Genomic DNA, 56,688 nt, shown 5'->3' with positions numbered 1-56,688 from the left:
CCGCCAGCGACAGCGGCAGATACAGCGTGAAGAGCACCCCATGCCCCTGGCGCGAATGCACCGTCATGCGTCCGCCCAGCGCGGCCACTTCGGCCCGTACCACATCCATGCCGATGCCGCGCCCGGCCAAGGCCGAGACCTGGGCCTGCGTGCTGAAGCCGGGTTCGAAGATCAGCTCGGCCAGGCGCGCCTCGCTCCACTGTGCCACGCCGTGCAGGCCGCGCTGCTCGGCCTTGCGGCGAATGGCGGCCAGGTCGAGGCCACGGCCATCGTCGCTGACGCGAATGACGGCTTCGTTGCCTTCATGGCCCGCCTGGATGCGCAATTGTCCGCAGGCCGGCTTGCCCGCCGCGCGGCGTACCGCCCCCTCTTCGATGCCGTGCACGGCGGCATTGCGCAGCAGGTGTTCGAGCGGGCCCATGAGGCGTTCCAGGATGGCGCGGTCGATCTGCAAGCGGCAGTCGGACAGGTCCAGTGCCAGCGGCTTGCCGGTTTCCGCTGCGACCTGGCGTGCCAGGTGTTGCATGCGCGGCTCCATGCTGTTGAACTTGACCATGCGCGCATGCATGAGCTCCTGCTGCAGCTCGCGCGTAGTACGACCTTGCAGGCGCAGGCCTTCGCGGGTTTTCACCACGCGCTGCAGCAGCCGCTTCTGGCGCGCTACGGCAGCCCCCAGAGCGGCTTCCATGGCCTTGGCCAGTTCCGTCAGGCCGGTGGTGGCTTCACCCTGGGAGGGTGTCGCGCTCTGCTCCCAACTGCGCTGCCAGCGCTGCAGCTGACCGGCCAGCGCGTCCAGTTCTTCACCCAGGACGCGGGCATCGCCCTGCAGGGCGCCGATCTCGTTGTCCAGCTGGGCACGGCTGATGGACACTTCACCTACCTGGTTCAGCAGCTTGTCCAGCACGGTGGTGCGGATGCGTACCAGCGGGGCGGTCAGGCGCCCTTCGCTTGCCGCCGCTGCAGGCGCTACGGCCGGCACGGCAGCGCTGGCCTGCAATGCCGCCATGCCCTGCTCCAGGGTGCTGAAGTGCTCCACCGCCTGGTCATACAGCGCCAGCAGCGCGGCCACGGTCTGCGGGGCGGCGCTGCCGGGGCTGGCCTCACCCAGGCGTTGCAGCGCCCCTTCCATGTCATGCAGGCAGCGGCTCAGGTGCAGCGCACCCACCATGCGGGCGCTGCCCTTGAGCGTATGCAGGGGGCGCGCCAGCTCGGCCAGCAGGCTGGCATCGGCCGCGCCGGGGTGCCCGCTGTCGGGCAGGACCAGCAAGGTTTCGCCGATGCCGGCGATGAGTTCCTGCGCTTCTTCCAGGAAGACCGGCAGCAGCACCGGATCGATCACTTCGGGCGGCTGCCGGGTGGCGGGCGTCAGCGGGGCTTCCAGCTGTGCCGTCAGCGTCTGGATACCGGCGTCGAGAAGATTGTGTGTGCGCGCCTGCGCGGCGGCATCGCTGCCCTGGCGCTGCACCGACTCCAGTAGCGCCGAGGCCGATGCGGCAAAAGCCGCGGCACCGCTGCTGCCGGCGTAATCGCGCAGCGCCGCCAGGGTGCGCAGGACCAGCCCCGGCAACCCTGGCGCGGCGCCCTCCTGATCGAGGCGGGCAGTCCAGGCCGCGCTTTGCTGGCGCACGATGGCCAGCAGCGGACGCAAGGTCTCGCGCAGGCGCTCGTCACCGCCAGCACTGATGGAGGGCTGGGCAGTAGCGAGTCCGGTGCCGGTCATCATGGCGACGCGCTCAGGAAACCTTGACCCGGAAGCGCGAGACCGAGCTTTCCAGCTGGCGTGCGGCATCCCACAATTCTTCATAGAGCGTGGCAACCTGCTCGCGGCTTTGCTCGATGATGTCGTTTTCGCTCAGAATGCCCTGGATCTGCTGGGCCACGCCATTGGCCGATACCGCCTGTTCGCGGGTGGAGACCGCCATGCCCTGGATCAGTTCGGCCAGGCGCTTGGAGACGCTGCGGATATCGGCCAGGGCGCTGCCGGCTGCATCCGAGAGCACGGCGCCATCGGTGACGCCGTTGGTGGATTTTTCCATGGCCACGACCACGTCGCGGGTATCGGCCTGGATCATGCGCACCAGCGCGCCGATTTCACGGGTGGCGGCACTGGAGCGCTCGGCCAGGTGCTGCACTTCCTCGGCCACCACCGAAAAACCGCGCCCGGCCTCGCCCGCCGAGGCGGCCTGGATGGCGGCGTTGAGCGCCAGCACGTTGGTGCGTTCGGTGATGTCGGAAATCAGTTCGGTGATCTCGCCGATCATCTGCGAGGACGCCCCCAGGCGCTTGATGCGTTCGGATGTTTCGCGGATCTGTTCGCCGATGCCATCCATGGCCTTGACCGCATCTTCCACCGCCCGTGCCCCGCGCTCGGCCACCACCACGGCGTGGCGGGCGACGTCGGCGGATTCATCGGCCGAGACCGAGATGCCGGTGATCTGGTTGGACATTTCCAGCATGGCCTGGGCGATGCGCTGGATACGCCGCGCCTGGGCCCGTGCGGCCGCGCCCAACTCGGTGGTGGTGCCACGCACCTGTTCGGAACTGAGCGCCACCTTGGCGGCCATCTGCGTGACCTGCTCCACCAGGGCACGCAGGGCTTCCACGGTGTAGTTGACGGAATCGGCGATGGCCCCGGTGACGTCATCGGAGACCGTGGTATGCACCGTCAGGTCGCCATCGGCTACGCGCTGCAGCTCGGTCATCAGGCGCAGCACGGCGGCCTGGGTCAGGTGATTGGCGCGCATGGCCTTTTCTTCTTCCTGCTGGGCCAGCTGGCGCTGCAGCTCGGCTTCCTGGCGCCGCACTTCGGCGGCGGCGGCATTGTTGCGGCTGCTCTGCAATTGCACCAGGGCGATGCCGATGGCGCTCAGCAGCGCCGTGGCCATGGCGCAAAGCACTGCCCAGAAGGTCCAGGAGCGCGCCTTCAGGGCGACCCGGTAGGCATCCTGCAGCTCGGTGAGATGACGCTTGAGGGTTTCGTTTTCCATGAACACCAGTTGCTCGGAACGCTTGGCGGCAATGAAATTCTGCAGGTTGCCCAGAATGCCGGCGATCTGCGGCTGATAGTCGCCGAAGATCCGCGTGAGCTCGCGCAGCTTGCTACGCAGGTCGGGGTCGGTGGCCGGCCGCAGGCGCAGCATCTCGTTGCCGTCCATGAGGCTCTTCAACAGATCGCCGAAAGCCGTGATGTCCTTGCCGAGCATGAAGGCGGTTTCCGCATTGACGCCATCGGAGGTGAGGAATTCATTGGAGCTGCGCCCCAGGCGCAAGGTCAGCATCACCAGCTGGCTGGCGGCGGCCATTTCGCGCGTGGTGGGGCGGCCTTGCGACTGCAGCATGGCGATCTGCTCGCTCAGGTCCAGCATCACCGGCAGCAGCTGGTTGAGCCGCTTCAGGGTGGCGCCGAAGCCGGTCAGCTCCTTTTCCATGCCGAGGATGGTCTCGGCGGCCAGGTCGGTGCGACGCCACAGGCGCGCCACGTTGTCCAGGGCCGGCTTGAGGGCGGGATCAGGCAAGCCGATGTTCTGCCCCTGGTAAGGTCCGCCGCTGCTGAGCAGCAGCAGGCCGCGATTGAATTCGAGGCGGCTCTGCGCCAGTTGCACGAAAGCCTGGGGATTGCCCTGGATGGCATTGGGCACGGCCTTGCCGATGCGCTGGGAATGCATCACCAGGTCGGAGGCCAGGTTGGTCTGCAAGGTCGCCAGCAAATACAGGCGCGCGCCCAGCCACATGAACAGACACAGCGCCGCCAGCGACAGCGCCAGTACGCCCAGCAGCACGCGGGTCTGGGTGCGCAGTGAATAACGGTGCAGCCAGGGCAGCTGCAGGCCGCCGCTCCGCCTGCCCGGCTTGACGAGATCGGCATCGGTCACGGCAGCGCTGCCAGTGCCGTTGCCGGTGCCAGGCAGGCGGGTGGCCGGGAGCTTCTTTTTCGACAAGTACGGCAAGGTCGGTTCCATGGCCGATGTTCCTGTTCCCTCTTGGCAGATCTCGCAGATCTTCTGGATTTTTCGGTTTTTTGCTTTGTTCGGGCCTCCGGCGTTACTGCGGTTCGCCGGTCGCCCCTGGCCATCGCTCCCGCAGCCGCCGTCAGCGGCCAATCTGCAGAAAACGGCTGTCCTGGCTCAGCAGCGACAGGTCCAGTTCGTCCCATTGCGCTTCGCCGCTGTCTTTATAACGCCCTACAACGCCTAGCAAGGGCATTTCCGCCTCGTAATTTTTCGATATTTGCGTCATTTCTGTTATGTCGCGCAATCCCAATACCCTTGACACCAGCAAGCCGCACTGCGGTGCCAGGCCGTGGGCCAGCAGCAGGACATGGCTGCTGCGCCCGATCTCTTGCGGCGGAGCGCCGGCCAGGCCGGTGAGGTCGGCCAGGCCGATCAGGTTGCCGCGGATGTTGAGCAGGCCGCGAAACCAGTCACGGGTCGCCGGTACGGGCGTAATGACCATGCCGGCCAGCGGCACGATCTCGCCAGCCTGGACCAGCGGGATCAGGCAGCAATGCTCGCCCATGGCCACCGCCAGGCGGCGCGAGCGCATGCTTTCATTATCGGAAGCGGCCATGCGCGCCAGCAGCGAGGCCTGGAACTGCTCCAGCCCTTCGCGCTGCGGCAAACCAGGGCTGCTGCGGGTGGGGGATGCATCGATGACGAAATCTTTGGTGTGTGGCATACCAGACTGATGAAACGGTTAAAAAGGGTCCTGCGGCCATGCGCTTGGGCGCAGGCGCGCCGTAACGGACCAGCGGCCCGATGGCGGGGCTGGACGCGACTGACAAGACCGTGTGGGGGGAGTGCCGTTCAGGGGCCGGGCGGACATCTGTGCATCCTGCGATCCGGTCGGGCGGGCAAAGCTGGTACTGGGCCGATTTTACCCAGAAAAGTTCAACGCTTTTTCACCCGGCAAAGGCATTGCACCAGCGGGCAGAAGAAAATGATGGGAAAACGAGACGAAACGCGTGATAAACCGAGAGTTTGATGTACATCAAACCTCGTGATGCGGGAAAACAGAAGGTTCAGCAGCGGCTCCCTGCAAGGAGGAGACGCGGCCCGCGAGCCGCCAGGAACCTGGCGGCGGGACGCGATGCCGAAGCCGTCGGCGGCGGGCGTGGCGATCAGGAAGCGATCAGATGGCGACCATCTCGAAATCTTCCTTGCGGGCGCCGCATTCCGGGCAGGTCCAGTTGATGGGCACGTCGTCCCAGCGGGTGCCGGGGGCGATGCCTTCTTCGGGCAGGCCTGCTTCTTCGTCGTAGATCCAACCACAGATCAGGCACATCCAGGTTTTGAATTCGGTTTGGCTGCTATTCGTCACGGCTGACTATCCCTAAAATCAATCAAGTAAAATGCTAAGTCAGCTATCTTAATCTACTCGACGTGCAAAACCAAACTCCTCCCCTCATCCTCAGCTTCGGCGCCGCCGATCCGGTCGGCGCCACGGGCGTGCAGGCCGATCTCGCCACTTTCGCCGCCATGGGCTGCCACGGTTTGTCGGTGGTGACTGCCTTGCTCATCGGCGACACCGCCCGCGTCGAAGACGTCCAGGTGGTCGACGTGGACTGGGTTGCCGACCAGGCCCGCGTCATTCTCGAAGACATGGCAGTGGCCGCCTTCAAGGTCGGCGCCCTGGGCAGCATCGAAAACATCTCGGTGATTGCCGAAATCGTCTCCGACTATCCCGACGTGCCGCTGATCCTGGACCCGTTCATCAGCGCCCTGGCCAACCAGGAGGACGAGGATGACCGCCTCATCGCCATCCGCGAACTGCTGATCCCGCAGGCGACCGTGCTGATCTGCTCGGCCGGCGAACTCACGCGCCTGGCCGAGACCTGGCGCGAGCCGGTGGTGGGCGACACGCTCATGCTGGACGCCATGCGCATCATCGAGATGGGCTGCGAATACCTGCTGGTGACCAATACCCAGACCGATCTGCAGGAAGTGGCCAATTCGCTCTTCGATGAATCCGGCCTGGTGCGCCAGGATGCCTGGCCGCGCCTGCCCGGCTCCTTCGTGGGCGCCGGCAGCACGCTCTCGGGCGCCCTGGCAGCGATGCTGGCCAATGACCTGGAAGTACCGCTGGCGGCCTCCGAGGCGCAGGAATTCACGCTGGCCGCGCTGGCCAATGCGCAGCGCGTGGGCATGGGCAAGCTGCTGCCCGACCGCTATTTCTGGGCGCGCGAATCCGAGGATCCCGCCGATCTGGACGCACCGCCCTCCCTCAACTGATCCACTGGATCAGCACACATTGCTTAGTACACACATGACCAAGACCAATGCCTCACTCTTCGCCCGCGCCCAGCAAAGCACGCCGGGCGGCGTCAATTCCCCGGTGCGCGCCTTCCGCTCGGTAGGCGGCACCCCGCGCTTCATCGAACGTGCCGAAGGTCCCTGGTTCTGGGATGCCGAAGGCAAGCGCTACATTGACTACATCGGCTCCTGGGGCCCGGCCATCGTCGGCCATGCCCATCCGGAAGTGGTCAAGGCGGTCCAGCAGGCAGCCGCACGCGGCCTGTCCTTCGGTGCGCCGACCGAGGCCGAGATCGAGATGGCCGAGGAAATCATCAAGCTGGTGCCTTCCATCGAGCAGATCCGCCTGGTCTCGTCCGGCACCGAAGCCACCATGAGCGCACTGCGCCTGGCCCGTGGCGCTACCGGCCGCGACAAGATCATCAAGTTCGAGGGCTGCTACCATGGCCACGCCGATTCGCTGCTGGTGAAGGCGGGCAGCGGCTTGCTGACCTTCGGCAATCCGACCTCGGCCGGGGTGCCGGAAGATTTCGCCAAACACACGCTGGTGCTGGACTACAACAATGCCCAGCAGCTGGAAGAAGCCTTCAAGACCGCCGGCAACGAGATCGCCTGCGTGATCGTGGAACCGGTCGCCGGCAACATGAACCTGGTGCGTGCATCCGACGAATTCCTGCGCACCATGCGCCGCCTGTGTACCGAATACGGCGCCATCCTGATCTTCGACGAAGTGATGTCGGGCTTCCGCGTGGCCCGTGGCGGCGCCCAGGAACTGAACGGCATCGTCCCCGACCTGACGGCGCTGGGCAAGGTGATCGGCGGCGGCCTGCCGGTGGCCGCCTTCGGTGGCCGCGCCGAGGTGATGAAGCATCTGGCACCGCTGGGCGGGGTCTACCAGGCTGGCACGCTCTCCGGCAATCCGGTGACGGTCGCGGCCGGCATGGCGACCCTGAAGATCATCCAGCAACCCGAGTTCTACGCCAACCTGACCGCCCAAACCCGCAAGCTGGCCGATGGCCTCAGCGCTGCGGCCAGGGCGGCTGGCGTGACCTTCGCCGCCGATGCCATTGGCGGCATGTTCGGGCTGTATTTCGATGCCAGGGTGCCCACCAGCTATGCCGAGGTGATGCAGGGCGACAAGGAGCGCTTCAATCGCTTCTTCCACAAGATGCTGGAGGCGGGCGTGTACTTTGCGCCTTCCGCCTTCGAGGCAGGCTTCGTGTCGGCCCAGCACAGCGACGCCATCATCGAGGAAACCATCGCTGCAGCGGCCAAAGCCTTCACCGAATTGGGATGAGGCGGGAAAGGGCTTTTCCGGCCTCTGCGAGCAGGCGCCGGAAATGCCCGCCGGACGGTGGGTCCAGGCCGATATGAAGATTCAGGACATGAAAAAAGGACGCCTCGGCGTCCTTTTTCTTCATCTCCCCGCAAACCGGGATGGTGCGGGGAGTCTGGCAGCGCTTACACCGAGAACGAGGAGCCGCAACCGCAAGTGGTCGTGGCGTTCGGGTTCTTGATGACGAATTGCGCGCCTTCCAGGTCGTCCTTGTAGTCGATCTCGGCGCCCACCAGGTACTGGTAGCTCATCGAGTCGATCAACAGCTGGACGCCGTTCTTGCTCATGGTGGTGTCGTCTTCGTTGACGATTTCATCGAAGGTGAAACCGTACTGGAAACCCGAGCAACCACCGCCTTGCACGAAGACGCGCAGTTTCAGGTCGGGATTGCCTTCTTCCTCGATCAACTGGGCCACCTTGGCGGCGGCGCTGTCGCTGAAGTTGATCGGGGCGGGCATGTCGGTTTGTTGCAGTTCGGCTACGGCATTCATATTGGGCTCCTGCTGGGCTTTGAGGCGGATCAATACATTAGATCGATAAAGCCATTATAAGCGCTTGCAGATTTTCATGCTTCCGACGAAGCAGCCAGCTTCAGCATTGGCGTTTCCGTCTGCTGGTCATGGCTGAGCTTGCCTGACACCAGGGCACCACCATGCATCTCCAGCGCCTTGTAAAAGACGTTGCCGGTAATGCGAGCCTTGGGTTGCAGTTCCAGCAACTCGGTGGAATGGACGTCGCCGATGATCTCGCCATTGACGATCAAATGCGCGGCGCGCACCTCGCCGACCACCTTGGCATGCTCGGAGATGACCAGCACGCTGGGCTGGCCGCTCTCGGCATTGATGTTGCCATTGATGGCGCCATCGATGCGCAGGCCGCCCTTGAAACCGACGTCACCCGTGATGCTGGTGGACATGCCGATCAGGCTGTCGATCGTGCTTTTGGTTTTGCGTGTAAACATGGAATCACCTCACAGATCTACCGACTGCTGGGCTCGCACCTGGCCGCGGTCGAGAACACGGACGGCCACCGACTTGACGGTGGCGCCCTCGGGAATGGTCAGCAAGCCTTCGACACGCTGGTAGTACTTGAATGCGAGCCGGTAGCGCGCCTGGTCGGCGGTATTGCCTTCAGGGAAGTTGATGGTAACACCTTTGCCGCCCTGCACCAAATTGACACTAAGCTGTAGGTTTCCTGCAAACTGTTGCGTTCCCCCACCACCTTGCATCACCAGCACGCGATAGCGCAGCTGGTTGGGCGCGGCCTGTTCGGCCTTGAAGCGCTGGATGGTGATGCCGGGCGCGCCCAGGTTGGTTGGCAGGAGACTGTCGAAGAAGGCCAGGTCTTCCTTCTGGCGGTTGTTTTCCGCCTCCAGGTTCTTGACCTGGGTCGCCAGCGTGGCCTGGGCCGTCTGGGCGATCTTCAGTTCATTTTGCGACGCGTTGGAGGCAGATTGCAAGCGCTCATTTTCTGCCGTCAGCTTCTTGACCTGCTCGCTCAACTGCTCGATCTGCTCGCTGGCATCGCCTGCGTCGCCGTGCAGGCCCGGCAGGTTGTTGCGGCCGAGCTGGTAGGTCCAGACCGCCGCCGCAGCGCCCACCGCCACCACCACAGCCCACAGCAAGATCATCAGCGGCCACGGCAGGTGGCGCTTGATGGTCATCTTCGGCGCAGAAATGCTCATGCGCCGACGCCATAAGCGGTACTTCACGGCAGGACCGGGACCTGTTGCAGGCCGGTGGTTTCTTCCAGACCGAACATCAGGTTCATGCACTGCACGGCCTGGCCGGAAGCGCCCTTGACCAGGTTGTCCTGGACCACCAGCACCACCACGGTGTCGCCATTGTCCGGACGATGCACGGCCAGGCGCAGCATGTTGGAGGCGCGCGTGGTGCGGGTCTCGGGATGCGAACCGAAGGGCAGCACGTCGACGAAGGGTTCATCCTTGTAAGCCTCTTCGAACAGGGCTTGCAGGGCGGCGTTGTCGATCTCTTTGGTCAGGCGCGCGTACAGGGTGGAGTGCATGCCGCGGATCATCGGCACCAGGTGCGGCGTGAACAGCAGGCCCACCTTGTCGCTGGTCAGGTGCGACAGGCGCTCGATGGTTTCGGGCGAGTGACGGTGGCCGGACACGCCATAGGCCTTGAAATTGTCGGATGCTTCCGAGAACAGCAGGCTCAGCTCAGCCTTGCGGCCGGCGCCGGAGACGCCGGATTTGCAGTCGGCGATCAGGTGCGAGGCATCGATCACGCCAGCCTTCAAGAGCGGCGCAAAACCCAGCTGCATGGTAGTCGGATAGCAGCCCGGATTGCCCACCACACGCGCCTTGCGGATGGCTTCGCGGTTCAGTTCGGGCAGGCCATAGGCGGCTTCCTTCAACAGCTCGGTGCAACTGTGCGGCAGCTTGTACCACTTCTCGAAGGCGGCCACGTCCTGCATGCGGAAGTCCGCAGCCAGGTCGATCACCTTCACGCCGGCCGCCACCAGTTCCGGGGCCTGGGCCATGGCCACGCCGTGCGGGGTGGCAAAGAAGACCACATCACAGTCGGTCAGGCGGGCCTTGTCGGGCGAGGAGAATGCCACGTCCACGCGGCCACGCAGGGACGGATACATCTCGGCCACGGGCATGCCGTCTTCCTTGCGCGAGGTCACGGCTTCCACCCGGGCTTGCGGATGGGTGGCGAAAATACGCAGCAATTCGACGCCGGTATAACCGGTTCCGCCAACGATACCTACCTTGATCATGTCTGGTCCTTGCGAAAAAAGGCGAACAAAAAACGCCGTGGCGAACGAGCGCCGGACGTGCGTGCATCACACGCAGGAAAGCGGTCAATTTTAGCAGGAGAATATTTCCCCTCGATTTCCGCTTGGGAAGTTATTCCGTAAATAACAGAAATTATCGTCACACTACGAGACGATGTGCAAGCACCGCTGAGCGCCCTGTCGACCCAACCAGGCAGAGCGACAAAAAGCAAAAAGCCGCCGGCACAAGGGCCGACGGCTTTCCGTAATGCAAGAAACGATTAACGCTTCGAGAATTGCTTTGCGCGACGTGCCTTGCGCAGACCAACCTTCTTACGTTCGACTTCACGCGCGTCACGGGTGACGAAGCCTGCGTTGGACAGAGCCGACTTCAGGCCGGCATCGTAGTCGATCAGGGCGCGGGTGATGCCGTGGCGAACAGCGCCGGCCTGGCCGGATTCGCCGCCACCGTGGACGTTCACCTTGATGTCGAAACGCTCGACGTTGCCGGTCAGTTCCAGCGGCTGACGGATCACCATCAGGCCGGTTTCACGGGAGAAGTATTCAGCGGCGGGCTTGCCATTGACGATGATGTTGCCCGAACCTGCCTTGATGAAAACACGCGCCACTGCACTCTTGCGACGGCCGGTTCCGTAATTGTAGTTACCGATCATGTCTGTTCCTTAGAGGGCGAGGGGTTTCGGTTGCTGCGCGGCGTGCGGATGGTTGCCATCTGCATACACCTTCAGCTTCTTGATCATGGCGTAGCCCAGCGGACCCTTGGGCAGCATGCCCTTGACGGCCTTCTCCAGCGCACGGCCGGGGAAACGCTGTTGCATCTTCAGGAAGTTGGTTTCGTAGATGCCGCCCGGATAACCGCTGTGGCGGAAATAGGTCTTTTCAGTGGCCTTGGTGCCGGTCACGCGCAGCTTGCCTGCGTTGACGACGACGATGAAGTCACCGGTATCGACGTGCGGAGTGAATTCGGGTTTGTGCTTGCCGCGCAGTCGGAGTGCCACTTCGCTGGCAACACGTCCGAGGACCAAGTCCGTCGCGTCAATCACGAACCACTCGCGCTGAACCTCATGGGCTTTAGCGGAAAAGGTCTTCATGTTTGACTTTCTCTATCAGTATATAAACGCTCAATGTGGCGGTTCCGCTCATGCGGGGCAGCCTGTGTTGCCGGCTGTCCTGGGTACTTCGCTTCGCGGACTCATCCTTTTATCTTCCCGAGCGCATGGGAAAGCCGGCAAGTATAGCCTTTTCAAGGACTTAGCGTCAAAAGGTTTCGAGGGATTGTGGCGCCGATCCGGCATTGTCCCGGCGCCTTATCGACAGAAAGCGGCATTTCGTTGACGCCAGCACAACTTTGCGCCGCGCTTCAGCGGAAAAAGGACAAAAAAAACCCCGGACGCTCAGGTTCCGGGTTTAATCCACACCAATGAGGAGGGTGGAGGAGACATCGTTACGTGCTGCAAAAACTTCCGTTGAATTGAATATAGCAAAGGGGTTTGTGCGACGCAATAACGCGAGGCGAATAAATTTGTAACAGTCTGAAAGTGGCGTCACTGCTGGGTTACAACTAGTTAAAAGGGCTGCAAGAATGCGAAGCATGAATAATCATTCGACAATTTTTCTGCAACGCAAAAATCACTGAGCTTCGCATCGCCCGCCCTGCCGCGGCTGCAGCGGCGCCCATCCAAAGCTACAATACGGGGCTTCATGGAACCGATTGGGACGATACAGATGGAATGCACAGTACGTTGGACCGGCTTGTCCGGCATGACCTTCACGGCGGAAACCGGTTCGGGCCACCTGCTGACGATGGATGGTGCGCCCGATGGCGGCGGCCGCAACCTGGCGCCGCGTCCGATGGAAGTGGTGCTGGCCGGCACCGGCGGCTGCACCGCCTATGACGTGGTGGTGATCCTGCGCAAGAGCGGCCAGGACGTGCGCGGCTGCGACGTGACCCTGAAGTCCGAACGCGCCGAGACCGATCCCAAGGTCTTCACCAAGATTCATTTCCACTTCACCGTGCGTGGCCGCAACCTGAAGACCAATGTGGTCGAACGCGCCATCAAGCTGTCCCACGACAAGTACTGCTCGGCCTCGATCATGCTGGAGAAGACTGCCGAGATGACGCACTCCTTCGAGATCATCGACGACCTCACCGATACGTCCTCGGCCGCCGCCCAGCAGCAATAAGCGCGGAAAACGGAAGCAGCCAAAGAAAAAAGCGGCCGAGGCCGCTTTTTTCATGTCCGCCACGCCTGCGGCGATCCGATATCAGATCCTGTAAGCCACCGTGGTCATGACCTTGGCCATGGCCTTCATCATCCCGCGCACCGGGGCCGGCACTTCGGCCGCACCCAGGTCGCGCGCGGCCTGGCCGTGTTCGATTTCATCCAGGCGCATCTGGTCGACGATGGCGCGCGAGCGGTTGTCCTGGGCCGGCAGCTTGTCCAGATGGCCCAGCAGGTGATGCTCGACCTGGCGCTCGGTCTCGGAGACGAAGCCCAGGTTGCGCGCATCCCCCAGGCGTGCGGCGATGCTGCCCAGCACGTAGGCGCCGCCGTACCACAGCGGATTGAGCAGGCTGGTGTGCGAACCCAGCTCGCGCAGGCGTTCGGCAGTCCAGGCCAGGTGATCCTCTTCCTCGATGCCGGCGCGCCGGAAGGCTTCCTTGATGTCCTCGGTCTGGGCGAAGCGTCCCTGGGCATCGTAGAGCGCCTGGGCACAGACTTCACCGACATTGTTGACCCGCATCAGCCCGGCCGCGTGACGCTTCTCGGCCTCGCTCATGATCCCGTCCGGCAAGCCGCGCCCCGGATTGGGACGGCTCTCGAAAACCACGCCGCTGATCACGCGCAGTGCCTTGTCGAAATCGGTAATCAGTTCATCGACGAATTGCATACAGCTCGCCTTTCTCTCGTTGTGATGGATATCCCGGCCATCCTCACTGGCAGAACGGCCCGGGAACGAAGGAACACGGCGGATCCGTGAATCGGATCAGACCATCTTCCAGTGGATCTGTTCGCCTGCCGACAGCGGCACCACGGTGGCCTCGCCCATGGGCAGCTCGGCCGGGATGGCCCAGGTTTCGCGCTTCAGGGTGACGGCGCCGGTGTTGCGCGGCAGATCGTAGAAGTCCGGACCGTTGAAGCTGGCGAAGGCTTCGAACTTGTCCAGTGCGCCCGCGCTGTCGAAGGCCTGGGCATACAACTCCAGCGCATGCAGCGCGGTGTAGCAGCCGGCGCAGCCACAGGCGTGTTCCTTGGCGCCCTTGGCGTGCGGGGCCGAATCGGTGCCGAGGAAGAACTTGTTGCTGCCCGAAGTGGCGGCCGCCACCAGCGCCTTGCGGTGAGTCTCGCGCTTCAGGACAGGCAGGCAGTAGTAGTGCGGGCGGATGCCGCCCTTGAAGATCTCGTTGCGGTTGAACAGCAGATGATGCGCGGTAATGGTCGCTGCCGTCGGGCCTTCGCCGGCCAGCACGTAGTCAGCCGCTTCCTTGGTGGTGATGTGCTCGAAGACCACCTTCAGTTCCGGCATGGCCTGGCGCAGCGGCTTCATGATGCGCTCGATGAAGACGGCTTCGCGGTCGAACAGGTCGATCTCGGGATCGGTGACTTCACCGTGGACCAGGAAGGGCATGCCCACTTCCTGCAGCACTTCCAGGGTCTTGTAGCACTTGGAGAGATCGGTCACGCCGGCATCCGAATTGGTGGTGGCACCGGCCGGATAAAGTTTGACGGCCTTGACGAAGCCGCTTTCCTTGGCGCGGCGGATTTCCTCGGGCGGGGTGTTGTCGGTCAGGTAGAGCACCATCAGCGGCTCGAAGCTCATGCCTGCCGGCAGCGCGGCCAGGATGCGTTCGCGATACGCACCGGCTTGGGCGGTGGTGGTCACCGGCGGCTTCAGGTTGGGCATGACGATGGCGCGGGCAAACTGGCGTGCGGTATGCGGCAGCACGTCCTGCATGGTGGCGCCGTCGCGCAGGTGCAGGTGCCAGTCGTCCGGGCGGGTGATGGTCAATACGTTGCTCATTGCGATGCTCTTTCGGTCTTGGAGTGGGGGTCAGTCTCAGTGTCTGGCGAGGCATCCCGGCGGATGCGGGCTGTGGAGAGCCAGCCGCGATGTCTTCAAGGGCGACATTCTACCGTAGCCGTCAAGCACCCCGGAGCGTGCGCCCTGCCGCCCTTTTGATGTAGCCCAAACGAGAAGGGCCGCCCCGTTGCCGGAGCGGCCCTTGCATTGACACTGGCTGCGGCGATCAGTGAGTGATGATCTTGGCCAGGAAATCGCGTGCGCGTTCCGAACGCGGCGAAGCGAAGAACTCGTCCTTGGCGCAATCTTCCACCACCAGGCCCTTGTCCATGAAGACCACGCGGTTGGCGACCTTGCGGGCAAAGCCCATTTCGTGGGTCACGACCATCATGGTCATGCCTTCCTGGGCCAGGCCGACCATGACGTCCAGCACTTCATTGATCATTTCCGGGTCCAGCGCCGAGGTCGGTTCGTCGAACAGCATGGCGATGGGATCCATCGACAGCGCGCGGGCAATGGCCACACGCTGCTGCTGGCCGCCGGAGAGCTGGCCGGGGAACTTGTCCTTGTGCGCCAAGAGGCCAACGCGATCGAGGTACTTCAGGCCCTTTTCGGTGGCCTCTTCCTTGGAACGGCCCAGCACCTTGATCTGGCCGATCGTCAGGTTCTCGCGGATGGAGAGGTGCGGGAACAGTTCGAAGTTCTGGAACACCATGCCGATGCGCGCACGCAGCTTGGACAGGTTGGTCTTGGGGTCGCCCACCGAGACGCCATCGACGGTGATGGTGCCTTTCTGGAACGGCTCCAGGCCGTTGACGGTCTTGATCAGCGTGGACTTGCCGGAACCGGACGGGCCGCACACCACCACCACGTCGCCCTTCTTGACGGAGGTCGAGCAGTCGGTCAGGACCTGGAAGCTGCCGTACCACTTGCTGACGTTGTTGAGTTCAATCATTTGGATTCTCCTGGATTTCTGAATTCTGGATTCACTGGCCGCCAGCGTGGCGCTACAAAGCGCGCGCGGCGGCCGTCAAAGACATTTAGCGGATGATGGCAATCTTCTTCTGGAAGCGCTTGACCAGGGTCGACAGGCCAAAGCTGAGCACGAAGTAGACCACGGCCACGAACAGGTACATTTCCACCAGGCGGCCGTCACGCTGGGCGATCTTGGACGCGCTGGTCACGAAGTCCGGCACCGAACCCAGCACGTAGACCAGCGACACGTCCTGGAACAGCACGATGGTCTGTGTCAGCAGGATCGGGGTCATGTTGCGGAAGGCCTGCGGCAGCACCACGTTGCCCATCATCTGCCAGTAGTTCATGCCGATGGCATAGCCGGCAAAGACCTGGCCACGCGGAATGGACTGGATGCCCGAACGCATGATCTCGCAGTAATACGCAGCTTCGAACAGGATGAAGGTAATCAGGGCCGATTCGAAGGCACCGACCTGGATAGGCTCGGAGGCGCCGATGATCCAGGCGCCGATGAAAGGCACCAGGAAGTAGAACCAGAAGATCACCAGCACCAGCGGAATGGAGCGGATCACGTTGACGTAGGTGGTGGCGATGAACGACAGCGGCTTGTTGGACGACAGGCGCATCATGGCCAGCAGCGTGCCCAGGATGATGCCGCCCAGCATGGCCGAGAAGGTCAGGATCAGCGTGAACTTCAGGCCGGTCGTGAAGAGATAGACCCAGGAACGCTGGATGACGTCGAAATCGAAATTGCTGAACATGGATCAATGCCCCCCTGCACTGGTGCCGCCGGTGATGTAGCCCGGAACGGCGGTGACTTTTTCCAGCACGCGTGCTGCCAGCAGCGCGATGACGGAAATGATCAGATAGATGATCGTGGCACCGGTCAGCGCCTCGAAGGTCTGGAAGGTGAATTCACGCATCGAGTAGGTCGCGGCAGTCAGCTCGACCAGGCCGATGGTCAGGGCCACCGAGCTGTTCTTGATGATGGCGGCGAACTCGTTGGTCAGTGCCGGGATGATGATGCGGAAGGCCATCGGTAAGAGCACATAGCGATAGGTCTGCACGGGAGTGAGACCCAGTGCGGCACCGGCCATGCGCTGGCCGCGCGGCAGCGCCTGGATGCCGGTCGTCACCTGCACGGCCACGCGGGAAGAGGTGAAGAAGCCCAGCGCCAGGGTTGCAGTCACGAAAGACGCATCCGGCAGGCTCTTGATCCAGTCGCCGATGGCGGCCGGCAGCAGTTCGGGCATCACGAAGTACCACAGGAACATCTGCACCAGCAACGGAATGTTGCGGAACAGTTCCACATAGCCGTTGGCAATGCGCACGACCCAGGGTTTGGTGGTGGTACGCAGGGTACCGAAGATGGTGCCCAGGATCAGTGCCATGATCCAGGCGCAGGCAGCCGTGGCCAGGGTCCATTTCAGGCCCGCCAGCAGCGTGTCGATGTAGGGGATGCCATCGGGAGACATCTCCCAGAAGATTCCCCAGTTCCAGTTGTAATGCATAAATGGCCTCGTCTGTTGTTCGAAGTCTGTGTTCTCGGGCGCGGTCACCAGGCAAATGCCGCGCCGCTTCTTGTCTGGTCAGCTCCGGCGCCACTGCCTTGCCAACAGGCAAGCGCAGCGGACCCGGCTAAACAAAACGGGGGACAGGCCCCCGTTTCATCCGATTGCACGAAGCAATACGCTGATTTACTTCTTCTTGCTCAGGCTCTTCTGCGCTTCCGGCACCACGGCATAGGCGGCCGGATCGTAGGAGTCGGTCGGCTTGGCCAGCACGGCTTGCAGCTGCGGGCTCATCGGCACGTTCAGGTTGACACCCTTGGGCGGGATCGGCGACTGGAACCACTTGGCGTAGATCTTCTTGATGTCGTCGCCCTTGTAGACCACGGTCAGCGCATCGTCCACGACCTTCTTGAACTCGGTATCACCCTTGGGCAGGATCAGGCCGTACGGCTCGACCGACAGGGCTTCTGCCGACACCTGGTAGTCGCCAGGCGCCTTGGAATTGGCCGCCAGCGAGGACAGCAGGATGTCATCCATCACGAAGGCGGCGGCACGGCCGGTTTCCACCATCAGGAAGGCTTCGGCGTGGTCCTTGGCAGCCAGGATGTTCATGCCCAGGTTGCGTTCGGCGTTCAGCGCAGTGATCTGCTTCAGGTTGGAGGTACCCGAGGTCGACACGACGGTCTTGCCCTTGAGGTCTTCCAGGGTCTTCAGGTTGGCCGACTTCTTGGACAGGAACTTGTTGGCGGTCACGAATTCGGTCACCGAGAAGGCCACCTGGTTCCAGCGTTCCTGGTTGTTGGTTGCGGAGTCGCAGGAAATGTCGGTGGTGCCGTTGGCGATCAGCGGAATGCGGGTGGCCGAGGTCACGGGCACCATCTTGATGTTCAGCGAGGTCAGGCCCAGCTTCTTCTGGATCGCGGTCGCGGCCTTGAGGCACAGGTCGATCGAGTAGCCCTGGTAGGACTGCTTGTCATCCAGGTAGGAGAACGGAATCGACGAATCGCGCACGCCCAGCGTCAGGGTGCCGGATTCCTTGATCTTCTTCAGACGGCCGGTGAATTCCTCAGCATGCACCGAGCTCATCAGTACGCTTGCCCCAACCAACACCCCTGCTAGCTTCAATAACTTCATTGTGTGACCTCCTGGAAAAATTTTTTACGTAACGGTTCAAATGGCCTGATGCCGGACCCGCTTGCGCGAAACCCTGCACCGGGCTGGCCGGCCGTATTGACGAGCCTGTTATTGTTCTCTGCCGTGTTGCCTATTCTGTGTGCTAACACAGTTCTTTGCCAGCATTGTTTGATCCACGTCTGGTGAGGCCTGGCGACACCACCCCCTCGATGAACCGGATGCAGGCAAATTACCGAAGCGCAACTGTCGGCGGGCGCATTGTACGACATATGCCGCCCGGTCTGGCAATCCGCAAAAACCCTCATGGCGGCAGCCCGGCGCTCCGACGCGATGAGGACAGCTTCGCAGAGCGCAGGAAGGTGCGGCGCAGCGTTCGGCGTCACGGCAGCAACTCCGTTCTGTTCAGCAATATCCATGCCAGAAACGGCAGCTGCAGACCGCAGCCGGCAGCACACGCGAGCCTGCAGAGGCGGGGCAACAGCCGCGATGAAAAGGGAATGGAGAGAAGCGGGAGCACCCCGCGCCAGGCCCGTGTAGACGGCGCTTGCGGGGCGATATGAAGATTTGTTCAGGGAGAAGCGGGAAGAAGCGGATGAGGGGCCAATGCGAGTGCCGGGACCATGAAGGGTCCTGTCAAAAACCCGGCATTTTGTCACCCGGACGGCAACGGGATGGCCAAGCAAAACCGCCACCCGCCCTGCAGACGCACATGCGGCAGCGCCCGGCATGCCAATGCCGGGTCCTTCACTGATGATCTTGCGCCGCAAGGCTGATTGGCCTGCGGTGCGCATGCGCACAGCCACCACGTCTCCTCCTGAACCAGACTGCTCTGCAATCCTGCGGCCGGCGATCTGTTGCGTTTTACGCTGTCGCCTCTGGCCGTCGTGGTCCGGATCACCGGACCTTTTTTACTGCCTCAACGCATCACGGATACAGGCCGCGCATTTCACGCGCCTGCAGCACGCGGGTACACGCCACGATGAAGGCCGCGGTACGCAGCGACACGTTCTTCTCTTCGGCCAGCTGCCAGACGGCGGCGAAGGCTTCGCGCATGATGCGGGTCAGGCGCAGGTTGATTTCGTCTTCGGTCCAGAAGAAGCTGGAGAAGTCCTGCACCCATTCGAAGTAGCTCACCGTCACACCACCGGCGTTGGCAATCACGTCGGGCACGATCAGCACGCCCTTGTCGCGCAGGATGTCATCGGCCGCCGGCGTGGTCGGGCCGTTGGCACCTTCCAGGATGATCTTGGCCTTGATGTGATTGGCGTTGGCTTCGGTGATCTGCTGTTCCAGTGCGGCAGGCACCAGAATGTCGCAGTCGACCGACCAGAATTGGGCGCGGTCGGTGATCTCGTCGGCACCTTCGAAACCCTTGACGCTGCCATTTTTGGCCACATACGCCTGCAGCGCCGGCACGTCCAGGCCACCGGCATTGAAGACGGTGGTCACGTGATCCTGCACTGCTACCACCTTGGAACCGGCCTCAGCGAACAGGCGCGCAGCGATGCCGCCGACGTTGCCGAAACCCTGCACCGCGACCTTGGCATCCTTGATGTCCACGCCGCGCTTGGCAGCGGCTTCGCAGCCGACCACGAAGACGCCGCGGCCGGTGGCTTCATGACGGCCCAGGCTGCCGCCCAGCGAGATGGGCTTGCCGGTGACCACACCCGAGGAGGTGCTGCCCTGGTTCATGGAGTAGGTATCCATCATCCAGGCCATGATCTGCGAATCGGTGTTCACGTCCGGCGCCGGGATGTCCTTGTTGGGGCCGATGATGATGCCGATCTCGCTGGTGTAGCGGCGCGTGACGCGCTGCAGTTCGCCACGGGAGAGGGTCTTGGGATCGACGCGAATACCGCCCTTGGCACCGCCATAGGGCACGTTCACGGCCGCATTCTTGACGGTCATCCAGGCCGACAGCGCCATCACTTCGGAGAGCGTCACGTCCTGGTGGAAACGCACGCCGCCCTTGCCGGGGCCGCGCGAGGTGTTGTGCTGCACGCGGTAGCCCTCGAAGTGGGCGATGGTGCCGTCGTCGCGTTCGATGGGCACATCGACCACCAGGATGCGCTTGGGACGCTTCAGGGTTTCCACCCAGCGCGCCAGCGAGCCCAGGTAGGGCGTCACGCGGTCGATCTGTTCGAGGTAGACGCCCCACGGACCGATGCCGTGCGGGACGAGATAGGAAGGCACTTCGTGATTAGGTACGTTCGACATGATGCAATCGCTCCTTTGGATAGCCGTGCTGTTCAAGACAAAAGGCCTGCAAATTCCGAAGTCCGCCAGGCATGTTACTCCGTCTGCATCAGCCTGCACGCAGCGCCAGAGGGCGCGCACGAGCGGCGGCGACGGAGGCGCGCCTGCCAGCCCGGCCCTGGTGCGCCAGCTGGAAATTCGTGCCTGTCCGATTCAGCGCCGCCATCGTAGCCAGCCGGCCAAAACAAGGCTAATGCTTTGTGAGCATGCAATTATGCAGCGCATGCATAACCTTTGGAATCCCTTTTACAGCAAGGGATTGCGGCCTTTACATCAGCTATTTTTTGCTCAGGATTCGCGTTTTTCGGCAGCGCGCGCCGACTTGCCGGAAACCGCCTTGGGACGCTCGCTGCGCTCCGATTTTTCCTGCCGTTGCGCATCCAGTTCCACGAGATATTCCCACAGCCGTGCCACCAGCGCCTTGCCGGTGCGCTGCGCGGTCGGGCGTTCGCGATAGAGGCGGATTTCCATCTCCACTTCCCACTCCCCGGTGGGACCATCGGTGCGCGCCAGCTGACGGTTGCGCACTTCGCGCACCACCGAGGATTCCGGCAGGAACGCCACGCCATGGCCCTCCAGCGCCATCATCTTGAGGCTTTCCGACATGTCGGTCTCATAGTGCTTGACCAGGTGCAGAGGGCGCTTGGTATCGGCCATCATCAGCTCCACCATGCGGCCCAGGTAAGCGTTGCTGGTATAGGAGAGGAACGGCACGGGCGCCTTGGCACTGCCCGGAAACACGTAGTCCGGCTTGCCGTTGCGGTCGCAGCGCGAATAGGGGCGCAGGGTTTCGGTGCCCATGGTCAGCATGTCGTAGCGGCTGGCATCGAGCTGCACCGGCTGGCGCGGATGGTGATAGCACAGCAGCAGGTCGCAGCCGCCTTCGACGATGGTCATCACGGCATCGTGGACGTTGAGGGCGATCAGGCGGGTATTGATGGGACCGAAGCCCGACTCCAGCGAACTGAGCCACTTGGGCATGTAGGTCAGCGAGAGCGTATGCGGCACCGCGAAGTCGATGGTGGTCTGCGCCGTGGGCCGCTTGCCGCGCAGCAGGGCGCGGGTATTGTTGATCTGGCCCAGCATGGCCACGGCCTGTTCGTAGAAGACTTCACCGGCCGCGGTCAGGCGCGTGGGATAGGAGGTGCGGTCGATCAGGTCGGTGCCCAGCCAGGCCTCCAGCGACTGGATGCGCCGCGAAAAAGCCGGTTGCGTCACATGCCGCAGCTCCGCCGAGCGACTGAAACTGCGCGTTTCCGCCAGGGAGACGAAATCCTCAAGCCATTTGCTTTCCATTGCCCGCCCACTTCCCGTTCTAGGTCGAATGGGCGAATTGTGCCGCTGCGCCCGCGCCGGCGCAAGCAGCGTGCGTGTCAGCGCCGCCCGGCGGGCATCAGCACGGTCGGCTCGGCCTGCGCTTCGGCATCGGCCGCGACGCCTTCGGGCTGCGGCACGACCGAACCGCCCTCCTCCTCGGCCCCGGCCTGCTGGCGCAGCCACATCTGCGCATACAGGCCACCGGCCATCAGCAAACCGGCGTGGGTGCCGCGCTCGACGATGCGGCCATGATCCATCACCAGGATCTGGTGGGCATTGACGATGGTCGACAGCCGGTGCGCAATGACCAGCGTAGTACGCTCGCGGGCGATCTCTTCGAGCTGCTGCTGGATGGCCTGCTCGGCACGCGAATCCAGCGCCGAGGTGGCTTCGTCGAAGATCAGGATGGCCGGATCCTTCAACAAGGTGCGGGCAATCGCCACGCGCTGCTTTTCACCGCCCGACAATTTCAGTCCGCGCTCGCCCACCATGCTGGCGTAGCCGTCGGGGAGCGATTCGATGAAGTCATGGATGTAGGCCGCCTTGGCCGCCGCCACGATCTGCTCGCGCGTGGCGCCGGGCTTGCCGTAGGCGATGTTGTATTCGATGGTGTCGTTGAACAGCACCGTGTCCTGCGGCACGATGCCGATGGCCTGGCGTAGCGAAGCCTGGGTGACGTTGCGCAGGTCCTGGCCATCGATGCGGATGGCACCCTGGTCGACATCGTAGAAACGATACAGCAGGCGCGAAAGCGTGGACTTGCCCGAACCGCTGTGGCCGACCACGGCCGTGGTGGTGCCGGCCTGCACCTTGAAATCGACATCGAAGAGGATCTGGCGATTGCGCTCGTAGCTGAAATCGACGTGCTCGAAATGCAGTTCTGCGCCCTGCGTCTTGAGCGGCTGTGCACCGGGACGGTCGGCCACTTCGCGGTTTTCTTCCAGCAGCGAGAAGAGGCGTTCCATGTCGGCCAGGCTCTGCTTGATTTCGCGGTAGAGCACGCCGAGGAAGTTCAAAGGAATGTAGAGCTGGATCATGAAGGCATTGACCAGCACCATGTCGCCCAGCGTCATGCTGCCATCAATGACGCCGGCGATGGCACGCCAGAGGATGAGCGTGACCGCAATGGCGATGATGGCGGACTGTCCGGTGTTGAGCAGCGAGAGCGAACTCTGCGATTTCACCGCCGCGCGTTCGTAGCGCTGCAAACCTTCGTCATAGCGGCGCGCCTCGAATTCCTCGTTGCCGAAATACTTGACCGTCTCGTAGTTGAGCAGCGAGTCGATGGCGCGCGTATTGGCGTGGGAATCCAGTTCATTCATGGTGCGGCGGAAATGCGTGCGCCACTCGGTCACCGTGATGGTGAAGAGGATGTAGAGCACCAGCGCCCCGGCCGTGATGAGGGAGAACCAGATGTCGTAATGCGTGACGAGGTAGGCCAGCACCAGCACGATTTCGATGATGGTCGGCAGGATCGAGAAGAGCGTATAGGACACCAGCGTGGAGACCCCGCGCGTACCGCGCTCGATGTCGCGCGTCATGCCACCGGTCTGGCGATTCAGGTGGAAGCGCAGTGACAGCGCATGCAGGTGGCGAAACACCTGCAGCGCGATGGTGCGCACGGCGCGTTGCGTGACGCGGGCAAACATCAGTTCGCGCAATTCGGTAAAGAGCGCGGTGGCCAGCCGCAGCGCGCCATAGGCCACCAGCAGCCCCAGCGGCAACACCAGCAGTGCTTGCGGATGAGCGGGCGTGATGGTCATGGCATCGACCAGCTTTTTCAGCACCAGCGGCACACCCACGTTGGCCAGCTTGGCGCCCACCAGGAAGGCCAGCGCCAGCATCACGCGCCACTTGTAGGTCCACAGGTAGGGCAGCAGTGTCCTCACCACTTCCCAGTCGCCGCGCTGGCGTTTGACGGGGGCTTGGGGCGAGGACGAAGAATTCGGATAACGGCGCATGGGCGGATCACAGGGGGAAGGGGGACTAGCCCACAAGACAGCAAGAGCGCAACATCCGATACACTAGCCTCTTGCCGCGCCTGCGGGCGCAAAACCGAATTATAAGAGCCATCCCGGCGCGTTGCCGGACCTCACCTGCGAAGGAGCCTTCCATGTCACCCACCGTTCCCGAACTTCCACCGGGCAAGGCCCCGCAACTGCGCGTCATGCCCATGCCGTCGGATGCCAACGTCTATGGCGACGTCTTCGGCGGCTGGATCATGGCCCAGGTCGACATCGCCGGCTCGCTGCCGGCCACGCGCCGTGCCAATGGGCGGGTGGCGACCATCGCGGTCAATTCCTTCCTGTTCAAGAATCCGGTGTTCGTGGGTGACCTGCTGTCCTTCTATGCCGATATCGTCAAGGTCGGCAATACCTCCATCACGGTCAACGTCGAAGTCTATGCCGAGCGCAATCGCCTGCAGACCGAGATCGTCAAGGTCACCGAAGCCACGCTCACCTACGTGGCCACCGATGAAAACCGCAAGCCGCGCGCGCTGCCACCGCTGCAGGCGTGAAATTTTTTCAGCCTGCAGCGCGCACCCAGGACGTATCGTGATGTCTTCCTCATCGCCCCTCTTACATCAAACATGACTTCCTCGAACCGCCCCGTCGTCCTCATCGTCGCCCGCCTGCCGCAGCATCTGCTGGACTTGCTGCAGCAGCACTTCACCTGCCACAACCTCATCCTCGATGGGCTCACCGATGCCCAGCTCGACGCCATCGCTCCCCAGGTGCGCGGCATTGCCGCCAATGGCGAAGCCAAGGTCGGGCGTGACTTCATGGCGCGCTTTCCCGCGCTGGAGATCGTCTCGGTCTTCGGGGTCGGCTATGACGGCGTGGACGTGCCCGCCGCCCGCGAGCGCGGCATCCATGTCACGCACACGCCCGACGTGCTCACCGACGACGTGGCCGACATGGCCATTGCACTGATGCTGGCCGTGGCGCGCAACGTGGTGCGTGCCGACCGCTTTGCCCGCAGTGGCGAATGGAAGAAAGGGCCCTTCCCCTTCACCACCAAGGTCAGCGGCGCGCGCCTGGGCATCGTCGGGCTGGGGCGTATCGGACTAGCCATTGCGCAGCGCGCGGCGGCGTTCAACATGTCGATTGCGTATCACAACCGCTCACGCAAGGATGTGCCCTATCGCTATGTGGAGGATGTCGTCTCGCTGGCGCGTGACGTCGATTTTCTGGTGATCATTACGCCTGGCGGCGCCGGGACGCGCGCATTGATCAATGCCGAGGTGCTCGAAGCGCTGGGCCCCAAGGGCTTCCTCGTCAACGTGGCGCGTGGTTCGGTGGTCGATGAAGAGGCACTGATCGCCGCCCTTCAGGTTGGCAAGATCGCCGGAGCCGGGCTGGATGTGTTTGCCCATGAGCCCAACATCCCGGCCGAGCTGGCTGCACTGGAGAACGTGGTGCTGACGCCGCACATGGCCAGCGGCACGCTGGTCACCAGGACGGCCATGGCGGAACTGGCGTTCACCAATTTGCAGGCGCATTTTTCTGGCAAACCAGTGGTGACGCCGGTGCCTGATTGAAGCTTCATACAGGGGGAAAGCCGCTGCCGGAGGGGGAGTAGTTCACGGGCTGCGGCTTTTTGCTGATGGGTTCAGGGAGGGCGGTTTCAGTCCAAGGAGTCTTGTCCTGAGTCATTCCGTACTTGGGTGATGACTAGAGTGGCGCCATCACTATTGGGAGTCTGCCTCGTCAAGCCACTCTTCAATGTCGATCGCCGAGAATGGGAATGTCGGCTCGCCGAACATGCGGAGAAGCGTCAGGTGCACATTGGCCTTCACTTTCACCAGATTTTCGAGCAGGAAACTCCCCCCAGGACGATGGCGGGCTGGAAACCATATATTTCATGCGGGTCAAGCGGACCTAGTTTGGATCGCGCACGTTCAAAGAGGGGCTGACCATCCTCGTCTTTCAGGTCAAACTGATCCGGCTCAAGGCATGCGAATAACGAACGAATCGAAAAATCCAAGTCTTCCTTGGATTTGGGCTTCAGTTCATTTTCGAAAGCAGAGACGCTATTGAGCACGCAGTTCATCGAAACGCTGCTGCCTGTCTTCTCACCACACACGTAAAGTTTGCCAAATGCAGACCGCGCAATGACGTGGAAGACGTCAACCCCCTCCAATTCGGTGTCCGCGAGCCAATCATCGACGAGACCTGCATAGTCATCGGGGTTAACCGTGCAAAAGAGCCCATTGGCATATTCGCACCAGCCTTCTTGCTCCCAGTACGCCAATAACTGATCGGGCAGCTTATTGCGCCATTTTTCAAGACTTGCGACGGACACGACGGATCGCTTGGTAGCCTCGCCAAATTTGCTAATAAAATATTCGAAGTCTTCGTCTCTCATCTCAGTGCATTAGCTTGATTGATTCAAAAACCAGGCGACCTATGCCTGCGCCTGGATGAAGCTTGTTTCAAGAGTCGAGTAACTTTTCAATATCGATCCCTGAGAATGGCAGTTCCGGGTCGGCGAATTGACGGAGAATCGTCAGGTGCACATTGGCGTTCACTTTCGCCAGATTTTCGAGGAGAATTTTTCCTCCCAGCACGATGGCAGGCTCGAATCCATAGATTTCATGTGGCTCAAGCGGGCCTAGTTTGGATCTGGCGCGTTCGAAGAGAAGCTGTCCGTCCTCGTCTTTCATGTCAAGATCGTTCGGCTTACCGAACGCAAAAAACGAACGGATTGAAAAATCCAGGTCTTCTTTAGTTTTTGCCTTCAATTCATTTTCTAAAGCACAGACCATATTGAGGGAGCAATCAATCGTGACGCTGCACCCTGTCTTCTCACCGCATACATATAGGTCGCCAAATGCTGTCCTTGCAATCACGTGGAACGCGTCAATCTCATCCAATCCGGTGTCTGCAAGCCACTCATCAACGAGGTCTTCATAGTCATCAGGGTCAACTGTACAAAAGAGACCATTCGCATATTCGCACCATCCTTCTTGCTCCCAGTATTTCAATAACTTATCTGGTAGCTTACCGCGCCATTTTTCAAGGCTTGCAGCGGGCACGACCAATCGCTTGGTAGCCTCGCCAAATTTGCCAATAAAATATTCGAAGTCTCCGTCTCTCATCTCAATGCCTTAGCTTGATTGATTCAAAAACCAGGCGACCTATGCCTGCGCCTGGATGAAGCATGTTTCAAGAGTCGAGTAATTTTTCAATATCGATCCCTGAAAATGGCAGTTCCGGGTCGGCGAATTGACGGAGAATCGTCAGGTGCACATTGGCATTCACTTTTGCCAGATTTTCCAGGAGGATCTTTCCCCCTAGTACGATGGCGGGCTCGAATCCATATATTTCGTGTGCTTCAAGTGGACCGAGTTTCGACCTGACGCGTTCGAAGAGCCGCAGTCCATTCTCATCTTCCATGTCAAACTGGGCTGGATTACTGAACGCAAAAAACGAACGGATTGAAGAATCCAGGTCTTCCTTAGTTTTAACTTTCAATCGATTCTGTAGCGCTGAGACCATATTGAGGCCGCATACAATCGTTACGCTGCGCCCTGTCTTCTCACCGCACACATAGAGCGTGCCAAATGCAGACCTTGCAATTACATGGAAGACATCAATCTCATCCAATCCTGTGTCTGTAAGCCACTCATCAACGATATCTTCATAGTCATCAGGATCAACAGTGCAAAAGAGGCCATTCGCATATTCGCACCAGCCTTCCTGCTCCCAGTATTTCAATAACTGATCGGGCAGCTTATTGCGCCATTTCTCAAGGCTTTTCGCTGGCACCGAAGTGCTCTTGGTAGCCTCGCCAAATTTGCTAATAAAATATTCGAAGTCTTCATCTCTCATCTAATTCCCTTGCCACGGCAAGGCTCCAGTTTGACATTCATTTTTTGATTTCCGCGACCATTATCGACTGCATGCTTGGCTTCACGATCCATCTCCTGCACTCTGGTCAGCGGCTTCACGGCATTGACTTCCTTAGCGGCCTTGGCGGTTTCCACCGCTTCTTTTGCAGCCCTCGCCGCTTTGACCGCTTCTTCAGCTTCGCGCGCGCCCTTTGCTGCGCTTGCCGCGCTCACTGCTCGCGTGGTCACCTTGCCTGCCGTCGTAACGACTTTGCCGCCCGGGATCATGCTTGCTGCCGCAAACCCTGCTTCAACGTAGTCGCCCTCGGCGGTATAGATCGCCGCATCGATCGCACCCGTGATCACAGACAAGCCCGGAACAAAACTGGCAACGCCCAGCACCCCGTGCACCCAAGGACTGGATTTTTGCCAAAACGTTTTCTCTGCGGTGGTCTCCGGTTTCAGCGCTGCGTTGGCTCCTCCGCCGTGCGGCTCTATGTGTGTTGCTGACCTCTCAGCCTGCTCGAGGATGACTCCTTTGGTCGTCATGGCAGCTTGTCACGCGTCATGTCGCACGGGAGGCAGGTCAGCTTTCCGGGTTCAGGTCTGGCGTTATCCGCCCGGAGCCAAAGATTGAGAGCGAAGTCGCGTGACCGCCCGTGGCTGGCGTCAAGCTTGTTGACGAGCAGTTCAGAAATGGGAGCGTCGTTGTGTGGGAAAGTGAGCCGCAGAATGCGGGCGTGCTGATAGTCTGAAAGCAGCTGTTCCAGACCCTGGAGGGTTTTGCGCATGCAGGATTCCTGTGTTCATCAAGTTTCCCTCCCTGATGTAACGCCGGCGCGCATTTTAATATTGCTCAATGGAAACGTACAACTTCTGGATGACGATGGCGGGCGACTGCATGATTATTTCCCCAAAGGTGCGATGCCCATTCCGGCAAGGAGCCGGTCGCCCCATCCAGAGAATCCGATCTGCCCAGGAAAATGACGACTCACCACCAGCCATGTCATGTGAGTCCAAACTGAAAAGGCCTGAGTCCGGTGCAATACCGGACTCAGGCCTTGATGCAGAAAACTGACTGACGAACTTAAGGAGATCAGATTACGGCAGCGCTCGCCTCACGCCGCCTGTTTCTGCTGCACCTTCGCAGGATCATCCCGCAACTCGCGGCGCAAGATCTTGCCCACATTGGTCTTGGGCAGTTCATCGCGGAACTCGATGTACTTGGGCTTCTTGTAGCCGGTGAACTGCTCCTTGCAGTAGACCATCAGCTGCTCGCTGGTCAGCGACTTGTCCTTGCGCACCACGAAGAGCTTGACCGCTTCGCCGGTATGCTCGTCGGGCACGCCCACGCAGGCGCATTCCAGTACTGCCGGATGCTGCGCCACCACGCCTTCGATTTCATTCGGATAGACGTTGAAACCGGAGACCAGGATCATGTCCTTCTTGCGGTCCACGATCCTGGTATAGCCGCGCGCATCCATGATGCCGACGTCGCCGGTCTTGAAGAAGCCATCCGGTGTCATGACCTTGGCGGTCTCGTCCGGACGCTGCCAGTAGCCCGGCATCACCTGCGGACCGCGAATGGCGATCTCGCCCGGCTGGCCCAGCGGAACCGGATTGCCGTCGTCATCGAGGATGGCGATTTCGGTGGACGACAGCGGCAGGCCGATGGTGCCGGTGTACTCATCGATGGTGCAGGGATTGGCGCTGGCGATGGGCGAAGTTTCAGACAAGCCGTAGCCTTCGATGATGGGGCAGCCGGTCAGCTTCTTCCACTTGTCGGCCACGCTCTTCTGCACCGCCATGCCGCCGCCCACGCAGCAGCGGTAGCCGGAGAAATCCAGCCTGGCAAAATCGGCATTGTTGAGCAATGCGTTGTAGAGCGTGTTGACGGCCGGGAAGGTGTTGACCTTGTACTTGGCCAGTTCCTTGACGAAACCGGGGATGTCGCGCGGATTGGGGATCAGCAGGTTCAACGCCCCTTCGCGCGTACCCAGCAGATTGCAGACGGTCAGCGCAAAGATGTGATACAGCGGCAGCGCACAGACGAACACCAGCTGGTCGATGGGCTTGCCGGCCTTCAGCGCCGGGTTCAGCCACACTTCGGCCTGCAGCACATTGGCAATCAGGTTGCGGTGGGTCAGCACGGCCCCCTTGGCCACGCCCGTGGTGCCACCGGTGTATTGCAGGAAGGCGAAGTCGTCCGGAGTCAGCAGCACCGGCTGCAAGGTCTTGCCCTCGCCCTGCGAGAGCGCGCGGCTGAACGAGATGGCATTGGGCAGCGACCAGGCCGGCACCATCTTCTTGACGTGGCGCACCACCAGGTTGACGATGGCCCCCTTGAGCGTGCCCAGCAGCTCGCCCATGCTGGCCACCACGATGTGCTTGACCTTGGTGTTGGCCACCACCTTCTGCAACGTGCAGGCAAAGTTCTCCAGCACGAAGATGGCTTCGGCGCCGGAGTCCTTCAACTGGTGTTCCAGCTCGCGGGCAGTGTAGAGCGGATTGACGTTGACCACCGTATAGCCGGCCCGCAGGATGGCGGCGATGGCGATCGGATACTGCAGCACGTTGGGCATCATGATCGCCACGCGTGCGCCCTTCTGCAGGCCCAGCCCTTGCAGCCACGCGCCCATGGCGCGCGACATGGCGTCCAGTTCGCGATAGCGCAGGTACTTGCCCATGCAGACGTAGGCATTGCGGTCGGCATGCTTGACGAATGCTTCATCGATCATCTGCACCAGCGATCCATAAGGGCTGGGGTCGATGTCAGCGGGAACGCCTGCGGGATACGATGCAAGCCAGAATCTGTCCATGGTGTGTCCTCTGTCTCCGGTCATAACGTGCGCTGGGGCTGGGCGGTGATGCAATGCCACCGCGTTGGCGCGCACAGCAAAAAAAGCACGAGTGTTTTTTTATTTACCGCAGATGCTATCCAGCATTCGAGCGCGGGGCAAGCACTTTGCGCCCTAAAGTTGAGAATTTTTGCGAAATAGCTGGCGATTCGGTCAATTACGCGCTCAGTGTGCGCACACCGCCGGGTCAGCCAAATCGGCGTGGCGGCTTGAAATTACCCGGCATGATACGACGGGACGCCGGCCTTTGGCGCGTCCTTGGTGCAGGCAGGAAATATTTCTGCTTCTGCCTTGCCTGTGGTCAAGAGGGTATCGCCCAGCGCGGCATGGCGGGCGGCCTTGTCCATGTGCGCCAGCTGGCGCACCTTGTCATAGAAATCGGGGAAGCCGCTGCTTTGCTCAAACAGATGCCGGAAGGCCGGCACCAGATCGTGATACGTCCCCACCAGCGCCAGATGCGCATTGGACAGCGGCATGGCAAACCAGCGGTCGTAGCCGGCATAGCCATTCCAGCGCGTGGCCTTGATCTGCGCATACTCGGCGCGCAAATCATCGAAGATGGCGGTCTTGCGCCGGCGCTTGTCGGCATCGCTGTCGCAACTGGCGTAGTTGTCCTTCAGGCGGGCGCGGTATTTGGCCAGCAGCGCCAGGAATTCGCGCTTGCGTTCGGCAAAGCGCTGGTAGGCTTCGACCAGGGCGGGATCATGGCGCGCTGCCAGCCAGCGCTCCACGCCCAGCTCTTCCACGGCCACGGCAAAACCTTCGTTGAAGGAAGTATCGCCGGGGGCATACACCTTCTGGTGCGCCAGTTCATGGAAGATCAGCCGCGCCAGTTCGCCATCGGGATAGCGGATGAAAGTCGAGATCACCGGATCATTGAACCAGCCCAGCGTGGAGTAAGCCGGCACGCCCGCGACTTGCACGTCGTAGCCCTGCTCCTTGAGCGTCTCGGCATAGGCCTGGGCATCCTGCTGGTGGTAGTAGCCGCGATAGTCCACGCAGCCCGCAATCGGGAAGCACCATTGGCGGGCCTTGAGCGAAAGCTCGGGCGCCGCCACCACGTTCCACAGCACGTAGGGCCGGTCCAGCTGGGCGTAGCTGCGGTAGCTGCCATTGTCGGGCAGGTCCAGTTCGGTGACGGCATAGCGGCGTATCTCGCGCACCGCCTGCAGCTTGGCTTTGAGCGCAGGCGAGGTGGCCGGATCATCGAGCCAGTCCTCCAGCGGCTTGGCCTGGGCCAGCAGCGAGAACTGGCCATGCGCAGCCTGGGCGTAATACGAGACCGTCGAACAGGCCGATAGCGTGCACACGGCCGCCAGTGCGGCCACGGTGGCCCCCCATCGCAGACGACGACGGCGCAGCATGGAAAACTCAGGCCACCACGGCCGGCTGCTGCAGTTTTTCCACCTGCACCAGCACGTCATAGAAGGTCGGCGCATTGCCCATGTCGGTCAGGCGCTGGCTGGTGACTTCGTTGGCGTTCTTGCCATCGGCGGCGAACTTCTTCCACCAGATCGACAAACCCACCACCAGCCCCACGCGCGCCTTGTCGGTCACACGCACGCGCGCCTGCATGCTGCCGCGGTCGTTGAAGATGCGCACCGTATCGCCCTGCGCAATGCCGCGCGCGGCGGCATCTTGCGGGTGCATGTCCAGGTGCGGTTCGCCTTCGGTATCGCGCAGGCTCTGCACGTTGACGAAGGAAGAATTGAGGAAGTTGCGCGCCGGCGGCGAGATCATCGCCAGCGGATATTTCGTACCCAATTGCGGATTGCTGGCCACCGATTCATACGGCGCAATATAGGTCGGCAAGGGATCGAGCCCGGCGGCCTTCATCTGCTCGGAATAAAACTCGCACTTGCCCGAGGGCGTGGCAAACCCGCCTTCGGCAAAGGGCGCCACCGGCACCGCCAGGCGCTGCCAGCCCTTCTGCTTCAACTGTTCCCAGTCATAGCCGGCACTGCGCGGATCATCGCGCTTGAAGGCCACGGCAGCCAGCTGGTCGTCGCTGTCCTTGAAGCATTCCTCGGTGAAGCCCATCGCAGCGGCCAGCAGCCGGAAGATCTCGGTATTGGGCTTGGCCTCGCCCAGCGGCGCGATGGCGGCATTGTTGGCCATCAGGTAGACGTGGCCATAGGAAGCGTGCACGTCGACGTGTTCCAGTTGCGTGGTGGCCGGCAGCAGGATGTCGGCATAGTCGGCGGTATCGGTCTGGAAATGTTCCAGCACCACCGTGAACAAGTCCTCGCGCGCAAAGCCCTGCGCTACCTTGCCGGACTCGGGGGCCACCGCCACCGGATTGGAGTTGTAGACGATCACCGCTTCCACCTGGGGACCAAACTCGGGCGAGGCCGGTTTCAGGAGGTCGTCGCCGATGGTGCTCATGTTGATGATGCGGCTGGGCTTGCCGTGGCGCGCGGCCAGGTCGGGACGGCTCAAGGCAGTCGTATCCTTAGGGAAGCTGTCCGACACCGACAGCTGGATGCCACCCGATGCATGACGCCAGGCACCGACCAGCGCCGGCAGGCAAGCCACGTTGCGCGCCGCCATGCCGCCGCCGCGCACGCGCTGCAGGCCGTAGTTGGCGCGGATGAAGGCACCCTCGCCGGCCAGCGCCACGCGGCCGTATTCACGCGCCAGGTTCTGTACTTCTTCAGCACTGATGCCGCACACCTCGGCGGTGCGCGCCGGTGTCCATTCGGCCACGCGTTCCTTCAACTGGTCGAAGCCCAGCGTGTAGCGTGCGATGTAGTCGTGGTCCAGCAGGTCTTCGGTGATCAGCACATGCATCAGGCCCAGCGCCAGGGCGGCATCGGTGCCGGGCAAGAGTGCGATGTGCTGGTGGCACTTCTCGGCGGTCAGCGAGCGATAGGGATCGACGGCAATCAGGCGCGCACCGTTGCGCTTGGCGGCTTGTACGCGAGTCCAGAAATGCAGGTTGGAGGCAATCGGATTGCCGCCCCAGATCACGATGAGCTTGGCGTGGTCCACCTGTTCCAGGTCGGCACCGATACGCGCGCCGATGGTGTAGCGATAGCCCGCACCACCGGCCGAGGCGCAGATGGTGCGGTCCAGCTGCGAGGCGCCAAGGCGGTTGAAGAAGCGGCCGGCCATGGATTCGCCCTGCACCTGGCCCATGGTTCCGGCATAGCTGTAGGGCAGGATGGCTTGCGGATCGCGCAGGGCGATCTGGCCCAGGCGCTGCGCGATGGTGGCGATGGCTTCGTCCCAGCTGATGCGCTCGAACTTGCCCTCGCCCTTCTTGCCGACGCGGCGCATGGGATGCAGCAGGCGGTCCTGGTGATAGGTGCGCTCGGCATAGCGTGAGACCTTGGTACAGAGCACGCCCGCAGTCGGCGGGTGCTCGGGGTCGCCGCGCACTTCGGTGGCCACGCCATCCTTGACGGTCACCAGCAGGGCGCAGGTATCGGGACAATCATGGGGACAGGCGGCACGGACGATGGTGGTGGTCATGGCAAAGAGAAATGCGGGGAGTGGAAACGAGGAAGCCCTCAACGAACAAGTGCGGGCCAGGCAGCTACTTTATCTTAAAATGGCGCGTCACGACTCTTCCGTAGTGCCGCCATGTCTCCACCACCGCACTTCTGGCGCCCGCCCGCGCTGCCCTTCCTGGAAGGCCGGCGCGCTATCGGCAGCCTGTCCTGCTATGCGCCGCACACGCACGACAGTTTTTCCATCGGCATCGTCGATGGCGGCCACAGCGTCTTTACACTGGCGCAGCACAGCCAGGCCATCTTCCCCGGCGACGTGATCCTGGTGCGGGCGGGCGACGTGCACAGCTGCAATCCGGCCGACCTGCAGCGCTGGAGCTATCGCATGTTCCATCTGGAGACTTCCTGGCTCGCCGACCTGCTGGAGCAAACCGCCACCACGCGCGGCTTGCTGGCACGCATACCGTCGCAGGTGCTGCGCTCGCCGCTGGCGCTGCAATGGCTGGACCGCATGACGCAAGCGCTGGATACAGGGCAGGCCGATCTGCAGGGCGAAGTCAGGCTCTGCCTGCAGGAAGTGATGCGCCTGTGTGCCGCTGCCAGCCCGCCGGCACTGGACAATTGTCCCGGACAGGACGATGGCCTGCAGCGTGCCCACGACTTCCTGCTGGCGCATTGCCGCGACCGTGTATCCCTGGCCACCCTGGCCGCGCTGGCCGGCACCAGCCGCTACCAGCTGATCCGCCAGTTCCGCCGTCGCTTCGGCCTGACGCCGCACGCCTTGCAGCTGGACATGAAGATCCGCCAGGCGCGCACCTTGCTGCAACAGGGTGTCAGCGCCGTCCATGCCGCCCATGACACCGGCTTTGCCGACCAGAGCCATTTCCATCGCGCCTTCAAGTCGCGGGTGGCGGCTACGCCCCTGCAATATCGGGGGATTTAGGTCCTGGCCACCAGCGCTGCTGCAGCAAGCATCAACAACAGGCCTGCAGCCCTTTCGATGAGGGGTAGCACGCGCGTCAGCGCACGCATGACGCGCTGCTGCGCGATCAGGCAGACCAGCGCCGCATCCCAGGCCAGCACGGCAGCGAACATCCAGATTCCATAGAAGAGCTTGGTCGACGTTCCGGTCTGCGCTGCTACGATCACGGTGAACAGGCCGAAATAGAACACGCCGTTCTTGGGATTGAGTGCCGCCGAGAGAAAGCCCGTTCCCAGTGCAGTCCACGCCGCAACAGGAGCGCTCGCGGCACTGGCGTGCGGCAACACGGCCGCATGTCGGCCCGCACGCCAGAACATCCATCCCAGCCAGGCCAGGTAGAGTGCTGCCAGCCACTGCATGACCGCCAGCAGTCCCGGCATCTGCTCCAAGAGGCTCAAGCCAGCGATGGCCAGCGCGATATAGAGTCCGTTGGCCAGGGCGATTCCCAGGCTCGCCGCCAGACCATAGGCCCGCCCATGACGCAGGCTGCCTCGCAACAGCAAGAGAAAGTCCGGACCGGGACTGGCCAGGGCCAGCAGGTGCGCCCCCGCCAGCAAGAAGAATTCGGAAGAAAACATCACACCCCTTTGCGCCTGCCCGGCGCCCTTGATAAAAATGCGCATGCTAGGCAGGCTCGCAGCCCCTGTATTGAACGAAATTGCACAGGTCCTCTTGGGAGGCCGAGGCGCGGTAAGATAGCGGCACTTGCCACGACAGACTTGACGCCAGACTTCCCATGAAACTCATCGACCCCATCGTCCAGTTCCACTCCGAACTGCAGAAGATCCGCCGCGACATCCACGCCCATCCCGAGCTGGCCTACGAAGAAGTGCGCACCGCCGACGTGGTGGCACAAAAGCTGACTGAGTGGGGTATTCCGGTCGTGCGCGGACTGGGCGTGACCGGTGTGGTCGGCATCATCAGGCAGGGCGACAGCCCGCGCGCCATTGGCCTGCGCGCCGACATGGATGCGCTGCCCATGCCCGAGATCAATACCTTCGAGCATGCCTCGCGCCACCCCGGCAAGATGCACGCCTGCGGCCATGACGGCCATACCGCCATGCTGCTGGGCGCGGCCTATTACCTGTCGCGGCACCGCAATTTCGATGGCACCGTGTACGTGATCTTCCAGCCGGCCGAAGAAGGCGGACGTGGCGCCGAGCGCATGATCCAGGATGGCCTGTTCGAGAAATACCCGATGGATGCCGTCTTCGGCATGCACAACTGGCCCGGCATCCCGGCCGGCCATTTCGGCGTGACACCCGGCCCGCAGATGGCCTCCAGCAACGAGTTCCACGTCACCGTGCGCGGCAAGGGCTCGCACGCAGCCCAGCCGCACAAGGCGGTCGATCCGGTAATGACGGCGGTCCATATCGCCCAGGCCTGGCAGAGCATCGTGGCGCGCAACGTCAACCCCAACGATCCGGCCGTGGTCTCGATCACCCAGATCCATACCGGCAGCGCCACCAACGTCATTCCCGATGAAGCCATGATGGTCGGCACCGTGCGCACCTTCAGCCTGCCGGTACTGGACCTGATCGAGCGCCGCATGCAGGAGATCGCCGAGCACACTGCCGCTGCCTTCGATGCCACGGTCGAGTTCCGCTTCAACCGCAACTATCCGCCACTGATCAACCATCCCAAGGAAACCGCCTTCGCCGTCGAGGTGCTGACCGAACAGTTCGGCGCCGAACACGTGGATGCCCATACCGAGCCGACCATGGGCGCCGAGGATTTCGCCTTCATGCTGCAGCACAAGCCGGGCTGCTACGTATTCCTGGGCAATGGCGACGGCGGCCACCGCGATCATGGCCATGGCCTGGGCCCGTGCAATCTGCACAACCCCAGCTACGACTTCAACGACGACCTGCTGCCCATCGGCGCCACCTATTGGGTGCGGCTGGCGGAGAAATTCCTGCAGGCGAAATAAACCGCGACACCCCTGTGCAGGGCATTGGCGAGCGGCAGCATTTCAGGCATGATCGCCAGAACCCGCCGCAAGCCACGGCGCGGCCAATACGTATAACGATAAAAGGGAGAAGCCTTGCACACGCTCGCCACCATCCTGGTCCTGCTGGTCGCGCTGGAACACGTCTGGATCCTGATCCTGGAAATGTTCCTGTGGACCAAACCCATGGGCCTGAAGGTCTTCGGCCAATCGCGCGAAGCCGCCCAGGCCAGCCGTGTGCTGGCCGCCAACCAGGGACTCTACAACGGCTTCCTGGCCGCCGGCCTGTTCTGGAGCCTGGGTACGGGCGAGCGCCCGGTACAGTTGTTCTTCCTCGGTTGCGTGCTGGTAGCCGGCCTCTATGGCGGGCTCACCGCCAAGCGCACCATCCTCTACGTGCAGGGCCTGCCCGCCTTGCTGGCGCTGCTGGCCGTGCTGGCCAGCTGAAGCGGGGGCCGCAATGAAACGCGCGCTGCTGCTGGCCTTGCTGGTTCTGCTGGCGCGCCAAGGCCTGGCGCAAGACCTGGAGCCGGAATGGTGGAGCTACCAGGCCCAGCGCGGTGAGCGGCTCACGCTGGTCAAGCTGGACATGAGCCTGCGGCGCAACTTCCCGCTCTCCGGTTTTCCTTATGTGGTGGTCACGCGCGTGAACTATGCGCCGGCCACCTCCGACGGACTACCCGCCCAGGCCGAACAGGACCGGCTGGAAGCCCTGTCGGACCAGATGGCCGCCGCCATCGGCAAGAAGACCCGCAGCATCTACGCCGGTACGGCCTTCAGCCAGGGCCAGCAGCAATCGTGGTTCTACGTGATCGATCCCAATGGACTGGAAGCCGTAGTGGCCGGCGTGCATGCGCAACTGTGCCAGGGATGCAAGACCAGCACCGCGATCCTGGCCGATCCTACCTGGGCGCTCTATCGTGACCAGTTGCTGCCGGATGGGGAAACCCGGCAGCGCTACGGTCTGCGCAGTTATTGAGCCGTTCGCGGGGCATGCGGCGTAAAGTTTCGCCGCACGGATGCCGATAACAAGTTTCCTGGCAGCACCATGGTTGACAACGCGTCATCATCACAATCGGTCCGGCAAGCTCAGGGGCGCATTGCCGGCACCACAACATCGGACCAGTTCCGAGAGGAAGCCGCATGAAACAGATCAAAATCATCCTCAAGGACGACATCTACGATTCGCTGGAGCGGGATTATCAGAACTTCGTGCGACTCTCGACCAAGATCGATTCGGGCTTCGTCAAACCGTCCTTCGATAACTATCTGCTGGCCAAGCTTTCGGAAAACACCAATTTCCTGACCGAGGAAGCGGTCCAGCACCTGATGCTGTCGGGCCAGTATGCGTGGGCGCGGCGGGCGATGGACAAGGAATTCCCGGACGTGGTGCAGATCCTGATCGAGCAGGCCGCCAACTATGGTTTCTGGATCGCGGTGCGCCACGACTGGACCACCGACGACCTGGTGGCCGCCTCCAAGGCGTGGGCCACGGCCATCATCAAGCAGGCCAAGGGCGATGAAACCCAGATCGACGTGCTGGCCGCGCAGATCAAGGCATCGGCCACCAACATCGCGGTGGTGCAGGAGCGCCTGAAGACGCCCGCCTACCAGCTGGCCGTAGCCCTGGTGCAGGAACTGCGCGAGACCCACATCGCCATCGAACATGCCTCGGGCATGGTGGCACGCGAAAAACTGGGAGCGATGCGCACCCTGCTGAAGCTGGGGCGGGCCTTCGGCAACGTCTCCGAAAAGGCCGAGAGCGACATGATGGAAAAACTCAAGCGCGAAAAACCCTGGCTCTTCGATGAAGGCCCCAAGGGGTTCTGGGGCCACGTCGCAGCCTGGTGGCGCGGCGTCTGAGGCGGGAACCTGTTCACACTCGCAGGTCAAGTGCGCACAGGCCCTAGGGTGCGGGGGTCGGTTCGGCTTCGCGCATCAGGCGGATGTCGCCATACCAGGCTTCCATCTTCTGCGCCGTATTGTCGGTATCGGTGAGCACACCCACGCCGATCAGGCGGCCGGGTTTTTCACCGAAGATGCGTTCGTAATCCTCGGCCACGTTGCGCTGGTAGCTGCGCCACTGGCCCACATGGTCTGAGCCGCTTTCGGCCACCAGCATCTGGATGCGGCCGGTGCGGCCATTGGCGAAGACGGTCCCCACCGGTGCCTTGGAATCCCACACATACATCAGCGTGGCATAGGGCAATTCATGCCCGGTCAGCAGCTTGGCGGTATCGAAGAGAATGGTATCCATCAGCGAGAGCTTGTCGTGATCGCCATCGAAGGCCAGCACGATGCGCACGGGCGAATCATCGGTTTCCCGCTGACTGAGATCGGCCGTCGGAATCAGGCCCGCCGCCTTCCAGCTCCAGGACAGCCAGGGTTTCTTGTTGATGTCGATATCGACCGTATGGCGCAGGCCGGAAGAGGCGCGGTCGGCCCAGGCGTGCAAGACGCTGCGGCCATTGTCCTGCACCAGGCGGTATTCGGTGGGGATCTTCTTGCGGGTAAAGACCAGCGGCTCCCAGCCGGCCGGCAAGCCTTCGGGCGGGTTGGCCGAAAACAGCGCCAGCGCCTGGTCCAGCTTGGCCTGTTTGGCTTGTTTTGCGACAGGATCAAGCGGTGCGGCCTTCTGCCCGGCGCAACCGGCCAACAGCAGGGCGCCGCTCACACAGAGCGCGGCCAGCACGGACCGCATGAACGAAGCAGGAAGGAAAGCAAGAGCGAGAGCAGCAAGGCGCGTGCGCACACGCGGAAGACGCAAATTCATGAAGGCCAACCGGAGAAATCGGATTCTGGGGGAAAGTCTGCGGCCACCCCGACCGCAGACGAACACTAACAGGAAAATCACGCCTCCCGGCATCCGGAAAAACCCTAGCAGGTAAAAAAACATCAGCATGCAACGCGACCATGACGGGCCGCCCCGCTTGGCGCTTCAGTTTTGCTGGCGCAGGATCTGGATGAACATCTTGGCCAGCGACGACAAGGTGCTGTTCTTGCGGGTGACGATGCCGTAGTGCTCGATGCGCGTCTTCAGGTTCACCGGCAGGATGCCCAGCATCTGGCGCGCGGCGAAGAAGTGGGCGATGTCCAGCGGCATCACCGCCACCATGTTCGATTGCGCCAGCAGGGTGATGGTGACGAAGGGCGAAGCGGTCTCGATCACGTTGCCGGGCACCTTCAGGCCCTCCAGCTTGAACTCGTGCTCGATCCAGATGCGCATGGGCATGTTGCTGGAATAGAGAATCCAGGAAGCTCCGGCCAGTTCCTGCAGCCGCACCTTCTGGGCCGTGGCCAGCGGATGGTCGATGCCGCAGACGATGCACATGGGCTCGCCGCGCAGCATTTCGTAATGGTAGAGGTTGGGCTGCGAGCTCACCGATGAACGCCCGATCATCAGGTCGATGCGGCCCTGGTCCAGCAGCAGCAACTGGCGCGCGCTGGTGTCTTCGCTGATTTCGATGGAGACGTCCGGCTGGATCTCGCGCAGGCGCGAGAGTGCGCGCGTGACGAAGGGTGCCGCACCCATGATGGTGCCGATGGACAACCGGCCGCCCCGGCCGCTGATCATGTTCTGCAATTCTTCGCGCAGGTTGGCCACGTCGCTCTGGATCAGGCGCGCATAGCGGATCACGCAGCGGCCCAGCTCGGTGGCTTCGATCCCGCGCGGGGAGCGGTCGAACAGGGTCACGCCCAGCGCGTCTTCCATTTCATGCAAGGCCTTGGTGGCAGCCGGCTGGGTCATGTGCATCACCTCGGCCGCCTTGTGCAGCGAGCCCTGCTCGTCGAGCGCCGTCAGCAGCGCGACCTGGCGAAAGCGCAGGCGGCTGACGATGGAACCGACCGAAGGCAGCGCATCACCCAGGGCGCCCTCCTCTTCCAGTCGGTTATCACCCGATGAATTAAGCTCATTAGACATGCTTGTGTCAGCCTCTTATAGTCGTCCCGGAAAAACCACAATGCTAGCGCATCTGCCCCCTGTCCAAGGCGATGCGTGAAAAAAGCTCAGGAGACGACGGGCAGATTGATCTACGGGTGGCATCGCCTGGCGGCAGGATTCCTGCCGCTTGCGAATCGCCCTCCCTATTCTGCGCTTCGCTCCGCCAGCACCCGACCGCCCTGACCGGCGGCCCTGTGGACGACGAGGGAAAAGGAGACCCGGTGAGGCTGATTCAATATCGCGATCATCATGGCGAACGCCGCGTGGGCATCGTCAATGGCCCTGGCATCCAGGCGCTGGGCGAGGTGGGCAGCATGCGCGAACTGGCCTTGCTGGCGATACAGCGCGGCACCGGGCTGGAGCGCCTGGCCCAGTTGCTCAATACCGGCGAGTCTGAAGACTATGCCGCCATCCTCTCCGGGGGCTGCATCCTGGCGCCGCTGGACCATCCCGATCCGGCGCACTGCCGCGTCAGCGGCGCCGGCACCACACACCTGGGCAGCGCCACCACCCGCGACAAGATGCATCGCCGCATCGAAGGCGACGAGCTCGACAAGACCGATACGCAACTGATGATCGAATGGGGCCTCGCCGGTGGCCGCCCTGCGCCGGGCACCGTGGGCGTGCAGCCGGAATGGTTCTACAAGGGCGACGGCAGCAGCATCGTCGCGCCCGGCCAGCCGCTGCCGCGTCCCGACTTTGCGCTCGATGGCGGCGAGGAGCCGGAGATCGTCGGGCTCTACCTGATCGATGACGAGGGCTGTCCGCGCCGGCTCGGTTTTGCGATTGGCAACGAATTTTCCGACCACGTGATGGAGCGCCGCAATTACCTCTATCAGGGTCACTCCAAGCTGCGCCACTGCTCCTTCGGTCCGGAGCTGCTGGTGGGTCTGCCGCCGGCGCACCTGGTGGGCATGACGCGCATCCGGCGCCGTGGCCGCGTGATCTGGGAGCAGGAATTCCTGACCGGGCCTGACAACATGTGCCACGCCATCGAGAACCTCGAATACCACACCTTCAAATATGCGCATCTGCTGCATCCGGGCGACGTGCACGTGTACTACATGGGCGCGGCCAATCTGTCCTTCGCCTACAGCGTGCGCACCGAGGATGGCGACAGCGTCGAGATCAGCATTCCCGACTTCGGCGCGCCGCTGGTCAATGGCATCGCGCACGTGCCTTCCCACTTCAGGCCGGGAGGCGTCAAGCAGCTATAGCCCTGCCATCAGGTACATGGACATCGATGTAACGGCAATCATGCCAAGGCCCCGACTTCACGTCGCACAACAAGAGGCCGCCCCCAGGAAAACGATCAAGGAGACCACCCACATGCTGCTGTATTGCCCCTCCCCTGACGCCGGATGGATGGAGCGTCGATGAATTACACCTTCGATTTCATGAGCGTCTTCGCCAACTGGGATCGCCTGCTGATGGGGGCCTGGCTGACCATCCAGCTCTCGGCGCTATCCATCGTACTGGGCTTCGTGGTCGGCACGCTGTGCGCCATCGCAGGCAAGAGCCGCATCGCGCTGCTGCGCGCCCTGGTCCTGGCGTATGTGGAGATCATCCGCAACACGCCGCTGCTGGTGCAGGTATTCCTGGTGTTCTTCGGCCTGGCCAGCATCGGCTGGAAGCTCAGCGCCGAGACCGCCGCCGTCATTGCACTGACCGTCAACGTCGGTGCCTATACCACCGAGATCATGCGCGCGGGCATCAACTCCATACATCCCGGCCAGATCGAGGCGGCCGAATGCCTGGGCATGTCGCGCTTTCACGTCTACTGGCACGTGGTGTTGCTGCCGGCGGTGGAGCGCGTCTATCCCTCGCTGACCAGCCAGTTCATCCTGCTGATGCTGGCCTCCAGCATCACCTCGCAGATCTCGGCCGAAGAGCTGACCGCCACCGCCAACCTGGTGCAGTCGGAGACTTTCCGCAGCTTCGAGGTGTATGCGGTCATCGCGGTGGCTTACCTGGTGCTGTCCTTCCTGTTTCGTGGCGCATTCTGGGCGATCAGCCAGGTGGCCTTCGTGCGCAAGCGCAAGCTTGGCACCAGCCTGTGAGGAGCGGCGATGAATGCATTCAGTTTCCTCCACGTGGAATATCTGCTGCAAGCGGCCGTCTGGACCGTGGTGCTGTCACTGGTGGCCTTCGTCTTCGGCGGCGTGGCCGGCTTCGTGATCGCCTTGTGGCGGGTGTCTCCGAATGCCCTGCTGCGCGGCATTGCCAGTACCTACATCCAGGTGGTGCAGGGCATTCCGCTGCTGGTGATCCTGTTCGTGGCTTACTTCGGACTTGCCATCGCCGGCTTCAAGCTGACGCCACTGGTGGCGGCCGGGATTTCCTTTGCGATCTACTGCGCCGCCTTCCTTGGCGAGATCTGGCGCGGCTGCATCCAGGCGGTGCCCAAGACCCAGTGGGAAGCCTCGGAATGCCTGGGCTTCAACCGCTTCGAACAACTCACCAAGGTGATCCTGCCGCAGGCGGCCAAGATCGCCACGCCACCAACCGTGGGCTTCATGGTGCAGATCGTCAAGAACACCTCGCTGGCGTCGGTGATCGGCTTCGTCGATCTCTCGCGGGCCGGCCAGATCATCAACAACTCGACCTTCCAGCCGTTCACCGTGTTCGGCTGCGTCGCACTCATCTATTTTTGCCTGTGCTTCCCGCTGTCGGCGCTGTCCAAGCACTTTGAAAGGAAACTCAATGTCAGCCATCGTTAAGATCAAGGATCTGCACAAAAGCTTCGGCAGCAACAAAGTGTTGAACGGTGTATCGCTGGACGTGCAGAAGGGCCAGATGGTAGCCATCATCGGCAAGAGCGGCTCGGGCAAGAGCACGCTGCTGCGCTGCCTGAATGGTCTGGAGAAAGTCGACGGCGGCGACATCCATGTATGCGGACATGATATTCATCATCCGGACAAGCTCAACCTGCGCGAATTGCGCAAGCAGGTCGGCATCGTCTTCCAGAGCTACAACCTGTTCCCGCACCTGACGGTGGAGCGCAACATCACGCTGGCGCTGACCACCATCAAGAAGATGTCCACCGAGCAAGCCAGGCAGATCGCCCACAAGGTCTTGCAACTGGTCGGCCTGGAAAACAAGAAGGAAGCCTATCCCGAGCAGCTCTCCGGTGGTCAGGCGCAGCGCGTGGCGATTGCCCGCTCGCTGGCGATGGCGCCGGAGCTGATGCTGTTCGATGAAGTGACCTCGGCGCTGGACCCGGAACTGACGGCCGAAGTCTTGAAGGTGATGGAAGACCTGGCACGCGGCGGCATGACCATGGTGCTGGTGACGCACGAGATGGCCTTTGCCCGCAAGCTGGCCGACGTGCTGGTGTTCATGCATCAGGGCCAGGTGTGGGAGATGGGGCCGCCGGACGAACTCTTCAGCAAGCCAAAGACTGCCGAATTGCAGAAGTTCGTCTCCAGCGACCTCTGAATTCGGCTTGTATGGATTTTATTTTCAGCAGCACCCTACAACTACACAGGAGACCCCAATGAACCATCTGCTCAGCTTCATCAGGAAAACCGCTGCCGTCGTGCTCGGCCTGGCTTGTTTCGCACAGGCCGCACAAGCCGATGCCCTGGCCGACATCAAGGCGCGCAAGAAGGTGCTGATCGCCATCGACCTCGGCGCCCCGCCCTTCGGCATGACCAACGCCAAGCTGGAACCGCAGGGCTCGGATGTGGAGACGGCACGCCTGCTGGCCAAGGACCTGGGCGTGGAGCTGGAGATCGTGCAGGTGACCGGCCCCAACCGTATTCCCTTCCTGATGACCGGCAAGGCCGACATGGTGATCTCGTCCTTCTCGATCACACCGGAACGCCAGAAGGTGGTCGCCTTCACCCAGCCCTACGGCGCCTCGCAGTTCGTGGTGGCCGCGGCCAAGAGCGAGAACATCAAGAGTCTCAATGACCTGGTCGGCAAGCGCGTGGCCGTGGTCCGCGGCAACATGCAGGATTCACTGCTGACCCCGATTGCGCCCAAGGGAACCAACATCGTGCGCTTCGATGACGATGCCACCGTGACGGCCGCCATCATCTCGGGCCAGGTCGATGCACTGTGTACGCCCAATTCGCTGGCCTCGGCCATTGCCAAACAGAACCCGTCCAAGAACCTGGAAACCAAGTTCGCCATCAAGGACATCCCCTATGCCATCGGCCTGCGCAAGGGCGAACCGGCACTGGAAAAATGGCTCAACGAATGGATCACCGCCAACCTCAAGAATGGCAAGCTGCCCGGCATCTACCAGCAATGGGTGGGCAGCCCCATGCCTGATCTGGCGCAGTTCGCACCCAAGTAATTTTTCGGCATGTCGCAGGACTCCACGCCTGCGACATGCGCCCGCCGCGTTTGCGGCCAGCCTGCAACATCCACGTTCTCACCGAGACCAACATGAAAGCCAACTCTCCAGTCATTCGCCTGAACCCGGTCGATGATGTCGTCATCGCCCGCCAGCAGCTCATCTCCGGCACCGTGCTGCAGGACGAAGGCGGCCTCAAGGTCCAGGGCCTCATCCCAGCCGGTCACAAGCTGGCCACCCGCGCCATTACCGCTGGCGAACCGGTCAAGCGCTATGGCCAGATCATCGGCATGGCCAGCCAGGACATCGCCCCCGGGCAGCACGTGCACACCCACAACCTGGCCATGGCCGAGTTCTCGCGCGAACACCATTTCGGCGCGGACGTGAAGCCGGTCGATTTCGTCGCCGAACCGGCCACCTTCATGGGCATCGTGCGTCCAGATGGACGTGTGGCCACGCGCAATTACATCGGCGTACTGACCTCGGTAAATTGCTCGGCCACCGCCGCGCGTGCCATTGCCGATTACTTCCGCCGCGACATCCATCCGGAAGTGCTGGCCGACTATCCCAACATCGATGGCGTGGTGGCGCTCACCCACGGCGAGGGTTGCGCAACGGATTCGCAGGGCGAGCCGCTGCAGATCCTGCGCCGCACGCTGGCCGGCTATGCCACCCATCCCAACTTCGCTGCCGTGCTGGTGGTGGGCCTGGGCTGCGAGACCAACCAGATCTCGGGCCTGATGGAAAGCCAGAACCTGAAGGAAGGCGAGTACTTCCACACCTTCACCATCCAGGGCACCGGCGGCACTGCCAAGACGGTGGCGCTGGGGATTGAAAAGATCAAGAAGATGCTGCCCAAGGCCAACGATATCCGGCGCGAACCGGTATCGGCCAAACACCTCACGCTGGGCCTGCAATGCGGCGGCTCCGATGGTTACTCGGGCATCACCGCCAACCCGGCGCTGGGCGCGGCGGTGGACTTGTTGGTGCGGCATGGCGGCACGGCCATCCTCTCGGAGACACCGGAAATCTATGGTGCCGAACACCTGCTGACCCGCCGCGCCGTCTCGCCGGAAGTCGGTGAGAAGCTGCTGGCGCGCATCGCCTGGTGGGAGGAGTACTGCGCCAAGAACGATGCCGAGATGAACAACAATCCCTCGGCCGGCAACAAGGCGGGCGGCTTGACCACCATTCTGGAAAAGTCTCTGGGTGCAGTGGCCAAGGGCGGCACCACCAATCTGGTGGATGTCTACAAATATGCCGAGACGGTCACCGCGCGTGGCTTCGTCTTCATGGATACCCCGGGCTACGACCCGATCTCGGCCACGGGCCAGGTCGCGGGCGGCGCCAACGTGATCTGCTTCACCACCGGCCGCGGTTCGGCTTATGGCTGCGCACCGGCGCCTTCGCTCAAGCTGGCGACCAACACCGCGCTGTGGCAGCGGCAGGAAGAAGACATGGACATCAACTGCGGCGAGATTGCCGATGGGAACGTGACGCCGCAAGAGATCGGCGAACGCTTCTTCCAGATGATCCTCGATACCGCCTCCGGCAAGAAGACCAAGAGCGAACTGCATGGCTATGGGCAAAACGAGTTCGTGCCCTGGCACATCGGTGTCTATACCTGATCCTGATGTAGATCATCAGCGCCCGGCTACGGCTGGGCTAGTGTTGTTTTCGCTTCCCCCTGCAGAACGAACCATCGTGGCGATGCCCGCTTCCCATGTAGTCCGGGTCCGCCTCCAACATAAGGAATCACGAACATGGCACATACTTTTTCGCCTCAGGCGCATCTGCCTGAAGACCACGCGCAGGCCACGCTGGTCGGCCGCCTCTGGCAACCGGGCGTGGGCCCGGTGCTGGTCAGGATCGATGCCGAGGGGGCGTATGACCTCACGCTCATCGCTGCCACCTCCAGTGAACTGCTGGAGCTCGATGACCCTGCGGCCGCCGTGCGCGCGGCCACCAACATGAGCCGCATTGCCACGCTGCAAGAGCTGCTGGACAATGCCGACGCCGCCCGCCGCGATACCTCGCGTCCCTGGCTCCTGGCGCCCATCGACCTGCAGGCGGTCAAGGCCAGCGGCGTGACCTTCGTGGCCAGCATGCTCGAGCGCGTGATCGAGGAACAGGCGCGCGGCGACGCCGGCAAGGCCGAGTCGGTGCGCAAGGCCATCACGGCCGTGATTGGCGACAACCTTTCCAGCGTGGTGCCGGGCTCGGCCGAAGCGGCGCGCCTCAAGGAAGTGCTACTCGAACAAGGCGTATGGTCGCAATACCTGGAAGTGGGCATCGGCCCGGATGCGGAAATCTTCACCAAGGCCCAGCCGATGTCGTCGGTGGGCCTGGGTGATGAGGTCGGCATTCATCCGAAGTCGGCCTGGAACAATCCCGAGCCGGAAATCGTGCTGGCCATCAACAGCCGCGGCAAGGTGGTCGGCGCCACGCTGGGCAACGACGTCAACCTGCGCGACTTCGAGGGCCGCAGCGCCCTGCTGCTGGGCAAGGCCAAGGACAACAATGCGTCCTGCGCAGTCGGACCTTTCATTCGCCTGTTCGACGCAAACTTTTCAATTGACGACGTGCGCCGCGCCGAACTTACCATGCGGGTCGATGGTACGGAAGGCTTCACGCTCAAGGGCAGCAGCTCGATGTCCATGATCAGCCGCGATCCGCTGCAGCTGGTGGAACATGCGATCGGTCCCAATCACCAGTATCCGGATGGATTGGTGCTGTTCCTGGGCACCATGTTCGCACCGACCCAGGACCGCTTCGGTCCGGGCCAAGGCTTCACCCACCAGGTCGCCGATGTCGTCACGATCTCCACACCCAAACTCGGCGCGCTGGTGAATACGGTCAACTTCAGTGACCAGACCACACCGTGGACCTTCGGTCTCACTGCGCTGTACAAGAACCTCGCCAACCGCAAACTCGTTTAATCGAAAAGGAACAAGCATGTCCGCATCCACTGGCCGCCTCGCCGGCAAGACCGTCCTCATCACCGCTGCGGCGCAGGGCATTGGCCGCGCCGCCACCGAACTGTTTGCGCGCGAAGGGGCGCGCGTGATCGCCACCGACATCAGCAGGCCGCACCTGGATGAACTGGCCGGCATCGCAGGTGTCGAAACCGATCTGCTGGACGTCACCGATGACGCCGCCATCAAGGCGCTGGTGGCCAAGGTGGGCAGCATCGATGTGCTCTTCAACTGCGCTGGCTATGTGGCCGCCGGCAACATCCTGGAATGCGATGACAAGGCCTGGGACTTCTCCTTCAATCTCAATGCCAAGGCCATGTTCCACACCATCCGCGCAGTGCTGCCGGGCATGCTGGCCAAGAAGGCCGGTTCCATCGTCAACATCGCCTCGGCGGCCTCGAGCGTGAAGGGCGTGGCCAATCGTTTCGCCTATGGTGCTTCCAAGGCGGCGGTGGTCGGCCTGACCAAATCGGTGGCGGCCGACTTCGTGGCGCAAGGCATCCGCTGCAACGCGATCTGCCCGGGCACCATCGAATCGCCTTCGCTGAACCAGCGCATCAGTACCCAGGCCAAGGAGACCGGCAAGAGCGAAGACGAAGTACGCGCGGCCTTCGTGGCGCGACAGCCGATGGGACGCATCGGCAAGGCCGAGGAAGTGGCGGCGCTGGCGCTGTATCTGGCATCCGACGAGTCCAATTTCACCACCGGGTCCATCCACATGATTGATGGAGGATGGTCCAACTGAAAGACGAAGATCGGGAACAGGTTGAGTTCGGTCATCGGGACGGCATGCGTTGTGGGCATGCCGTTTTTTCTTGAGGACCGTGCTTGAGGACCGTGTCGTCTGCGCTGGTGTTGATCAGGTTTCTCAATCGGGCGCATCGCGGCATAATGGACGCTTCCTCATTCATGCGCACAGGCAAGTCCATGTCCCAGGCATCTTTCGCGTTTTCTGCCGACAGCTTCACAGCCGTCACTTCCGAGCCGATGCTGTTGGGCGAATCGCCCTTGTGGCACGCCGAGGAAGGCGCGCTGTATTGGATCGACATTCCCGGCAAGGCGGTTCACAAGCTGGTGCTGGCGACGCAGCAGCACCAGCACTGGGATATGCCGGAAGAACCGGGCAGCATCGTCAAGCATGCACGCGGAGGGCTGGTGGTGGCCTTGCGCACGGGCATGTTCCATCTCAATACCGGCAACGGCGCGCTGATGATGTTGTTGGAGGCGCCTTACGATATGGCGCACATCCGTTTCAACGATGGCCGCTGCGATGCTTCGGGACGATTCTGGTGCGGCACCATCTACGAGCCGCGCGATCGGGATGGCGGCACCTTGTATTGCTTGGAGCGTAATACGCTGCGCGACGCGCATCATGCGGTAGTGACCTCCAATGGCGTGGCCTTCAGCCCGGACCAGCGTTTGATGTATCACGCCAATACGCCGGCACACCGCATCCATGTGTATGACTATGACCTGGCCACCGGGCAGACCAGCAATTGCCGGCTGCTGCGCCAGTTCGACAGCGACAAGAGCTCAGCGGATTATGGTGGACGTCCGGACGGTGCTGCAGTCGATAGCGAAGGCGCTTATTGGTGCGCGATGTTTGAGGGGGGGCGGGTGTTGCGCCTGTCGCCGCAGGGCGAGATCCTGCAGGAGATACGGCTGCCGGCGCGGTGCCCGACCATGGTGGCATTCGGTGGAGAGGATCTGCGTACGCTCTTCATCACGACCGGACGCAATGGCCGCAGCGATGCCGAGCTGGCGCACTATCCGCTGTCGGGCCATGTGCTGGCCATCCGTGTGGATGTGCCGGGAAGACTTGAGTACAGCTACCGGCCATGAGCCTCCAGACCGGCTGTGGCAAGGACGCGGCACAATCTTCCACGCGAGTATGCATTTGTGATGATTATGAGAGAATATCGCGTCCCGCGGATGCCCTGGCGCCGCGCCGAATACACGCAAAAAATCCTTCTAAACATTTTACGCGCTGAAAGAAACCCCATGACTAAAATGAAGAGCTTGGTTGCCAAGATCGTTTTCGCTGGCGTTGCCGCCATTGCCATCCAATCGCCCAGCTATGCCATCGACGGCATGTCGCTGGAATACGGTACCGGCAACAGCACTCAACTGGCCCGTATCGGTGCGCAGTTCAACTGGGGACCGAACTGGAATTTCTGGCAGTCCAACGGCACCCACATTGGCGGCTACTGGGATCTGTCGCTGGCCAACTGGCGCATGAACCACTACAACAACACCAATGACAGCGCCAACCTGATCGACCTGGGCGTGACGCCGGTGCTGCGTTTCCAGCGTGATGACGGCAAGGGTTTCTACGGCGAAGCCGGCATCGGCCTGAACCTGTTCTCCAAGCTCTACCGCAATAACGACAAGGTGCTGTCGACCGCGTTCCAGTTCGGCGATCACATCGGTGCCGGTTACGTGTTCAGCAATGGCCTGGACCTGGGCATCCGCCTGCAGCACTTCTCCAACGGTGGTATCAAGGAACCTAACGGTGGCGTGAACTTTGCCGTAGCGCGTGTGGCTTACAAGTTCTAAGTTTTGCGTTCCAGGTAGTACAGATGAAGAAGCCGGCATTGCCGGCTTTTTTATCGTCCATGGCATGCTGATTCGATGGGTGTTGGGCTGTGGCAGGTTGGCTGTGCGATGCGTATGGGGTTTAGCCTGTGCATAAATTAACTGCGGCCCCAGGCGCCGAACAGGCTGTGTATAAATCCAAGTTGTTGCCTTCGGCTGTGGCTTGGGAGCCGGGCCAAGCAATTCAACTGATGACATCCACATGGACTGTGCAAAATCCCGGCGTATCGCGCCTCTGCAGTATGGGCGGTTTGGGGCGATATGAAGGAAAACGACCTCTTGCGGCCAGCTGATCGGCCTTTGTGACGAGCGTCCCGTAAAAATGATGAAGGAAGGGGCTGTTTGACGAGCAAAAGGTCCAGGCTGACGGAGGAGTCAGGTTCGCCAGCGACGCTATCCGTGGTGCTGACGCACTCGGCAGTGTGCTTCCGGATCAGCGGCGAGCACGTGATTCTGCACAATTCACACTGCGCATAAACGGGCCGCCCAAAGCAAAAACCCTCGCTACAGTCGTAACGAGGGTTCTTGGGAGTAACAAGCCTGACGATGACCTACTTTCACACTGGTTGCAGCACTATCATCGGCGCGAAGTCGTTTCACGGTCCTGTTCGGGATGGGAAGGGGTGGTACCAACTTGCTATAGTCATCAGGCATAACTTGTAAAGCCAGTTGCTCTCGATGGAGCAGCAACTAACCCAAACTGGAAGAAGTATTTAGTAGATTCTTGGGTGTGATGCACTAGGGCAAACACAATATATGCTCAACTTGTCTATAACAGAGCTAATGTTATAGGAACAAGCCGCACGGGCAATTAGTATCAGTTAGCTTAACGCATTACTGCGCTTCCACACCTGACCTATCAACGTCCTGGTCTCGAACGACCCTTTAGGGGAATCTGAGTTCCCGGGAAGTCTCATCTCAAGGCGAGTTTCCCGCTTAGATGCTTTCAGCGGTTATCTCTTCCGAACTTAGCTACTCGGCAATGCCACTGGCGTGACAACCGATACACCAGAGGTTCGTCCACTCCGGTCCTCTCGTACTAGGAGCAGCCCCCTTCAAACTTCCAACGCCCACGGCAGATAGGGACCAAACTGTCTCACGACGTTTTAAACCCAGCTCACGTACCACTTTAAATGGCGAACAGCCATACCCTTGGGACCGGCTACAGCCCCAGGATGTGATGAGCCGACATCGAGGTGCCAAACTCCCCCGTCGATATGAACTCTTGGGAGGAATCAGCCTGTTATCCCCAGAGTACCTTTTATCCGTTGAGCGATGGCCCTTCCATACAGAACCACCGGATCACTATGTCCTACTTTCGTACCTGCTCGACTTGTCAGTCTCGCAGTTAAGCACGCTTATGCCATTGCACTATTAGCACGATGTCCGACCGTACCTAGCGTACCTTCGAACTCCTCCGTTACACTTTGGGAGGAGACCGCCCCAGTCAAACTGCCTACCATGCACTGTCCCCGATCCGGATAACGGACCAAGGTTAGAACCTCAAACAAACCAGGGTGGTATTTCAAGGTCGGCTCCACGCAGACTAGCGTCCACGCTTCAAAGCCTCCCACCTATCCTACACAGATTGGTTCAAAGTCCAATGCAAAGCTACAGTAAAGGTTCATGGGGTCTTTCCGTCTAGCCGCGGGTAGATTGCATCATCACAAACATTTCAACTTCGCTGAGTCTCGGGAGGAGACAGTGTGGCCATCGTTACGCCATTCGTGCAGGTCGGAACTTACCCGACAAGGAATTTCGCTACCTTAGGACCGTTATAGTTACGGCCGCCGTTTACTGGGACTTCAATCAAGAGCTTGCACCCCATCATTTAATCTTCCAGCACCGGGCAGGCGTCACACCCTATACGTCCACTTTCGTGTTTGCAGAGTGCTGTGTTTTTATTAAACAGTCGCAGCCACCATTTTATTGCAACCCTTTTGTCCTTCTGGCGCAGGCCAGTCAAACTACTTGGGCGTACCTTATCCCGAAGTTACGGTACCAATTTGCCGAGTTCCTTCTCCCGAGTTCTCTCAAGCGCCTTAGAATACTCATCTCGCCCACCTGTGTCGGTTTGCGGTACGGTCTCGTTAGACTGAAGCTTAGAGGCTTTTCTTGGAACCACTTCCGATTGCTTCGCGAACAAGTTCGCTCGTCTCGTACCCTTGAATTACGCTGCCGGATTTGCCTAACAGCCTTCTTCGATACAAAAACCGGGACTTCCAACACCCGGACAACCTTCCGCGATCCGTCCCCCCATCGCATCTAACGACGGTGCAGGAATATTAACCTGCTTCCCATCAGCTACGCATCTCTGCCTCGCCTTAGGGGCCGACTCACCCTGCTCCGATGAACGTTGAACAGGAAACCTTGGGCTTACGGCGTGCGGGCTTTTCACCCGCATTATCGCTACTCATGTCAGCATTCGCACTTCTGATACCTCCAGCATCCTTTACAAGACACCTTCACAGGCTTACAGAACGCTCTCCTACCATATCCTTACGGATATCCGCAGCTTCGGTGACTGGCTTAGCCCCGTTACATCTTCCGCGCAGGACGACTCGATCAGTGAGCTATTACGCTTTCTTTAAAGGATGGCTGCTTCTAAGCCAACCTCCTGACTGTTTTAGCCTTCCCACTTCGTTTTCCACTTAGCCAATCTTTGGGACCTTAGCTGGCGGTCTGGGTTGTTTCCCTCTTGACGTCGGACGTTAGCACCCGGCGTCTGTCTCCCAAGCTCGCACTCATCGGTATTCGGAGTTTGCAATGGTTTGGTAAGTCGCGATGACCCCCTAGCCATAACAGTGCTCTACCCCCGATGGTGATACTTGAGGCACTACCTAAATAGTTTTCGGAGAGAACCAGCTATTTCCAGATTTGTTTAGCCTTTCACCCCTATCCACAGCTCATCCCCTAATTTTTCAACATTAGTGGGTTCGGTCCTCCAGTGCGTGTTACCGCACCTTCAACCTGGCCATGGATAGATCATCTGGTTTCGGGTCTACACCCAGCGACTGAACGCCCTATTCGGACTCGATTTCTCTACGCCTTCCCTATTCGGTTAAGCTTGCCACTGAATGTAAGTCGCTGACCCATTATACAAAAGGTACGCAGTCACCCCTTACGAGGCTCCTACTGTTTGTATGCACACGGTTTCAGGATCTATTTCACTCCCCTTCCGGGGTTCTTTTCGCCTTTCCCTCACGGTACTGGTTCACTATCGGTCGATTACGAGTATTTAGCCTTGGAGGATGGTCCCCCCATGTTCAGACAGGATTTCACGTGTCCCGCCCTACTTGTCGCAAGCCTAGTTCCACACCATCGATTTCGCATACGGGGCTATCACCCACTATGGCCGGACTTTCCATTCCTTTCTACTATCGTTGATGCTAAATCTTGCAGGCTGATCCCATTTCGCTCGCCACTACTTTGGGAATCTCGGTTGATTTCTTTTCCTGTAGCTACTTAGATGTTTCAGTTCGCCACGTTCGCTTCGTTACCCTATGTATTCAGATAACGATGACCTTACGGCCGGGTTTCCCCATTCGGAAATCTGCGGATCAAAGCTTGTTTGCCAGCTCCCCGCAGCTTATCGCAAGCTACTACGTCCTTCATCGCCTGTAATCGCCAAGGCATCCACCATGTGCACTTATTCGCTTGTTCCTATAACGTTAGCCTCTTTTGCAAGAGCGTTATATGAAGCGTTGAGTTTTAGCGTTTGCCGTATTCCAAAGTAAGTCTTCTAATTGCTAAGATCACTTCGTAATACTTTGATTGATACAATCACACCCATTTTTTGATTCATACAAGGACCGCAGTCCTGGCATTCATCATTAAATGAATCTTTACTTCTTCCAGATTGTTAAAGAACAAAAACAGCCATTGATCGTAAAAGATCAAACCTAAATCACTACGTCTTGCGTTTTGCGACGCTGACTTAGGTTTGACATTTCTTGGTGGAGGTTGACGGGATCGAACCGACGACCCCCTGCTTGCAAAGCAGGTGCTCTCCCAGCTGAGCTAAACCCCCGAAACCTTGGTGGGTCTGGTTGGGCTCGAACCAACGACCCCCGCGTTATCAACACGGTGCTCTAACCAGCTGAGCTACAGACCCGCTTGGATCAGTATCAGTAGCCAGTCAGTGACCTTGTGTCACGGACCGCGCTTCACCAAATAACTGTTCTTAATTTACAGCCGATAAGTGTGGACGCTTAACTTCGTGCGCACTCTAGAAAGGAGGTGATCCAGCCGCACCTTCCGATACGGCTACCTTGTTACGACTTCACCCCAGTCACGAATCCTACCGTGGTGAGCGCCCTCCTTGCGGTTAGGCTACCCACTTCTGGTAAAACCCGCTCCCATGGTGTGACGGGCGGTGTGTACAAGACCCGGGAACGTATTCACCGCGACATGCTGATCCGCGATTACTAGCGATTCCAACTTCATGGAGTCGAGTTGCAGACTCCAATCCGGACTACGATACACTTTCTGGGATTAGCTCCCCCTCGCGGGTTGGCGGCCCTCTGTATGTACCATTGTATGACGTGTGAAGCCCTACCCATAAGGGCCATGAGGACTTGACGTCATCCCCACCTTCCTCCGGTTTGTCACCGGCAGTCTCATTAGAGTGCCCTTTCGTAGCAACTAATGACAAGGGTTGCGCTCGTTGCGGGACTTAACCCAACATCTCACGACACGAGCTGACGACAGCCATGCAGCACCTGTGTGATGGTTCTCTTTCGAGCACTCCCAAATCTCTTCGGGATTCCATCCATGTCAAGGGTAGGTAAGGTTTTTCGCGTTGCATCGAATTAATCCACATCATCCACCGCTTGTGCGGGTCCCCGTCAATTCCTTTGAGTTTTAATCTTGCGACCGTACTCCCCAGGCGGTCTACTTCACGCGTTAGCTGCGTTACCAAGTCAATTAAGACCCGACAACTAGTAGACATCGTTTAGGGCGTGGACTACCAGGGTATCTAATCCTGTTTGCTCCCCACGCTTTCGTGCATGAGCGTCAGTGTTATCCCAGGGGGCTGCCTTCGCCATCGGTATTCCTCCACATATCTACGCATTTCACTGCTACACGTGGAATTCTACCCCCCTCTGACACACTCTAGCCGTGCAGTCACAAATGCAATTCCCAGGTTGAGCCCGGGGATTTCACATCTGTCTTACACAACCGCCTGCGCACGCTTTACGCCCAGTAATTCCGATTAACGCTTGCACCCTACGTATTACCGCGGCTGCTGGCACGTAGTTAGCCGGTGCTTATTCTTCAGGTACCGTCATTAGTAGTAGATATTAGCCACCACCGTTTCTTCCCTGACAAAAGAGCTTTACAACCCGAAGGCCTTCTTCACTCACGCGGCATTGCTGGATCAGGGTTGCCCCCATTGTCCAAAATTCCCCACTGCTGCCTCCCGTAGGAGTCTGGGCCGTGTCTCAGTCCCAGTGTGGCTGGTCGTCCTCTCAGACCAGCTACTGATCGTCGCCTTGGTAGGCTTTTACCCCACCAACTAGCTAATCAGATATCGGCCGCTCCAGGAGCATGAGGTCTTGCGATCCCCCACTTTCATCCGTAGATCGTATGCGGTATTAGCTAATCTTTCGACTAGTTATCCCCCACTCTAGGGCACGTTCCGATATATTACTCACCCGTTCGCCACTCGCCATCAGGAGCAAGCTCCTATGCTGCCGTTCGACTTGCATGTGTAAGGCATGCCGCCAGCGTTCAATCTGAGCCAGGATCAAACTCTTTAGTTTAATCTCTGTTTTGTGCCATTTCTGGCTACCCCGAAGGGCATCGCTCTCTCAAAATACTGACAGGTAATTTCTTGCGATCTTACCTATATTTCTTGTGAGCATTTAATATGTAAAGTTTCCAGAACCGAAGTTCTGTCGCACTTCATTAAACGCCCACGCTTATCGGCTGTTAATTTTTAAAGATCTGTCTGCATCAAACGCGCTGCGCGCTGTTTGCATCGCTGCGAATCGTTTTGTTCGTCAGCAGCAGAGAAACGAGATTATGTAGCAGTTTGTTTATCGCGTCAACTACTTTTTTGCGATTCGTTTTAAATTTTTTCGTCTTCGCTTTTACTTCCGCTCGACTACTTCCAATTTAAAACGTACTTCAAACTGCTTCACTGCTCTTTGCTTCGCCGACCTCCGTCGCTCTGTTTTTCAACTTCGCTTCGTGTGTCGCGTCAGCAGGGGGCGAACTATAGCAATGCCCTT

The 56,688-nt window shown here is 61.0% G+C and carries 50 protein-coding genes, 2 tRNA genes and 3 rRNA genes (1 of these 55 running past the window's edge); 20 read left to right on the top strand and 35 right to left on the bottom strand.

Going from position 1 to position 56,688, the window contains the following annotated elements; all coding sequences use genetic code 11:
• From ACVC5H_RS05720 to ACVC5H_RS05705, 4 genes are all read right to left on the bottom strand, one after another.
• Nucleotides 1–1,723, bottom strand: partial view of a chemotaxis protein CheA gene (locus ACVC5H_RS05720; RefSeq protein ID WP_489621405.1) — the 5' portion only. The gene continues 458 nt to the left of window position 1, outside the view; only the first 1,723 of its 2,181 coding nucleotides appear in the window; it begins with the start codon at nt 1,721–1,723; the stop codon falls past the left edge of the window.
• Nucleotides 1,724–1,733: 10 nt separating this feature from the next.
• Nucleotides 1,734–3,959, bottom strand: coding sequence for a methyl-accepting chemotaxis protein (locus tag ACVC5H_RS05715; protein WP_489621404.1), 2,226 nt, complete (start codon nt 3,957–3,959; stop codon nt 1,734–1,736).
• 130 nt (nt 3,960–4,089) lie between these two features.
• Complete coding sequence (locus ACVC5H_RS05710; RefSeq protein ID WP_489621403.1) at nt 4,090–4,674, bottom strand: chemotaxis protein CheW; 585 nt, start codon at nt 4,672–4,674, stop codon at nt 4,090–4,092.
• A gap of 453 nt (nt 4,675–5,127) precedes the next feature.
• The gene (locus ACVC5H_RS05705; protein WP_006461975.1) at nt 5,128–5,280 is read right to left on the bottom strand and encodes a rubredoxin; all 153 of its coding nucleotides are present in this window, start codon (nt 5,278–5,280) and stop codon (nt 5,128–5,130) included.
• A 98-nt stretch (nt 5,281–5,378) separates the two neighbouring features.
• Here ACVC5H_RS05705 and thiD point away from each other — a divergent pair, with 98 nt between their 5' ends.
• The gene (thiD, locus tag ACVC5H_RS05700; RefSeq protein WP_489621402.1) at nt 5,379–6,227 is read left to right on the top strand and encodes a bifunctional hydroxymethylpyrimidine kinase/phosphomethylpyrimidine kinase; all 849 of its coding nucleotides are present in this window, start codon (nt 5,379–5,381) and stop codon (nt 6,225–6,227) included.
• Between the two features lie 34 nt (nt 6,228–6,261).
• A complete protein-coding gene (gene hemL / locus ACVC5H_RS05695) occupies nt 6,262–7,545 on the top strand; it encodes a glutamate-1-semialdehyde 2,1-aminomutase (RefSeq protein WP_489621401.1) in 1,284 nt (427 codons plus the stop codon).
• Nucleotides 7,546–7,709: 164 nt separating this feature from the next.
• On the opposite strand, the gene erpA is transcribed toward hemL, so the two are convergent.
• From erpA to rplM, 6 genes are all read right to left on the bottom strand, one after another.
• Entirely contained in the window at nt 7,710–8,075 is a 366-nt protein-coding gene (erpA, locus tag ACVC5H_RS05690) for an iron-sulfur cluster insertion protein ErpA (protein WP_008331898.1), read from the bottom strand.
• Between the two features lie 74 nt (nt 8,076–8,149).
• Complete coding sequence (locus ACVC5H_RS05685; protein ID WP_489621400.1) at nt 8,150–8,545, bottom strand: bactofilin family protein; 396 nt, start codon at nt 8,543–8,545, stop codon at nt 8,150–8,152.
• A 9-nt stretch (nt 8,546–8,554) separates the two neighbouring features.
• Complete coding sequence (locus ACVC5H_RS05680; RefSeq protein ID WP_489621399.1) at nt 8,555–9,268, bottom strand: DUF6776 family protein; 714 nt, start codon at nt 9,266–9,268, stop codon at nt 8,555–8,557.
• 23 nt (nt 9,269–9,291) lie between these two features.
• Nucleotides 9,292–10,329: an N-acetyl-gamma-glutamyl-phosphate reductase gene (gene argC / locus ACVC5H_RS05675; RefSeq protein WP_489621398.1), complete on the bottom strand. Its 1,038-nt coding sequence runs from the start codon at nt 10,327–10,329 to the stop codon at nt 9,292–9,294.
• A 278-nt stretch (nt 10,330–10,607) separates the two neighbouring features.
• Nucleotides 10,608–11,000 carry a 30S ribosomal protein S9 gene (rpsI, locus tag ACVC5H_RS05670; RefSeq protein ID WP_006461968.1) on the bottom strand — a complete coding sequence of 131 codons (393 nt, stop codon included), beginning with the start codon at nt 10,998–11,000 and terminating at the stop codon, nt 10,608–10,610.
• A 9-nt stretch (nt 11,001–11,009) separates the two neighbouring features.
• On the bottom strand, nt 11,010–11,438 hold the full coding sequence (rplM, locus tag ACVC5H_RS05665; protein ID WP_013235788.1) for a 50S ribosomal protein L13: 429 nt from the start codon (nt 11,436–11,438) through the stop codon (nt 11,010–11,012).
• A 634-nt stretch (nt 11,439–12,072) separates the two neighbouring features.
• On the opposite strand from rplM, the gene ACVC5H_RS05660 reads away from it, so the two are divergent.
• Nucleotides 12,073–12,531: an OsmC family protein gene (locus ACVC5H_RS05660; protein ID WP_489621397.1), complete on the top strand. Its 459-nt coding sequence runs from the start codon at nt 12,073–12,075 to the stop codon at nt 12,529–12,531.
• An 81-nt stretch (nt 12,532–12,612) separates the two neighbouring features.
• Here ACVC5H_RS05660 and coq7 read toward each other — a convergent pair whose 3' ends face one another.
• From coq7 to ACVC5H_RS05615, 9 genes are all read right to left on the bottom strand, one after another.
• Nucleotides 12,613–13,239 carry a 2-polyprenyl-3-methyl-6-methoxy-1,4-benzoquinone monooxygenase gene (coq7, locus tag ACVC5H_RS05655; RefSeq protein WP_489621396.1) on the bottom strand — a complete coding sequence of 209 codons (627 nt, stop codon included), beginning with the start codon at nt 13,237–13,239 and terminating at the stop codon, nt 12,613–12,615.
• A 96-nt stretch (nt 13,240–13,335) separates the two neighbouring features.
• Complete coding sequence (pyrC, locus tag ACVC5H_RS05650; protein WP_489621395.1) at nt 13,336–14,370, bottom strand: dihydroorotase; 1,035 nt, start codon at nt 14,368–14,370, stop codon at nt 13,336–13,338.
• A gap of 226 nt (nt 14,371–14,596) precedes the next feature.
• Entirely contained in the window at nt 14,597–15,325 is a 729-nt protein-coding gene (locus ACVC5H_RS05645; RefSeq protein WP_008331909.1) for an amino acid ABC transporter ATP-binding protein, read from the bottom strand.
• Between the two features lie 85 nt (nt 15,326–15,410).
• Nucleotides 15,411–16,106, bottom strand: a complete 696-nt coding sequence (locus tag ACVC5H_RS05640) for an amino acid ABC transporter permease (RefSeq protein WP_489621394.1) — start codon at nt 16,104–16,106, stop codon at nt 15,411–15,413.
• Nucleotides 16,107–16,109: 3 nt separating this feature from the next.
• Nucleotides 16,110–16,856, bottom strand: a complete 747-nt coding sequence (locus ACVC5H_RS05635) for an amino acid ABC transporter permease (RefSeq protein ID WP_489621393.1) — start codon at nt 16,854–16,856, stop codon at nt 16,110–16,112.
• A gap of 186 nt (nt 16,857–17,042) precedes the next feature.
• Complete coding sequence (locus ACVC5H_RS05630; RefSeq protein WP_489621392.1) at nt 17,043–17,990, bottom strand: amino acid ABC transporter substrate-binding protein; 948 nt, start codon at nt 17,988–17,990, stop codon at nt 17,043–17,045.
• Between the two features lie 924 nt (nt 17,991–18,914).
• Nucleotides 18,915–20,207, bottom strand: a complete 1,293-nt coding sequence (locus ACVC5H_RS05625) for a Glu/Leu/Phe/Val family dehydrogenase (protein WP_489621391.1) — start codon at nt 20,205–20,207, stop codon at nt 18,915–18,917.
• A gap of 327 nt (nt 20,208–20,534) precedes the next feature.
• Nucleotides 20,535–21,542 (bottom strand): LysR family transcriptional regulator, encoded by a 1,008-nt coding sequence (locus ACVC5H_RS05620; protein WP_489621390.1) that lies wholly within the window; start codon nt 21,540–21,542, stop codon nt 20,535–20,537.
• 77 nt (nt 21,543–21,619) lie between these two features.
• A complete protein-coding gene (locus ACVC5H_RS05615) occupies nt 21,620–23,524 on the bottom strand; it encodes an ABCB family ABC transporter ATP-binding protein/permease (protein WP_489621389.1) in 1,905 nt (634 codons plus the stop codon).
• Nucleotides 23,525–23,676: 152 nt separating this feature from the next.
• Between ACVC5H_RS05615 and ACVC5H_RS05610 the strand changes: the two genes are divergently transcribed.
• Together ACVC5H_RS05610 and ACVC5H_RS05605 are read left to right on the top strand one after the other, a co-directional pair.
• Nucleotides 23,677–24,081: an acyl-CoA thioesterase gene (locus tag ACVC5H_RS05610; RefSeq protein ID WP_489621388.1), complete on the top strand. Its 405-nt coding sequence runs from the start codon at nt 23,677–23,679 to the stop codon at nt 24,079–24,081.
• A gap of 72 nt (nt 24,082–24,153) precedes the next feature.
• On the top strand, nt 24,154–25,104 hold the full coding sequence (locus ACVC5H_RS05605; protein ID WP_489621387.1) for a 2-hydroxyacid dehydrogenase: 951 nt from the start codon (nt 24,154–24,156) through the stop codon (nt 25,102–25,104).
• Nucleotides 25,105–25,364: 260 nt separating this feature from the next.
• Here ACVC5H_RS05605 and ACVC5H_RS05600 read toward each other — a convergent pair whose 3' ends face one another.
• The 8 genes from ACVC5H_RS05600 to ACVC5H_RS05565 form a co-directional block, all read right to left on the bottom strand.
• Nucleotides 25,365–25,931 (bottom strand): GAD-like domain-containing protein, encoded by a 567-nt coding sequence (locus tag ACVC5H_RS05600; protein WP_489621386.1) that lies wholly within the window; start codon nt 25,929–25,931, stop codon nt 25,365–25,367.
• A gap of 67 nt (nt 25,932–25,998) precedes the next feature.
• The gene (locus ACVC5H_RS05595) at nt 25,999–26,664 is read right to left on the bottom strand and encodes a GAD-like domain-containing protein (protein ID WP_489621385.1); all 666 of its coding nucleotides are present in this window, start codon (nt 26,662–26,664) and stop codon (nt 25,999–26,001) included.
• A 67-nt stretch (nt 26,665–26,731) separates the two neighbouring features.
• Nucleotides 26,732–27,397 carry a GAD-like domain-containing protein gene (locus ACVC5H_RS05590; RefSeq protein ID WP_489621384.1) on the bottom strand — a complete coding sequence of 222 codons (666 nt, stop codon included), beginning with the start codon at nt 27,395–27,397 and terminating at the stop codon, nt 26,732–26,734.
• Nucleotides 27,394–27,945: a hypothetical protein gene (locus ACVC5H_RS05585; RefSeq protein WP_489621383.1), complete on the bottom strand. Its 552-nt coding sequence runs from the start codon at nt 27,943–27,945 to the stop codon at nt 27,394–27,396. The genes ACVC5H_RS05590 and ACVC5H_RS05585 overlap by 4 nt, the downstream gene beginning before the upstream one ends.
• Complete coding sequence (locus tag ACVC5H_RS05580) at nt 27,942–28,187, bottom strand: hypothetical protein (protein WP_489621382.1); 246 nt, start codon at nt 28,185–28,187, stop codon at nt 27,942–27,944. Before ACVC5H_RS05580 ends, ACVC5H_RS05585 begins: the two co-directional genes overlap by 4 nt.
• Before the next feature lie 327 nt (nt 28,188–28,514).
• Entirely contained in the window at nt 28,515–30,215 is a 1,701-nt protein-coding gene (locus ACVC5H_RS05575; protein WP_489621381.1) for a long-chain fatty acid--CoA ligase, read from the bottom strand.
• Between the two features lie 254 nt (nt 30,216–30,469).
• Nucleotides 30,470–31,618 carry an aminopeptidase gene (locus ACVC5H_RS05570; RefSeq protein ID WP_489621380.1) on the bottom strand — a complete coding sequence of 383 codons (1,149 nt, stop codon included), beginning with the start codon at nt 31,616–31,618 and terminating at the stop codon, nt 30,470–30,472.
• A gap of 7 nt (nt 31,619–31,625) precedes the next feature.
• The gene (locus ACVC5H_RS05565; RefSeq protein WP_489621379.1) at nt 31,626–33,728 is read right to left on the bottom strand and encodes a molybdopterin-containing oxidoreductase family protein; all 2,103 of its coding nucleotides are present in this window, start codon (nt 33,726–33,728) and stop codon (nt 31,626–31,628) included.
• A 111-nt stretch (nt 33,729–33,839) separates the two neighbouring features.
• Here ACVC5H_RS05565 and ACVC5H_RS05560 point away from each other — a divergent pair, with 111 nt between their 5' ends.
• Nucleotides 33,840–34,649 carry an AraC family ligand binding domain-containing protein gene (locus tag ACVC5H_RS05560; protein ID WP_489621378.1) on the top strand — a complete coding sequence of 270 codons (810 nt, stop codon included), beginning with the start codon at nt 33,840–33,842 and terminating at the stop codon, nt 34,647–34,649.
• Here the strand turns inward: ACVC5H_RS05560 and ACVC5H_RS05555 are convergent.
• Complete coding sequence (locus tag ACVC5H_RS05555) at nt 34,646–35,266, bottom strand: LysE family translocator (protein ID WP_489621377.1); 621 nt, start codon at nt 35,264–35,266, stop codon at nt 34,646–34,648. The two genes, ACVC5H_RS05560 and ACVC5H_RS05555, sit on opposite strands and share 4 nt — an antisense overlap.
• A 158-nt stretch (nt 35,267–35,424) precedes the next feature.
• On the opposite strand from ACVC5H_RS05555, the gene ACVC5H_RS05550 reads away from it, so the two are divergent.
• The 4 genes from ACVC5H_RS05550 to ACVC5H_RS05535 all read left to right on the top strand — a co-directional run bounded on the left by ACVC5H_RS05550 (nt 35,425) and on the right by ACVC5H_RS05535 (nt 38,499).
• Nucleotides 35,425–36,618: a M20 aminoacylase family protein gene (locus tag ACVC5H_RS05550; protein ID WP_489621376.1), complete on the top strand. Its 1,194-nt coding sequence runs from the start codon at nt 35,425–35,427 to the stop codon at nt 36,616–36,618.
• 114 nt (nt 36,619–36,732) lie between these two features.
• Nucleotides 36,733–37,083 (top strand): DUF1304 domain-containing protein, encoded by a 351-nt coding sequence (locus ACVC5H_RS05545; protein WP_489621375.1) that lies wholly within the window; start codon nt 36,733–36,735, stop codon nt 37,081–37,083.
• A 13-nt stretch (nt 37,084–37,096) separates the two neighbouring features.
• A complete protein-coding gene (locus ACVC5H_RS05540; RefSeq protein WP_489621374.1) occupies nt 37,097–37,615 on the top strand; it encodes a DUF695 domain-containing protein in 519 nt (172 codons plus the stop codon).
• Nucleotides 37,616–37,779: 164 nt separating this feature from the next.
• A complete protein-coding gene (locus tag ACVC5H_RS05535; RefSeq protein ID WP_489621373.1) occupies nt 37,780–38,499 on the top strand; it encodes a DUF4088 domain-containing protein in 720 nt (239 codons plus the stop codon).
• A gap of 43 nt (nt 38,500–38,542) precedes the next feature.
• On the opposite strand, the gene ACVC5H_RS05530 is transcribed toward ACVC5H_RS05535, so the two are convergent.
• Nucleotides 38,543–39,337: a DUF3047 domain-containing protein gene (locus ACVC5H_RS05530; protein WP_489621372.1), complete on the bottom strand. Its 795-nt coding sequence runs from the start codon at nt 39,335–39,337 to the stop codon at nt 38,543–38,545.
• 237 nt (nt 39,338–39,574) lie between these two features.
• Nucleotides 39,575–40,558, bottom strand: a complete 984-nt coding sequence (locus ACVC5H_RS05525; RefSeq protein WP_489621371.1) for a LysR family transcriptional regulator — start codon at nt 40,556–40,558, stop codon at nt 39,575–39,577.
• Between the two features lie 242 nt (nt 40,559–40,800).
• Between ACVC5H_RS05525 and araD1 the strand changes: the two genes are divergently transcribed.
• The 10 genes from araD1 to ACVC5H_RS05475 all read left to right on the top strand — a co-directional run bounded on the left by araD1 (nt 40,801) and on the right by ACVC5H_RS05475 (nt 50,413).
• Entirely contained in the window at nt 40,801–41,796 is a 996-nt protein-coding gene (araD1, locus tag ACVC5H_RS05520) for an AraD1 family protein (RefSeq protein WP_489621370.1), read from the top strand.
• Nucleotides 41,797–41,955: 159 nt separating this feature from the next.
• Nucleotides 41,956–42,639, top strand: coding sequence for an amino acid ABC transporter permease (locus ACVC5H_RS05515; protein WP_489621369.1), 684 nt, complete (start codon nt 41,956–41,958; stop codon nt 42,637–42,639).
• A 9-nt stretch (nt 42,640–42,648) separates the two neighbouring features.
• Nucleotides 42,649–43,299, top strand: a complete 651-nt coding sequence (locus ACVC5H_RS05510; RefSeq protein ID WP_338716392.1) for an amino acid ABC transporter permease — start codon at nt 42,649–42,651, stop codon at nt 43,297–43,299.
• Complete coding sequence (locus tag ACVC5H_RS05505; RefSeq protein WP_489621368.1) at nt 43,283–44,017, top strand: amino acid ABC transporter ATP-binding protein; 735 nt, start codon at nt 43,283–43,285, stop codon at nt 44,015–44,017. The genes ACVC5H_RS05510 and ACVC5H_RS05505 overlap by 17 nt, the downstream gene beginning before the upstream one ends.
• A 58-nt stretch (nt 44,018–44,075) precedes the next feature.
• On the top strand, nt 44,076–44,882 hold the full coding sequence (locus ACVC5H_RS05500; RefSeq protein WP_489621367.1) for a transporter substrate-binding domain-containing protein: 807 nt from the start codon (nt 44,076–44,078) through the stop codon (nt 44,880–44,882).
• Between the two features lie 92 nt (nt 44,883–44,974).
• Nucleotides 44,975–46,510 (top strand): UxaA family hydrolase, encoded by a 1,536-nt coding sequence (locus tag ACVC5H_RS05495; protein WP_489621366.1) that lies wholly within the window; start codon nt 44,975–44,977, stop codon nt 46,508–46,510.
• Between the two features lie 135 nt (nt 46,511–46,645).
• Nucleotides 46,646–47,821 (top strand): fumarylacetoacetate hydrolase family protein, encoded by a 1,176-nt coding sequence (locus ACVC5H_RS05490; RefSeq protein WP_489621365.1) that lies wholly within the window; start codon nt 46,646–46,648, stop codon nt 47,819–47,821.
• Between the two features lie 16 nt (nt 47,822–47,837).
• Nucleotides 47,838–48,602, top strand: a complete 765-nt coding sequence (locus tag ACVC5H_RS05485; protein ID WP_489621364.1) for an SDR family oxidoreductase — start codon at nt 47,838–47,840, stop codon at nt 48,600–48,602.
• A gap of 182 nt (nt 48,603–48,784) precedes the next feature.
• Nucleotides 48,785–49,699, top strand: coding sequence for an SMP-30/gluconolactonase/LRE family protein (locus ACVC5H_RS05480; protein WP_489621363.1), 915 nt, complete (start codon nt 48,785–48,787; stop codon nt 49,697–49,699).
• Between the two features lie 159 nt (nt 49,700–49,858).
• The gene (locus ACVC5H_RS05475; protein WP_489621362.1) at nt 49,859–50,413 is read left to right on the top strand and encodes an acyloxyacyl hydrolase; all 555 of its coding nucleotides are present in this window, start codon (nt 49,859–49,861) and stop codon (nt 50,411–50,413) included.
• Nucleotides 50,414–50,990: 577 nt separating this feature from the next.
• Here the strand turns inward: ACVC5H_RS05475 and rrf are convergent.
• From rrf to ACVC5H_RS05450, 5 genes are all read right to left on the bottom strand, one after another.
• A 5S ribosomal RNA gene (gene rrf, locus ACVC5H_RS05470) occupies nt 50,991–51,103 on the bottom strand.
• Nucleotides 51,104–51,242: 139 nt separating this feature from the next.
• A 23S ribosomal RNA gene (locus ACVC5H_RS05465) occupies nt 51,243–54,115 on the bottom strand.
• A gap of 291 nt (nt 54,116–54,406) precedes the next feature.
• A tRNA-Ala gene (locus ACVC5H_RS05460) sits at nt 54,407–54,482 on the bottom strand.
• Nucleotides 54,483–54,489: 7 nt separating this feature from the next.
• Nucleotides 54,490–54,566, bottom strand: a tRNA-Ile gene (locus ACVC5H_RS05455).
• 118 nt (nt 54,567–54,684) lie between these two features.
• A 16S ribosomal RNA gene (locus ACVC5H_RS05450) occupies nt 54,685–56,217 on the bottom strand.
• Together the 16S, 23S and 5S rRNA genes with 2 tRNA genes alongside form the textbook arrangement of a ribosomal RNA operon.
• Nucleotides 56,218–56,688: the final 471 nt, after the last annotated feature.

It is taken from the genome of Herbaspirillum sp. Her3, assembly GCF_057961275.1.
The sequence above is the reverse complement of the archived record's forward strand: the minus strand, read 5'-3'. Positions and strand labels throughout refer to the sequence as shown.

Bases quoted from the DNA above. Each gene is read 5' to 3' on its own strand.
- ACVC5H_RS05715 (WP_489621404.1), bottom strand. From the start codon at position 3,959: ATGGAACCGACCTTGCCGTACTTGTCGAAAAAGAAGCTCCCGGCCACC.
- ACVC5H_RS05710 (WP_489621403.1), bottom strand. From the start codon at position 4,674: ATGCCACACACCAAAGATTTCGTCATCGATGCATCCCCCACCCGCAGC.
- ACVC5H_RS05705 (WP_006461975.1), bottom strand. From the start codon at position 5,280: ATGTGCCTGATCTGTGGTTGGATCTACGACGAAGAAGCAGGCCTGCCC.
- hemL (WP_489621401.1), top strand. From the start codon at position 6,262: ATGACCAAGACCAATGCCTCACTCTTCGCCCGCGCCCAGCAAAGCACG.
- erpA (WP_008331898.1), bottom strand. From the start codon at position 8,075: ATGAATGCCGTAGCCGAACTGCAACAAACCGACATGCCCGCCCCGATC.
- ACVC5H_RS05685 (WP_489621400.1), bottom strand. From the start codon at position 8,545: ATGTTTACACGCAAAACCAAAAGCACGATCGACAGCCTGATCGGCATG.
- ACVC5H_RS05680 (WP_489621399.1), bottom strand. From the start codon at position 9,268: ATGAGCATTTCTGCGCCGAAGATGACCATCAAGCGCCACCTGCCGTGG.
- argC (WP_489621398.1), bottom strand. From the start codon at position 10,329: ATGATCAAGGTAGGTATCGTTGGCGGAACCGGTTATACCGGCGTCGAA.
- rpsI (WP_006461968.1), bottom strand. From the start codon at position 11,000: ATGATCGGTAACTACAATTACGGAACCGGCCGTCGCAAGAGTGCAGTG.
- rplM (WP_013235788.1), bottom strand. From the start codon at position 11,438: ATGAAGACCTTTTCCGCTAAAGCCCATGAGGTTCAGCGCGAGTGGTTC.
- ACVC5H_RS05660 (WP_489621397.1), top strand. From the start codon at position 12,073: ATGGAATGCACAGTACGTTGGACCGGCTTGTCCGGCATGACCTTCACG.
- coq7 (WP_489621396.1), bottom strand. From the start codon at position 13,239: ATGCAATTCGTCGATGAACTGATTACCGATTTCGACAAGGCACTGCGC.
- pyrC (WP_489621395.1), bottom strand. From the start codon at position 14,370: ATGAGCAACGTATTGACCATCACCCGCCCGGACGACTGGCACCTGCAC.
- ACVC5H_RS05645 (WP_008331909.1), bottom strand. From the start codon at position 15,325: ATGATTGAACTCAACAACGTCAGCAAGTGGTACGGCAGCTTCCAGGTC.
- ACVC5H_RS05640 (WP_489621394.1), bottom strand. From the start codon at position 16,106: ATGTTCAGCAATTTCGATTTCGACGTCATCCAGCGTTCCTGGGTCTAT.
- ACVC5H_RS05635 (WP_489621393.1), bottom strand. From the start codon at position 16,856: ATGCATTACAACTGGAACTGGGGAATCTTCTGGGAGATGTCTCCCGAT.
- ACVC5H_RS05630 (WP_489621392.1), bottom strand. From the start codon at position 17,990: ATGAAGTTATTGAAGCTAGCAGGGGTGTTGGTTGGGGCAAGCGTACTG.
- ACVC5H_RS05625 (WP_489621391.1), bottom strand. From the start codon at position 20,207: ATGTCGAACGTACCTAATCACGAAGTGCCTTCCTATCTCGTCCCGCAC.
- ACVC5H_RS05620 (WP_489621390.1), bottom strand. From the start codon at position 21,542: ATGGAAAGCAAATGGCTTGAGGATTTCGTCTCCCTGGCGGAAACGCGC.
- ACVC5H_RS05615 (WP_489621389.1), bottom strand. From the start codon at position 23,524: ATGCGCCGTTATCCGAATTCTTCGTCCTCGCCCCAAGCCCCCGTCAAA.
- ACVC5H_RS05610 (WP_489621388.1), top strand. From the start codon at position 23,677: ATGTCACCCACCGTTCCCGAACTTCCACCGGGCAAGGCCCCGCAACTG.
- ACVC5H_RS05605 (WP_489621387.1), top strand. From the start codon at position 24,154: ATGACTTCCTCGAACCGCCCCGTCGTCCTCATCGTCGCCCGCCTGCCG.
- ACVC5H_RS05600 (WP_489621386.1), bottom strand. From the start codon at position 25,931: ATGAGAGACGAAGACTTCGAATATTTTATTAGCAAATTTGGCGAGGCT.
- ACVC5H_RS05595 (WP_489621385.1), bottom strand. From the start codon at position 26,664: ATGAGAGACGGAGACTTCGAATATTTTATTGGCAAATTTGGCGAGGCT.
- ACVC5H_RS05590 (WP_489621384.1), bottom strand. From the start codon at position 27,397: ATGAGAGATGAAGACTTCGAATATTTTATTAGCAAATTTGGCGAGGCT.
- ACVC5H_RS05585 (WP_489621383.1), bottom strand. From the start codon at position 27,945: ATGACGACCAAAGGAGTCATCCTCGAGCAGGCTGAGAGGTCAGCAACA.
- ACVC5H_RS05580 (WP_489621382.1), bottom strand. From the start codon at position 28,187: ATGCGCAAAACCCTCCAGGGTCTGGAACAGCTGCTTTCAGACTATCAG.
- ACVC5H_RS05575 (WP_489621381.1), bottom strand. From the start codon at position 30,215: ATGGACAGATTCTGGCTTGCATCGTATCCCGCAGGCGTTCCCGCTGAC.
- ACVC5H_RS05570 (WP_489621380.1), bottom strand. From the start codon at position 31,618: ATGCTGCGCCGTCGTCGTCTGCGATGGGGGGCCACCGTGGCCGCACTG.
- ACVC5H_RS05565 (WP_489621379.1), bottom strand. From the start codon at position 33,728: ATGACCACCACCATCGTCCGTGCCGCCTGTCCCCATGATTGTCCCGAT.
- ACVC5H_RS05560 (WP_489621378.1), top strand. From the start codon at position 33,840: ATGTCTCCACCACCGCACTTCTGGCGCCCGCCCGCGCTGCCCTTCCTG.
- ACVC5H_RS05555 (WP_489621377.1), bottom strand. From the start codon at position 35,266: ATGTTTTCTTCCGAATTCTTCTTGCTGGCGGGGGCGCACCTGCTGGCC.
- ACVC5H_RS05550 (WP_489621376.1), top strand. From the start codon at position 35,425: ATGAAACTCATCGACCCCATCGTCCAGTTCCACTCCGAACTGCAGAAG.
- ACVC5H_RS05540 (WP_489621374.1), top strand. From the start codon at position 37,097: ATGAAACGCGCGCTGCTGCTGGCCTTGCTGGTTCTGCTGGCGCGCCAA.
- ACVC5H_RS05535 (WP_489621373.1), top strand. From the start codon at position 37,780: ATGAAACAGATCAAAATCATCCTCAAGGACGACATCTACGATTCGCTG.
- ACVC5H_RS05530 (WP_489621372.1), bottom strand. From the start codon at position 39,337: ATGCGGTCCGTGCTGGCCGCGCTCTGTGTGAGCGGCGCCCTGCTGTTG.
- ACVC5H_RS05525 (WP_489621371.1), bottom strand. From the start codon at position 40,558: ATGTCTAATGAGCTTAATTCATCGGGTGATAACCGACTGGAAGAGGAG.
- ACVC5H_RS05515 (WP_489621369.1), top strand. From the start codon at position 41,956: ATGAATTACACCTTCGATTTCATGAGCGTCTTCGCCAACTGGGATCGC.
- ACVC5H_RS05510 (WP_338716392.1), top strand. From the start codon at position 42,649: ATGAATGCATTCAGTTTCCTCCACGTGGAATATCTGCTGCAAGCGGCC.
- ACVC5H_RS05505 (WP_489621368.1), top strand. From the start codon at position 43,283: ATGTCAGCCATCGTTAAGATCAAGGATCTGCACAAAAGCTTCGGCAGC.
- ACVC5H_RS05500 (WP_489621367.1), top strand. From the start codon at position 44,076: ATGAACCATCTGCTCAGCTTCATCAGGAAAACCGCTGCCGTCGTGCTC.
- ACVC5H_RS05495 (WP_489621366.1), top strand. From the start codon at position 44,975: ATGAAAGCCAACTCTCCAGTCATTCGCCTGAACCCGGTCGATGATGTC.
- ACVC5H_RS05490 (WP_489621365.1), top strand. From the start codon at position 46,646: ATGGCACATACTTTTTCGCCTCAGGCGCATCTGCCTGAAGACCACGCG.
- ACVC5H_RS05485 (WP_489621364.1), top strand. From the start codon at position 47,838: ATGTCCGCATCCACTGGCCGCCTCGCCGGCAAGACCGTCCTCATCACC.
- ACVC5H_RS05480 (WP_489621363.1), top strand. From the start codon at position 48,785: ATGTCCCAGGCATCTTTCGCGTTTTCTGCCGACAGCTTCACAGCCGTC.
- ACVC5H_RS05475 (WP_489621362.1), top strand. From the start codon at position 49,859: ATGACTAAAATGAAGAGCTTGGTTGCCAAGATCGTTTTCGCTGGCGTT.